Raw genomic sequence first — 56,010 nt, 5'->3', positions numbered from 1 at the left:
AGGCCAAGCTCCTCGGGGTCTGAGCCCGAGGGGACGGGGCCCGGGCGGACGGGCCCGGGCCCCGCCGATCGGCCCGTGGCGAGTCGGCCGGCCGGCGGATCGGGCAGTCGACGGATCCGGCCCGCCGGCGGATCGGGCTGTGGACGGACTCGGCCGAACAGTGGATCGGCCGGTCGACGAAGCAAGCGGTCGACGGATCCGGCCGGCCGGCGGATCCGTCGCTCAGGCGGTGCGCAGCGCCGCGAGCGCGGCCAGCGCGCGGTCCGCGTGGGCGCTCATCCGCAGCTCGCTGCGGACGACCTCCTTGACCCGCCGGTCCTGCCCGATCACGAACGTGACCCGCTTCGTGGGCGCGAGCGAGAAGCCGCGCCGCACGCCGAAGCGCTCCCGCACGCCGCCGTCGGGGTCGGAGAGCAGGGGATAGCCGAGCGAGTGCCGCTCGGTGAACTCCTTCTGCTTCGCGACCTCGTCGCCGCTCACGCCCACCGGCAGCGCGCCCGCCGCGCGGAACTCCGCGGCCAGGTCGCGGAAGTGGCAGGCCTCGGCGGTGCAGCCGGGCGTCATCGCCGCCGGGTAGAAGAAGAGGACGACCGGCCCTTCGGCGAGCAGTCCGGAGAGGGAGCGCGGGGCGCCGGTCTCATCCGGAAGGGTGAAGTCCTCGACGAGATCGCCGACGTTCATGGGGTCCGCCCCTTCGTCGGGCGCCCCGGTCTCCCGGCGTCCGCCCGGTCCGCGCCCGCCGGCCTCCCCGACGGGCTACCCGAGAGTTCTACCGCAGGGTAGGAGCCGGAGTCACCTCGCACCCGCGCCCGCCCGTGCCCGCCGCGATCCGCGCGTCGAGGACCGCGAGCACCCGTTCGCCCCAGCGGAGGTTCTCCTCCTCCAGGAGCCGGCCCCGCATCAGCGTCAGATACGGCCCGACGCGCTCCGCCTCGCGCAGGTACGTCTCCTCGTCCCGGCCGCCGAGCAGCCACTCCCGCAGCCGCTCGTACCGGGCCAGCTTGTCCCGGGAGACCTCCACGTGCCGGGCCACGAAGCCACGTACGGCCTCGGTGTCGCCGCCGTCGCACGCCTGCACCTGCACCATCAGCTCGTCGCGCACCGCCGTCGGCCGCGGTGCCACCGAGGTGAAGGCGTCGAGGTCCCGCCGGCCCTCCGGGGTGAGGCTGAACATCCGCTTGTTGGGACGCCGTTCCTGCTCGACCACCCGGGCGGCGATCAGACCGGCCTCGGAGAGCCGGTCCAGCTCGCGGTAGAGCTGCTGGGGGGTGGCGGCCCAGAAATTGGCGACGGACACGTCGAAGATCTTGGCGAGGTCGTATCCGGAGGCCTCACCCTCCAGAAGAGCTGCGAGGACGGCGTGCTTGAGCGACATCCGGACACGCTAGCAGTCCGTTGAATAGTTTCCTCCGCACCTATTCAACGGCCGGAGCATCCCTGGCCGCCCGGTCCTGCCTGGCACCCGGCCCCGCCCCTGCCTAGGCTGGATCACCACGACACCACGGGGGGAGACGACCGGGGGCCGGAGGAGCGAGCAGCGCCATGGACACCGACGCGTACGTCTACACCAGCTACATCAGGACGACCCCGGACGAGCTGTGGAAGGCGCTCACCGAGCCGGAACTGACCCGGCGCTACTGGGGCGTGGCCTTCGAATCGGAGTGGACCCCCGGCGCGCCGATGGTCTGGGACGAGGGCGACCGCCGCACCGCCGACCCCGAGCAGGTCGTCGTCGAGGCCGTGCCGGGCCGCCGGCTCGCGTACACCTGGCACACCTTCACCCCCGAATGGGCGAGGGCCGTCGGCCTGGACGACGAGGTGTACGCGCGCCTCGCCCGCGAGCGCCGCTCCACCGTCGCCTTCACCGTCGAACCCTCCGGCGACACGGTCCGGCTGACGGTCACCCACGACGGCCTGGAACCGGACGGCATCGTGCGGAGGCTCGTCGGGGAGGGCTGGCCGGCGATCGTCTCCAGTCTGAAGTCCCTCCTGGAGACCGGCGAGGAGCTTCCGGAACCGCCCCGCTGACCCATCCGAGTCGTCTCCCGGACCTCTCGCCCGCCACGCCCACAGCCTTGATCATCTTTTTCTCCTCTCGTCGGTTCTGATACTCCGGTCGGCGCCCGACCGCCGACCTTCCGACCGGTCAGCGACGAAAGGGGAGGGTGGCCGACGTGCCGTCACGCCGATACGTACAGGGGTGGGGGGCGCTCTCGCTCGCCGTCGGGACCGTCCTCGTCACGACCGCGGCCGCGCAGACTCCCGCGGCCGGCCGCCCGGCCGCGGCGACCGCCCGGCCGCCCGCCGTCCTCACGGTCGGCGTCTGCCCCGCCGCCGTCGGACCGTGCCGGCCGCACCCCACCACCGTGTCCCTCGACGCCCCCGCCGCCGTCACCCTGCCCCGCGCCGCGCCGGGCCCCGTCGACCTCGCCCTGCGCACCCCCGGCCGGCTCACCGACGTCACCGTCACCGACCGGCGCGGGCGCCGGATCGCCGGACGCGCCGGCGCCGACGGCACCCGCTGGACCAGCGAGGCCGCGCTGCCCGCCGGAGGCGCGTACACCGCCCGGCTCGTCGTCGAGGAGCCCGGCCGCGACGGCCCGCGCCGCCGGACCGTCCGGCTCGCCGTGCGCACCACGCGGGCCCCGGCGGGGGAACGGCTCACCGTGGTCTTCGGCCCCGGGGACGGCCGGCGGGCCCGTACGTACGGAGTGGGCCGGCCCGTCACCGCGGAGCTGAGCCACCCCGTCACGGCCGGCGACCCCTCCGCCCGCCGGACCGTGGAACGCGCCCTGGAGGTACGCAGCGAACCCCGGGTCGAGGGCGCCTGGCACTGGGTGGACGCCGACACCCTCCACTACCGGCCGCGCGTCTCCTGGCCGCCCCGCGCCACCGTCCGGGTCCGCTCCGGACTCGACGGCGCCCGCGTCACCGACCGGCTCCACGGCGGCCCCTCACGGCCCCTCGCCTTCACCACCGGCGACCGCGTGGAGGCCGTCACGGACGTCGCCGCCCACGAGATGCGGGTCTACCGCGACGGCCGCCTGCTCCGCGTCATCCCCGTCACCACCGGCAAGCGCGGCTTCCGCACCCGGGTCGGCACCAAGGTCGTCCTCGGGAAGGAGCCCCTGGTCAGGATGCGCGGCGACTCGATCGGCATCGCCCGCGGCAGCCGCGAGTTCTACGACCTCAAGGTGCGCTGGGCCGTCCGGGTGACCTGGAGCGGCGAGTACCTGCACGCCGCTCCCTGGTCCCTGGACGCGCAGGGCAACGCCGACGTGAGCCACGGCTGCACCGGCATGTCCCCCGAGGCCGCCCGCTGGTTCTACCGCACGGTCCGCGAGGGCGACCTCGTCCGGGTCGTCCACGGGTACGGCGCCCGGATGACGCCCTTCGACAACGGCTACGGCGACTGGAACCTCGATTGGCCCGCGTGGCTGCGCGGCAGCGCCCTCGGCGCCCGCACACCCGGCCGCGGTTCCGCCGGACCGCTGCTCCCGGCGCTGTGAGGGCGGCTCGGCCCCCGCGGCCGCCCGGCGACTTCGCCGGGCCGGCCCGGTCCTCGCCCCGGACGGGCCGCGGGGTGCTCGGCGCGGGCTCGCCGGGCACCAGCCGGGGACGGCGCTGGAGTCCGGCGCCGACGAACACCCCGAGCGCGCTCGCGGCGACCGTGATCACCGTGTCGACCGGACTGCTCGACCGCCGTCGGTGCCCTTCTCGACGATGATCTCCGAGACGCCGGTGAGACCGACCGCGCCCGGGAACAGGAGCCGAACCCGCAGAGGAGCGAGGCGAGGTCCCGGAGCCGTTGCCGGTCGGCGGCGTCGTCCTCCGGCAGGGTGACGGCGCCAGAGCGCCGGGGCCGCAGCGCCGCCGCGCGTCGCACGAGACCGCGCACATCGAATCCGGTCACATGCCGCATTCATGAACGCTGACAGGCGTGAGCGTGACGGTGGACGGGAACGACGGGGCGACAGCCTCCGTTCCCGTCCCCCTCTTTGTGGCCCGTCCGCCGTCAGTCGTTGACGGCCGTCAGGAGCACCACGCTGTCCTCCACCGCGGTCAGCCCGTGGCGCACCTTGGGGATCTCCCGCAGCTCGCCCCTGGACAGCTCGTGCGTCCGGTCCGGGCTGGTCAGCCGCACCCGGCCGGTCAGCACCTGGAGGCTGGCCGCCGGGGGAGCGTTGTGCTCGTCCAGGGCCGTGCCGGCCGTCAGCGCGATCACGGTCTGCCGCAGCACCCCGTCGTGCAGCACCAGATGGGCGCTGCGCCCGTGCGGGGCGCTGCGGGCGGCGGCCAGGTGCTCGTCGGCGAGGGCGGTGAGGTCCAGGTTCATACCCCCAGCCTCCCGGCCGCGCGCGAGGGCGCAACTCGGGGCCGGCGGGCCGTCTACTCCGCCGGCAGCAGTGTCCCCCTGAGGTGGTCGTACGCCACGTGCGCGTGGAGGCGGACGCCGGTGACGAGGGTGTCGTCGTCGGCGTAGAAGTGCGGATTGTGGTTGGTGGCGAGACCCCGCCCGCCCTCCTCCGGCACCGGCACCCCGCCCGGGCCGAGCACCGTGTCCTGGACGCCGAGGATCACGTACAGGCCGCCGAAGAGCCTGACGAACTCGGAGACGTCGTCGTACCCGAGGGTCTGCCCGGTCTCGGTGACGCGCTCCGCGCCCACCACCCGGCGGAAGGTCGGCAGCCCGGCCGCCACCCAGGGCCCGGTGTTGTGCACGGGCGGCACCGGCTGGAGGTACCGCACCTCGGCCGTCGCGCCGTACGCCGCGGCCGAGTGCTCGGCGAGCCGCCGGAGCCGCTGCCGCACGTCGTCCATGTCGGACTCCCTCGCGCAGCGGATCGTGCCCCAGAGCGTCACCGTCTGGCCGACGATGTTGAACCGGCCGACGTCCTCGACGTGCCCGATGGTGACGGTGACCGGGTCGAAGGCGGACACCTGGCGGTACAGCTGCCCGATGCCGGTGAGCACCGCCCCGGCCGCGGGCATCGGGTCGACGCCCTGCCACGGCGTGGAGCCGTGCACCTGCTCGCCGGTGATCGTGATCCGGACCAGGACGGAGGCCCCGTACTGGTTGCCCACGCGGTAGCCCACGTACCCCTTGGGGTGCGGCGTCACGTGCATCCCGAAGGCCATGGTCGGCACCGGGTCGGTGAAGGCGCCCGCGTCGACCATGGCGAGCGCCCCGCCGGTCTCGGTCACCGGCGGCCCCTCCTCGGCGGGCTGGAAGACGAACAGGACCGTGCCCGGCAGCCGGTCGCGCACCCCCGCGAGGACCGTGGCGGCGCCCATCAGCATCGCCGTGTGGCAGTCGTGGCCGCAGGCGTGCGAGACCGGGAACGGACCGCCCGGGTACTCCTCGTCGACCACCGTCGAGGCGAAGTCGACCCCGCACAGGTCCCGCACCGGCAGCGCGTCCGTGTCCGCCCGCAGGGCGACCACCCGGCCGTCGCCGCCCGCGGCCCCGCGCAGCACGCCCACCACGCCGTGCCCGGCGACGCCGGTGCGGACCTCGTCGAGGCCCAGGCTCCGGAGGTGGTCGGCGACCAGCCGGGCGGTCTCCGCCTCCCGGTTGGACAGCTCGGGGTGCCGGTGCAGGTGGCGGCGCCAGGCGATCACCCGGGCGGAGGCCTCCCCGGCCAGCCGGTCGAGCTCGCCGTGGACCGGATCGTCACTCATGGGGCGTCCTCTCGTGCGGGCGGGGGGCGGGCGGGCGTGGCGCGCGGGCCCGTGTGCGGGCGCGGGGGTCAGGCGTCCGTGAGGTCGCGGAGCGCGAAGTCGTCGGACAAGGGGGCCGACAGCCCGTTGAGGGCCGCGACCAGTTTCTTCTCCTCGTAGGTGAAGTGCGATTCGACGAGTGCGATCAGGCCGTCGAGCTCGCCGCTCAGCCTGCGTGCCGCCTCGGGGCCGAGCGGCTCGGCCGGCGCGGTCGGCAGGGTGTCGAGGAGGGTCTGGAGGCGGCCCAGGAGCTCCTCCACCTGGCGGTGGTCGTGGGCGAGCTCGTCGAGGACGGGGCGGAGCCCGGGGTGGGCCTCGGCGAGCGCGGGGAAGACGCCGCCGTCCTCCGCGGTGTGGTGGCGGGTGAGCGCGGAGCAGAAGGCGAGGCAGTGCGCCCGCAGCTCGCGGGGGCGCCCGCCCCTGCCGGAGAGGTGGTCGTCGAGGCCGGAGCGGAGCGCGGCGAGCTCCTCGCGGAGCCAGAGGTGGACGTGGACGAGCTGGTTCCCGAACGCCGCGAAGCGGTCGGCCGGCTCGGAGGTGGTGGCCATCCGTGCATGATCGCACCGGCGGTCGACGGCGGGGGCCGTTTCCTCGGCGGCGACCGCCTGGGTACGACTCCGGGGCCGTGCCCGCGCGTGTGCGGGTACGGCCCCGGGGCGGGCGGCGGGGCGCGTCAGCCGGTGAAGACCTCGACGAGGGACCAGACCGCGAGGCCCGCCATGCAGACGCCGCCGACGCGCTGGACCGTCTTGAGCGGCACCCGCTTGGCGATGAAGCGGCCGGCGACGAGGGCCAGGGCGGAGACCGAGGTCAGTGCCAGGAAGGAGCCGATCGCCGTCGACGCGGTGCCGTTGGTGGCGGCGAGGTTGGCGGTGGTGATCTGGGTCAGGTCGCCCCACTCGCTGATGAAGACGGCCATGAAGGCGGTGGAGAAGACCGGCCAGAAGCCGGTGACCGTCTTGCCGCCCGCGTCGTCCTCCTCGTCGTCGCCCCCTGCGCGCAGCAGGACGAAGGCGCCGAAGCCGAACATCAGCGCGGAGACGAGTTTGACGATCCAGCCGGGGAGCAGCCCGAGGAGGCTGCCGGCGCCGACGGCGATGGCGACGTGCACCGCGAAGGCGGCGGAGGTGCCGAACCAGACGTACAGGGGACGCATGCGCGTGCCCATGGCGAGCGACGCGAACATCGTCTTGTCGGGAAGCTCGGCGAGGAAGATGAGCCCGAAGGCGGTGACGATCGCCAAGGGGTCGAGGTGCATACCGGCGCTCTCTGCTCGGTCCGGGCCCCGTGGCTCCGCACGGCACCTCGGCGGGCGACGGGAGGACCACTCGGCCCGGCATGACGGACCACGCCCACGGAGGCGTGGACGTGGTAATGCCTGGCCGAAGGTCTCGCCCGTCCGCGTCACGCGTGGACCCGGTCACCGGGAACCCGGGGGCTCCAGTGTGTCGACGACCGGTTCGCAGGGCTACTCCCCTTCGCTGTCCACCAGTGTATCCGATGGCTCTCCGGGACTGTAGACACTGTCTACAAAAGTTGGTAGACAGTGTCCATGTCTCACCCTTCACCTCAGGATCAACCCGTCCCTCAGGGCCCGCCCGTACTTCCGGACCGTCCTGACGCTCCGGGCGACGGCGACGGCGACGCGGGCGGCCGCGGCGGGCTGCGGGAGCGGCTCGTCAGGACCGGCGTCGCCCTCGTCGACGCCGAGGGGGCCCAGGCCCTCACGCTCCGCGAGATCGCCCGCCGCGCGGGCGTCTCCCACGGCGCGCCCCGCCGCTGGTTCCCCACCCACCTCGACCTGCTCTCGGCCATCGCCCGCGAGGGCTTCGCCGAACTCGCCGCCAGGGTCGCCGAGACCGACCGGGAGGCCGACCGCACGGACGCCGGGCCCCGGGCGCGGGCCGAGCTCCTCGCCCGCTGCTACCTCGCGTACGCCGCCGAGCGCCGCGGCATGTACGAGCTGATGTTCCGCCACGACCTGCTGGAGAGCGGCCGGCTGGGGCTGCGGGAGACGAGCCTGCCCCTCTTCGCCCGGCTCACCGCCCTCGTCGCCGGACTCCGCCCCGCCGCCGTCACCGGCGTCGACCCCGTCACCGCCGCCGGCGCGCTCTGGGCGAACCTCCACGGCCTCGCCCAGCTCCGCCACTGGGGCAGCCTCGCCCTCGCCACCGGCTCCGACGACCCCGAGGCCCTCGTCCGCGCCACCCTCGACGCCCACCTCGGCCCGGCGGATCCCGCCCGGTGAGCACCACCCGGGCCGTCCCGGTCCGCACCCTCGTCTGCAGCGTCACCGGCGCCGCCGTCGTCGCCCTCGACGGCACCGTCCTGACGCTCGCCCAGCCCGCCCTCCAGCGCGACCTGCACGCCGGTGTCGCCCAGGTCCAGTGGACCAGCACCGGTTACCTCGTCGCCGTCGCGAGCCTCCTCGTCCTCGCCGGGCGGCTCGGCGACCGCCACGGCCACCACCGGGTCTTCGCCCTCGGCGCCCTCGGCTTCGCCGCCGCCTCCACCGGGATCGCGCTCGCCCCCGGCATCGGCGCCGTCGTCCTGCTCCGGGTCCTCCAGGGGATCTGCGGGGCGCTGCTCCAGCCCGCCACCCTCGGCATGCTCCGCACCGCCTGCCCGCCGGACCGGCTCACCGGACCCATCGCGCTGCGCACCGGCGCCATCGGGCTCGCCGCCGCGGCCGGCCCCCTCCTCGGCGGCGCCCTGGTCTCCGCGTACGGCTGGCGCGCGGTCTTCCTCCTCGGCGTGCCCCCGACGCTCGCCGTCGGCCTCCTCGCCCTCACCGTCCGCGAGCCCCGCCCGACGGAGCCCGCACGCGCGCGTGCCGACGGCGAGGCCCCCGCACGCGCGCGTGCCGTTGGAGATCCGCTCGGCGCCGTGCTGCTCGCCGGGTCGCTCGGACTCCTCGTGCACGGGCTCGTCACGTTCCCGCACCCCGGCGAAGGCGGCCGGGCCGCCCTCACCCTCGCCGCCGCGGCGGCCGCCGCGCTCGCCCTCGTACGCCACGCACGGCGGGCCCCGGACCCGCTGCTGCCTCCCGCGCTGCTGCGGAGCCGGCCCGTGGCCGCCGGGCTCGCCGCGCTGCTCGCCGCCTCCGCGGCGCTCTCCGGCACCCTCTTCGTGACCACGTACTTCCTCCAGGAGACGCAGCGGCTCGACCCGCTCGACGCCGGGCTGCGGTTCCTGCCGCTCGCCGTCCTGATGGTGCTCGGCGCCGCGTTCTGCCCGCCGCTCCAGCGGCGGCTCGGCCCCCGCGGCACGGCGCTCGCCGGCGGCGCCCTGCTCACCTCCGGGGTCCTGGTCCTCGCCCGCCTCGACCAAGGCGCGGGAGCCGTGGCGACCGGGACCGGCGCCGCGCTCCTCGGCGCGGGCTTCGTCACCCTGATGGTCACCGCGACCGCGGCGATCGTCCGCCACGCCCCCGAGGCGCACGCCGGGGTCGCCGGCGGACTCCAGCAGACCGCCATGAACACCGGTCCCGCCCTCGGCGTCGCCACCGCCGCCCTCCTCCTCGCCCTCGTGCCCGGCGGCGGTTTCGCCCCCGCGCACGGGGCCGCGCTGCCCGCCCTCGCGCTGCCCGCGGCCCTCACCCTCCCGGCCGCCCTCGCCCTCCCGGCGACGGGCGGCAGCCGGGACGGCGGGAGGAGGGACGGGACACGCCAGCCCGGCGCCGCACGCCGGTCGCGCCGCCCGTTCTGCGTACGATCATGAAATGCACGCAGCTGGTCCCCGGCCCCGGCCGCGGCTCGCCACGACGACGCGGACCCAGGTCACCCTCGGCCGCGCCCTGCCCGTCCTGGTCATGCTCCTGGTCGTCGTCGCGGACCTCGTCACGCCCGATTCCGAGCGCGTCGACCGGCTCCTGTTCACCGTCCCCGCGCTCGCCGCCGCCACCTGGAGCGTCTACGGCACCATCGGCATGGGGCTCCTGGCCGCGGGCCTCAGGGCCCTGCTCGTCGTGGGCCGGGGCGAGCCCGGCGCCGAGGAACTCCTCGCGAGCGAGGGCCTCATCCTCGGCATCACCGCCGCCTCCGCCTGGGTGAGCGCGGTCCGCACCCGCTACGAACAGGACCTGGCCGAGGTCACCGCCGTCGCCGACGTCGTCCAGCGGGTGGTGCTCCGTCCACCGCCGCCCCGGCTCGGCCCCGTCGAACTCCACCTGCTGTACGTGGCCGCCGCGGCCAAGGCCCGCATCGGCGGCGACTTCTACGAGGCCGTCCAGATCCCCGGCGCCGTCCGCATCATGCTCGGCGACGTCCAGGGCAAGGGCCTCGGCGCCGTCGAGACGGCCTCCGTCCTCCTCGGCGCCTTCCGCTCCACCGCCTACGACGCCCCCGACCTGCCCGCGCTCGCCGACCGGCTCGACGAGGGGCTGGCCCGCTACGCCGCCTGGGACCCCGAGTCCGACGCCGCCGAACGCTTCGCCACCGTCGTCCTGGTCGAACTCCCCGACGGCTGCGACACCGCCCGCCTCCTCAACTGCGGCCACCCCGCCCCGCTCCTCCAGCACGGCACCGAGGTCACCTTCGTGGAGGTCGCCGACCCCTCGCTGCCGCTCAACCTCGCGGGCCTCGCCGACTCCCGCCACCGGGTGGAGGAGTTCCCCTTCAGCCCGGGGGACCGGCTGCTGCTCTACACCGACGGCGTCAGCGAGACCCGCGACCGGGCCGGCGTCTTCTACCCCCTGGAGGAGCGCGCCCGCCAGTGGGCCGACGCCCCCTCCGCGCAGGTCCCCGACCTCCTCCACCAGGACCTCGCCGCCTACGGCGCCGGCGGTCTCGACGACGACGTCGCCGCGCTCCTCGTCGTCCGCGCCGGAGGGCCCGCCGCGCCGGAGACTCCCCGCTGACAGCGGTGCCGGGCAGTGCCGGACCTCCGGGCGACCGCCCCGGAACAGCTCCCTCCGACCCCGTGCGCCTCGTCCGCGGCGACCCGCGTCGTCCCCGCCCCCTCGGGTGATCCGTGCGCCCTTCGTGCGCTCTGGCCGCCCCCTTCCCGATACGTGAGGCTTGCGTGGGTCCGGGTGACGTACCGTCATGCCCCAGACGAGAGGAACGGGTGCACGTGCCCCAGCGCCAGCCCATCACCGAAGACCCGTCCGAGCGGTTCCCGGGGTTCCCCGGCGTCGGCGCGGCCCTCACCGAGGCCGACACGGACCGCCTCGCCGCCGACGGCCTGTGGGCCCCGGGCGGCACGGTCCGCCCCGAGGCCGTCCGCCTCGGCCAGACCGTCGTCACCGCCCTCCTCGCCGACGGGGCGCTCCCGGCCGGCACGCTGCCCGCCGCCCTCGCCGAACGCGTCGCCCGCGTCCGCGGCCTGGCCCTGCCCGGCTACCACCGCATCGAGACCACCGACGGCCACCGCCTCTCCGCCTTCAGCCTGCGCCGGCTCGCCCCGGGCCCGCACCCCCTCGTCGTCCTCCCCTCCGGCTGGACCCCCTTCGGCTGGGGCCTCTTCCCCGGCGCGTACCTCTCCCTCGCCCTGCGCGGCTACCACGTCCTCGCCTACACCCCGCGAGGCCTCGGCATCCCCGGCCTGCCCACCACCTCCGAGGGACACGTCGACGTCGCGGGGCCGTACGACGTCGCCGACGGCTCGACCGTCGTCGACTTCGCCGTCGAGCACTTCGCCCCCGCCGTCACCGGCTTCATGGGGGTGTCCTACGGCTCCGGCATCAGCCGGCTCGTCGCCGCCCACGACGAACGCGTCGCCGCCGTCGTCGCCCTCAGCACCTGGGGCAACCTCGCCACCAGCCTCTACGAGAACCGCACCCGCCACCTCGCCGCCGTGAAGGCGCTCATCGGCCTCACCGGCGGGCCCGTGGAGGAGAAGTTCGACGAGGAGCACCGGAGGATCCTCGACGACTTCCTGAACGACCGGAACCTCGACGCCGTCGTCCGCTGGGCCGAGCGGCGCTCCCCGGAGACGTACACCGAGCTCACCGACGACCACGGCACCCCCACCTTCTGCTCGAACACCTGGCACGAGAGCCTCTTCGCGGTGAACGAGGCCGTCGACGCCTTCGTCCGCCTCCGGGTGCCCAAGCGGCTCAACCTCTGGATCGGCGACCACGCCGCCCCCGAGGCCGCCGGCCTCCTCGGCGCCCGGCCCGGCACCCCCGACCCCGCCCTGGACGAGGCGTACGCCTGGCTCGACCACCACCTCAAGGGCGAACGCAACGGCGTGGAGGACTGGGACGAGGTCTGCTCCCAGATCATGTTCACGTACGTCACCGAGCCCGTGACCGACCCGTTCACCGGGCAGCCCGCCGGCACCCGGCGGATCGTCGAACCCGCCGTCCGCGAGTCCCGCCCCACCTGGCGGGACGTCACCGTCGGCCACGAGCTCCTGGCCCTCACCGGCGAGGGCGCGGGCGGCACGGACGGCGCGCTCGTGCCCCCGGGCGAGGACGGGGCGGGCGGGCGCGCGACCGGGTGGCGCCGCACCTTCCTCGCGGGCGTCGACACCGAGGCCACCGCGATGGGCGAACCGCTGAGGACCGGCCAGGAGGAGTGGAAGGGCGACCCGAAGACCTACGACACCCGCAAGATCGACCGGCGGCACGCCCTCGTCTGGACCACCGGACCCCTCGTGGCGGCCGACGGCGGCCCCGTCGGCCGGCGCGTCCGCGGCGTCCCGAGGCTCCGCCTCTCCGTCCGCTCCACCGCCACCACGGCCTGCCTCATCGCCCACCTCTTCGACGCCGCCGAGGACGGCACGGCCCGGATCGTCACCCACGAGCCGCTCAACGTCCACGACCTGACGCCCGACCGGGACACCACCGTCACCTGGCGCCTGCAGGCCGCCGCGTACGACATTCCGGCGGGCCACCGGCTGATGCTCGTGGTCGACAGCAAGGACCCGCTGTACGGCGACGCCACGGTCACCTGGACGCGGACCGAGATCGGCTCCCCGCCCGACGCCGCGTCCTTCCTGGAACTGCCCCTGGGCTGAGCCGCCCGCGCGGTTCGGTCAGAGGCGGTACGCCGGGATGTGGACCGCCGCCCAGTCGGCCAGCTCGCGGGAGCAGGCGGCGACCGCCTCGCGCCAGGTGCGGTCGGCACCGGCGCCGGCCTCGTCGCTGACGTGCTTCACCATCCGCAGCGGCACCCCGGCGAGCTCGGCGGCGAAGGCCAGCGCGTACCCCTCCATGTCGACCAGCGGGGCCTGCTCGGCCAGCCGGGCGCGGGAGACCTCGTCGGAGATGAACGCGTCGCCGGTGGCGAGCACCACGTCTCCGCCGTCGGGGAGGGAGATCGGCGCCCCGAACGTCTCGCCCGTCGTCAGCCGCGCGAGGGCCTCGCCGTCGAGGTCGTGCTGGACGACGGTGCCGACGACGTGGGTGCCCGTCCAGCCGGCGCGCAGCGCGCCGGCGGTGCCGAGGTTGACGACGCCCGCGGGGCGCGGGCCCCGGGCGAGGGTGGTGGCGAGGGCGGTCGCGGCGTTCACCTTGCCTATGCCGGTGAGGAGCACGGGCAGCGACGTGTCCAGGAACTGCGCCTCCTCCTTGACGGCGAGGACGAGCAGCGGGCGGTCGGGGGTGATGTCTCCCAGGAGTTCCATGGGCCCCAAACTAGAGCGCCCGCCCCGGAGCCGTACAGCCGAGGGTCAGCCGAGGGCGGTGCCGCGCTCGGCCAGGGCCTCGGCCAGCACCCGCAGGGCCTTGGGGCCCACACCGTGGAGCGCGGCGAGCTCGGCCGCCGGCACCCCGGCCAGCTGGTCGAGCCGGGTGTACCCGGCGGCGGCGAGCGCACGGGTCGCGGGCGCGCCGACACCGCGCGGGAAGTCGGTCTCGGGACGGTCGGATCCGGTCGGGGCCACGGACCGATCGTCCCACGGGCCGGCCGGGCGCCGCCCGGGCACCCGCCCTCCGGCGCGGTCCGGACGGGAGAGGCGCGGCTCAGACGGGGAGGAGGCGGGCGATGAGGTCGCCGAGCCGGCGGGCGTTGCGGCAGGGGCGCATGTCCACGAGCTCCGCGTAGAGCGGGGCCACCGAGTCGCCGGTGCCCCACAGGGCGGGCTGTTCGGGGTTGAGCCAGTGGACCCGGCGGGCCCGCTCCGCGATCAGCCGCAGCGCCTCCGGGCGGGGGTCGGTGTTGTTGGTCCGGGCGTCGCCGAGGACGAAGACGACCGTGCGGGGGCCGACGGCGTCCGCGTACCGCTCGGCGAACTCGGCGAGCGCCGTCCCGTAGTCGCTCTGCCCGTGCCGGCCGGTCAGCCGCGCCCCGGCGAGGATCCGCTCGCCGAACCCGGCGGGATCCGCCGCGCCCGGCGACAGCAGCCCGGTGACCTCGTCGCACCGGTTGACGAAGGCGAACACCCGCACCCGGCTGAACTGGTCGTGCAGGGCCTGCACGAGCACCATCGTGAACTGGGCGAAGCCGGCCACCGAACCGGACACGTCGCACAGCAGCACCAGCTCCGGCCGGCCGGGACGCCGCCGGCGCAGCACCGGCCGCACCGGTACGCCGCCCGTCGACAGCGAGCCCCGCAGGGTCCGGCGCAGATCGATCGCGCCGCGCGCGGCCCGCCGCCGCCGGGCCGCGAGCCGGGTCGCCAGCTTCCGCGCCAGCGGGCGCACCGTGCGGCGCAGCTCGTCCAGCTGCTCCCGTCCGGCGAGCAGGAAGTCCACCCGGTCCGCCGTCACGGCGACCGCCCGCCGGGCCACCTCGTCGCGGCCCCGCCGCTCGGCGACCCGCCGCCGCGCTTCGGTCCGCACCCGCTCGCGGAAGCCCTCGACGGCCCGCCGGATCTCGTCGTCGAGGAGCCGGTCGGCGAAGTCCGGCTCCTGCCCGGCCCCCGTGCGCGCGGCCCGCACCCGGGCCAGGAGGGTCTCGGGGCGCACCCGGGAGAGCGCCTGGTACGAGGACCAGCCGTCGGTCCCGGGGCCGGAGCCGTACCCGCCGAAACCGGCGACCGCCTCCGCCGCGAGCCGGTCCAGGAGCGCCGCGTCGCCGGCGGCGAGCGCCTCGGCGATCCGGGTGCGCAGCGCGGCGAGGGCGGCGGCGTCTCCGGGCCCGGCGCCGTGCCCTTCCGGAGCGGTGACGACGGCGGGGAAGTACAGGTCGAAGACCCGGTCGAAGACGGGGCGCTGCCGCTCGCCGTGCAGCAGGGTCGCGGCGAGCGCCTCCCGCATCCGCTCCCGGTCGGCGAACCCGACCGCTTCGAGCGCGAGCCCGGCGTCGACCGTCTCGCCGGTCCCGATGCCGAAACCGTGGTCGCGCAGCGCCGCCACGAGCCCGGTCAGGCGCGCGACCGGCCCCTCGGCGGCGGCCCCGGGGGTGGGCCCCCCGCCGCTCACACCGCGTCCAGGTCGAGCCGGTCCGCGGCCCGCACGATGTCGTCCTGGTGCTTGAGCAGCACGCCCAGGGTCTCCCGCACCACCCGCTCGTCCAGCCGGTCCGCGCCGAGCGCGAGCAGCGTCCGCGCCCAGTCGATCGTCTCCGACACGGACGGCACCTTGCGCAGGTCCATCGCGCGCAGCGCCCCCACGACCCGGACCACCGAGGCCGCGAGGGCCGCGTCGAGGCCGGGCACCTTGAGCGTCACGATCCGTCGCTCCAGCTCCTCCTCGGGGAAGCCGATGTGCAGGAAGAGGCAGCGCCGGCGCAGCGCCTCGGTCAGCTCGCGGCCGGCGTTGGAGGTGAGGACCGTGAAGGGGCGCCGGACGGCGGTGATCGTGCCCAGCTCGGGCACGGTGACCTGGAAGTCCCCGAGGACCTCCAGGAGCAGGCCCTCGATCTCGACGTCGGCCTTGTCGGTCTCGTCCACGAGCAGCACGGTCGGCTCCTCGGAGCGGATCGCGGTCAGCAGCGGCCGGGAAAGGAGGAACTCCTCGCTGAAGATGTCGGTGCGGGCCTCGTCCCAGGACTCGCCGCGCCCCGCCGTGATCCGCAGCAGCTGCTTGGCGTGGTTCCACTCGTACAGCGCGCGGGCCTCGTCGACGCCCTCGTAGCACTGGAGCCGGACGAGCCGGGCGCCGGCCGCCTCGGTGACGGCCTTGGCCAGCTGCGTCTTCCCGACGCCCGCGGGGCCCTCGACCAGGAGCGGCTTGCCGAGCCGGTCGGCGAGGAAGACCGTGGTGGCGATGGCGGGGGAGGCCAGGTAGCCGGTGGCCGCGAGCCGTTCCGTGACCTCGTCGACGGAGTCGAAGAACCCGTTCGTCATGGCTGTCCCCCCGGGGAGCGAAGATTCGTACTGGCCGGTAGCCTCTGGCTGTACTTGATCAGATCCCGCACCACCGCACAACCGTTCCCGCGCCGCCGCGCGCCGCGCGCGGAACGCCGCCCGCTGGTGCAATGGGAAGGGCGGCCGCCCGCCGCCCGCCCGGTGGCCGCACGGCGGTGGAGGTGTCGTGGCGGAACGAGAAGAGGGCCCCGCCCCGGCCCCTGAGGGGCCCCGGCGCCTCGTGGAGGTCCTGGAAGCCGCGATCGGCTCCATCGGGACCACGCTCGACGAGGCCGCCACCCGCCGCGAACTCACCGCCTTCCTCGCCCGCCACCCCGGCGGAACCGCCGCCGTCACCCCGGCCCCCGCCACGGACCGGCACGCCGTCCCGGACACCGCACCGCCCGCCCGGCGGGGCTCCGGCGATCGGGTCGCCGCAGGACGGGGCCATGGCGATCCGGACACCGCCGGTCCGGACTCCGGTGCCCCCGCCGCCGCCGCGGGGGGCGTCCACGCCCTCACCGCCCCGCTCGCCGTGGACCGCGAGCGGCCCCTGGGCACGGTCACCCTGACCCGCTCCGGCCCCCCGTACACCGAGGACGACCGGGTCGTCCTGGAGCAGGCGGCGCGGCTCGCCGCACGGCACATCCGGCATGCCCGGCGGCTCGCCGCCACCGAGTCCGTCGCCCTCCACCTCCAGCGGGCGCTCGTCGCCGAGCCGGGGCGACCGCACCCCAACCTGGAGATCGCCGGACGCTATCTGCCCGCCGGCCCGCGCACCCTGGTCGGCGGCGACTGGTTCGAGACCGTACGGCTCCACTTCGGCCGCAGCCTCCTCGTCGTCGGCGACGTCATGGGCCACGGCCTCGAAGCCGCCGTCGACATGAACGCCTACCGCTCCGCCCTCCGCGAGGTCGCCGCCACCGACCTCCCGCCCCACCGGGTGCTGCGCCACCTGGACGCGGTGGTCGCGGAGGACGGCGCCCGCCGTCCCGCCACCTGCCTGCTGGTCCGCGTCGACCCGGGGCGCGGCACCGCCACCTTCGCCAGCGCGGGCCACCTCCCGCCCGCGGTCTTCGGCCCGGACGGCTCCGCCGACCTCGTCGACCTCCCCGTCGGCCCGCCGCTCGGCACCGGCGTCGGCGGCTACGAGCCCGCCACCCGGCCGCTCGGCACGGGCGACACGCTGCTGCTCTTCACCGACGGCCTGGTCGAACGCCGGGACGAGGACATCGACGTCTCGCTGGCCCGGCTGGCCGGACTGCGCCTGCCACCGGACCAGGGTCCCGAAGGGGTGGTCGAGGAGGTCCTCCGTCGGCTCGACGCGCGCCACGCCGAGGACGACGTCGCCGTCCTCGCGGCCCGGGTCCGCGCCCGTCCGGCGAGCCGGACCGACGGCGGTGACGGAGCGCTCCCCGAACCCCACCCACCGTGGTGACAAACCGTCACATCGCCCTCTTCGGGCGACTGTTTCAGGCCTCGACGCGATTCTTTCGCCAGGACGCTTGTGCAGGGCCCCGGAGCCCGGCACGCTCCTCGTATGAACACGGCCAGGCATGCCAGTGAACGTCTGATGAGCTGGCCCTCGCTGACCCGTGGCCGTACGCACTGCGGTGCGGAACTCGGTCTCGGGACGGCGACGGAGGAGATCGTCCATTTCCACGGCGAGCACGAGGCCGACGTCCACCTCACCAGGGCGATGGTCGCCCGGCTGCGCCCCGCCCTCCAGAACTCGACCGCGGTACGGCTCCGGGCCGGCTCCGGCTGGGTGACGGTGCGGCTCGACGCGGGCTCCGACATCGACCTGCTGGCCACCCTGGTCAGCGCCGCCCTCCAGGCCACCGCGGCGCCCGACGCGGCCCCCGACCGCTGTACCCGCGCCCGCCCGGTCCTCGCCCAGCGCTGACCGGACGGGCACGGCCGGGCGTCAGGCGCGAGCGCCGTCGCCCGGTTCCCGGCCGGGAACCGGGAAGAGCATGCAGGTGCTGGTCGCGTGCGCGAGGAGGCGGTCCTCCTCGTCGTAGAGGCCGGCCTCCGCGAGGGCGGTCCGCCGCCCCTGCGAGAGGACCGTGCCGACCGCCCGCACCTTCCCCGTGTCCATGGTGATCGGCCGCAGGAAGCGGGTCTGCAGGTCGAGCGAGGTGTACGCGGTCCCCAGCGGCAGCGTGGTGTGCACCGCGCACCCGGCCGCCGAGTCGAGGAGCGTGGCGTAGACCCCGCCGTGCACGCTGCCGATCGGGTTGTAGTGCTCCTCGCCGGGCTCCAGGACGAAGACCGCCCGCCCGTGCTCGGCCTCCGCCAGGGTGAAGCCGAGCAGCGCCGCGATCGGCGGGCCGGGCAGCCGGCCCGCGATCATCTCGTGCAGGAAGTCGAGCCCGGCCATCGAGGCCGCCGCCCGCGCCGTGGCCCCGGCGTCCTCCCACTCGACCGTGCGTGACCGCCCCATGACCACTCCGCTCCGTCGCTCCCCGCCGTCGTCCCGGCGGCTGACTCTGTCGATCGAAGCTAGCTCTCGCCTCGGCTGACTGTCAACGACAGAGCCAGGTGGCTACAGTGGGACGATGAAGTGGCTGGAGATCGACACCGAGAACTGCTCGGTCCGCCGCACCCTGGACCTGGTGGGCGAGAAGTGGAGCCTGCTCATCCTGCGCGATGCCTTCAACGGCGTCCGCCGGTACGACGACTTCCGCCGCCACATCGGCCTCTCCGAGGCCGTCCTCGCCGACCGGCTCCGCAAGCTCGTCGCCGCCGGCGTCCTGAACAGCGTGCCCTACCGGGAACCCGGCGCCCGCACCCGCCACGAGTACCGGCTCACGCCCAAGGGCGTCGACCTCTGGCCCGTCATGCTCGCCCTCAAGCAGTGGGGCGACACCCACACGGGCGACCCCGAGGGCCCCGTCCTCGACATCCGCCACACCGCCTGCGGCTCACCGGTGCGGGTCGTCGTCCAGTGCGTCGGCGAGGACGCCGAGGTCCTCGCTGCCCGCGAAGTCACCGCCACCCCGGGCCCCGGCGCCCGCCGCCTCCCCTGACGGGACCGCCCCACCCGTTCGGCCGCATCGCTGCGGGACCCGGCCCTCCGGCGGGTACCGCACCTGACATGCCCCGCACCCCCGGTACGCCGAGCGACCCGCCGCCCGAACACGCCCCCTGGTGGCAGCGGTGCCACGTCCGGCTCGCCGAGTCGCCCGCCGGGCTGGTCTGGAACCGGGGCCGCGCGATGGAACTCATGCACCGCGCCATGGGGTTCGCCGCCCTCAGCCTCCTCACCCTCGTCCCCCTCCTCATCGTCGTCGCCGCCGCCGACCTCTCCCGCGGCCAGGGCTTCGCCCGCTGGCTCATCCAGGGCCTCGGCGTCACCGAGGTCTCCGAGGAGGAGGTCGAGCAGCTCTTCGGACAGCCCGGCCAGGCGCTCCAGCGCACCACCGCCTTCGGCCTCGCCGCCCTCGCCGCCTTCGGCGTCACCTTCGGCTCCGCCGTCCAGACCGGATACGAACGCGTCTGGGACCTCCCCACCGCCCGCTGGCACACCATGTGGCGCCACGTCGTCTGGCTCGCCGTCCTCGTCGCCGCCCTCCTCCTCTTCGTCGCCTTCCCCGCCCCCGAACGCGCCCCCGCCGGCGTCACCGTCCTCGTCGCCCTCGGCGACCTCGTCGGCACCTTCCTCTTCTTCTGGTGGTCCCAGCGCTTCCTCCTCTGCGGCCGCCTCCGCTGGCGGGCGCTGCTGCCCGGCGCCGTGCTCACCGCCCTCGGCCTCCTCGGCCTGCGGGTCTTCTCCCAGCTGGTCTTCTCCCCGCTGATCGCCTCCAACGCCGTCACCTACGGCCAGTTCGGCACCGTCCTCGTCCTCCAGTCCTGGCTCGTCGGCGTCGGCTTCGTCGTCTACGGCGGCGCCCTCGTCGGCCGCCTCGTCCACGAGACCCTCGTCCGCCGCCGCCTCGCCCGCCCCGGCAGCCGCTGACCCGGCCCCCCGCCGTCCGGCTCACTGGTCCCGCCGGCGCACCGCCACCACCGTCACCAGCACCGCCCCCACCGCCCAGGCGCCGTACACCAGCCACGCCCCGCCCGTCGTCCACGGATACGGCCCCGCCGCGCCCTCACTGGCCAGCCGGTGCCACGCACGGAACGGCGTCGTGTGCGCGGCCACCGCCGTCGCCCACCGCTCCTCGCCCAGCACCATCGGCACCACGAGCAGCACCACCACGGCACCGACCACGGCCGCCGCCCCGCGCCGCAGCAGCACCCCCAGTGCCATTCCGGCGAGGGCGCACACCGGAGCGAGCAGCGCTGACGCCACCACCAGCCGCACCGCCCCCGGTTGCCCCCACGACACCCCGGCACCACGCAGCGACAGCACCGCCTGCGAGACCCAGAACGACCCGCCCGCGACCACCGCCCCGAACCCGGCGTGCACCACGGCGAGCACCAGCGCCCGCGCCGAGACCAGCGCCCCGCGCGCCGGCACCGCCGCGAACGCCGTCCGTATCCCGCCGCTGCCGTACTCCCCGACCACCGCCACCGCGCCCATCGCCGCGCACCACAGCACCAGCACCGTCGCCGCGTTCCCCGTGAAGGCGTCCCCGAGCCCCCTCCCGTCGGCCGTGAACGCCACCCGCGCCGCCTCGTCGTACGCGTACCAGTACCGGTAGTGGTCCCACGCCGTACCCACGTTGAACGTCGCGACCGCGAGCGCGCCGAACAGCAGCGCCCAGCCCGTCGACCGCAGCGACCACAGCTTCAGCCACTCCGAGGCCACCAGATCGCGGAACCGGGCCCGCGGCTCCCGCACGGAAGCGACCGCCGCCGTCATCGCGCACCTCCCGCCGTGTAGTCGGCACTCTCCGCCGTCAGCTCCATGAACGCCTCCTCCAGCGAGGCCCGCCGGGGCGACAGCCGGTCGAGCACCACCCGGTGCTCCGCCGCCAGTTCGCCGATCCGCGCCGCGCTCAGCCCCGTCACCGTCAGCCGGCCCTCCTCCGCGACCACCTCCGCACCCGCGGCCAGCAGCAGCGGCGTCAGCACCCCGGGAGACGGCGTGCCCACCGCCACGCTCGGCCGCGCCCCGCGCGCCGCGAAAGCCGCCAGGCTCTCCTCGGCGATCAGCCGGCCCCGGCCGACCACCACCAACGCGTCGGCGGTGTGCTCCATCTCGCTCATCAGATGGCTGGAGACGAAGACCGTCCGCCCCTCCGCCGCGAGCCGCCGGAACAGCCCCCGCACCCACCGGACCCCCTCCGGGTCGAGCCCGTTCAACGGCTCGTCGAACAGCAGCACCGGCGGATCGCCCAGCAACGCGCCCGCGATGCCGAGCCGCTGCCGCATCCCCAGCGAGAAGCCGCCGATCCGCCGCCGCGCCGCGCCGGCCAGCCCGACCTCCTCCAGCACCGCGTCGACCCGCGCGAGCGGAATCCGGTTGCTCCGGGCGAGGGCCGCGAGCTGCGCCCGGGCGGTCCGCCCCCCGTGCACGTCCGAGGCGTCGAGGAGCGCGCCCACGTGCCGCAGCCCGCGGGGCCGCTCCGCGAACCGCCGGCCCCCGACCGTCACGGTGCCGGCCGTCGGCGCGTGCAGGCCGAGGACCATCCGCAGCGTGGTGCTCTTCCCCGCCCCGTTGGGCCCGAGGAAGCCGGTGACCCGGCCCGGCCGCACGGTGAACGTCAGCCCGTCGACCGCGGTGGTGGCGCCGTAGCGCTTCGTGAGTTCCCTGGCTTCGATCATGTCCACCACGGTGCCGCCGGGGCCCGCCGCGGACATCCGACCAAGACGGACAACCACGCACGCGGCAGTCATCCCCGGTCGTACGACCCGGGGTTGATGACCGGCACCGGTCACGCGACTTACGATCACCGGATGTCAGCGACCTCGCCGGCCCCGCTCCGCACGCGGGTCACGCCCGGAGGGTGGGCCGCCCTCGCCTGGCTCGCCGGGCTCCTCTTCACCGTCCTGCTGCGCCTGCGCCTGCCCGGCCAGGAGGAGGCCGACGTCCTCGCCGGCGTCCTCTTCCTCCGCTGGGACGGGCTCACCGCGCTCGGTCTCGCCACCGCCCTGGCCCTGCGCGGCAGCGCACTCCTCGACCGCCGCCCCACCGCCGCCCTCGGCCACCTCCTCGCCGCCGCGGTGCTCTGCTCGACGCCGCTGGGCGTCACCGCCATACCGCTCGCCCAGTACCTCGCCGTCGACGTCGCCCTGTACACCATCGCGGCCCGCCGGCCGACGAAGGAGGCGGAGCGCGCCGTCCTCCTCGCGGCCGGCGTCGTCCTCGGCCACCTCGCCGTCCGGTTCCTCGCCGGCTGGACCGCCGGCACCACCACGGCCCTCGCCGTGTTCTCCACCGCCGGCGCCGTCTGGCTCCTCGGCCGCGCCGCCCGCCAGAACCGCCTCCACGCCGAGGAGACCCGCACCCGCGCCGCCGAACAGGCCGTCACCGCCGAACGGCTGCGGATCGCCCGGGAGATGCACGACACCGTCGCCCACAGCATCGGCATCGTCGCCCTCCAGGCCGGAGCCGCCCGCCTCGTCATCGACAAGCGCCCCGAACTGGCCCGCGACGCCCTCGACGAGATCGAGGCCGCCAGCCGGGAGACCCTCGCCGGCCTCCGGCGCATGCTCGGCGCCCTGCGCGACGCCGAGGGCTCCGGCACGGCCGGCGGCACCGCGCCCGCCGAGCCGCCCGGGCTCGCCGCCCTCGACCGGCTGGCCGAGACCACCGGCGCCGCCGGAGTGCGCGTCACCGTCCGCCGGGTCGGCGCCCCGCGGCACCTGCCGCCCGACGTCGACCTCTCCGCCTTCCGGGTCCTCCAGGAGTCCGTCACCAACGTGGTCCGCCACTCCGGCGCCGACCGCTGCACCGTCACCGTCGACCACCGCGACCCCGGCGTGCTCGCCCTCACCGTCGAGAACCCCGGCGCCGCCCCCGGCCCCCGGCGCGCGCCGGCCGCCACCGGCTCCGGCTACGGCCTCGTCGGCATGCGCGAGCGCGTCGGACTGCTCCACGGCGCGTTCACCGCGGGGCCCCGCCCCGACGGGGGCTTCCGCGTCACCGCCCGCCTGCCCGTCCCCCCAGGAGACACCCCCGCATGAGCGACACCACCCCTGCCCCGCGCCCTGTCCGGGTCGTCCTCGCCGACGACCAGCCGCTGGTGCGCACCGCCCTGCGGATGGTCATGGCGGAGACCGCGGACCTGCTCGTCGCCGGGGAGGCGTCCGACGGCGCCGAGGCCGTCCGGCTCGTCGAGGAGACCGGCGCCGACGTCGTCGTCATGGACCTGCGCATGCCCGGCACGGACGGCGTCGAGGCGACCCGGCGGATCACCGCGGGCCGCTCCGGCGCCCGCGTCGTCGTCCTGACGACCTTCGACGAGGACGACCACGTCTACGGCGCGCTGCACGCCGGCGCGTCCGGATTCCTCGTCAAGGACATGGCGATGGACGACATCCTCGCCGCCGTCCGCGTGGTCGCCTCCGGCGACGCCCTCATCGCCCCCGCGGTCACCGGACGGCTCATCAAGGAGTTCACCCGCCGCACCCGCGACACGGGATCCGTCGCACCGGACGGACCGACCCCCGCCGCCCGCCACGTCGCCGGACGCACCACGGGACGCGAGCGGGAGGTTCTCACCCTCGTCGGCCGCGGGCTGTCCAACGCGGAGATCGCCGAGGAGCTCCACATCACCCTCGCCACCGTGAAGACCTACGTCACCCGGCTCCTCGCCAAGCTCGACGCCCGCGACCGCGTCCACCTCGTGATCCTCGCCTACGAGGCCGGTCTCGTCGCCACCGGAGCCTTCGCGTCCCCGGGGCGAGTTGACGGATGACCGGCCCGTTTCCCCCGCTCGCCGGGCGCGGACGACCCATCGACGGCCGGGCGGCCGTAACTCTTTTCCCTCCCGACAGTTGACCAGGGCATGAAGAAGCGCAGCATGCTCGCCATCGCCTCCCTCGCCGCAGGCGTCGTCACCGCCCTCGTCACCCCGCCGCCGCAGGCCAGCGCCGCGGAGAGCCCACTCGGCGGCGCCACCGGGCTCCTCCAGGAGGACGGCGCCGGGGCCGTGCTCCACGAGACCGTCACGACCGTGGAGGGCGTCGTCGCCGACGGCGCCGGGAAGGGACTCGGCTGAGCCTCGCCCACCGTCTCCGGTGCCCCGCGTCCCTGCCGGCGCGGGGCACCGGTGCGTCGTGACCCGCCGGAGGGCGGCCCGGGCGCGCGCGGCGCGCGGGTAATGACAGGATGTCCCCATGAGCAACAACGTTTTCTTCGACATCACCATCGACGACAAGCCGGCCGGCCGGATCGTCTTCAACCTGTTCGACGAGGTCGTCCCGAAGACCGCGCAGAACTTCCGCGAGCTCGCCACCGGCCAGCACGGCTTCGGCTACGAGGGCTCCGGCTTCCACCGCGTCATCCCCGCCTTCATGCTCCAGGGCGGTGACTTCACCAACCACAACGGCACCGGCGGCAAGAGCATCTACGGCGCGAAGTTCGAGGACGAGAACTTCAAGCTGAAGCACGACCGCCCGTTCCTGCTCTCGATGGCGAACGCGGGCCGCAACACCAACGGTTCGCAGTTCTTCATCACCACGATCGTCACCGACTGGCTCGACGGCAAGCACGTCGTCTTCGGCGAGGTCGTCGAGGGCCAGGACCTCGTCAAGCAGATCGAGGCCCTGGGCTCCCCCTCCGGCGCCACCAAGGCCGCCATCAAGATCGCCAAGTCCGGCGTCGTCGAGGGCTGATCCGCCCCCGCGCGGCACCTCACGGAACGGGGCGGGCAGGGCGGCGTCGCCACGACGCCACCCGCCCGCCCCGGCCTTCCCGGAGCCTCAGCCGCCCTCGCCGTACCGGCGTTCGAACTTGGCGATCCGGCCCTCCGTGTCGACCGTCCGTGCCTTCCCGGTGAAGAACGGGTGGCTCTCCGAGGAGATCTCGACGTCGATCACCGGATAGGTGTTGCCGTCGTCCCACTCGATGGTCCGCTCGCTCGTCGCCGTCGACCGGGTCAGGAACGCGTACCCCGCCGAGCGGTCGCGGAAGACCACGGGCCGGTAGTCGGGCTGCTTGTCCTGCTGCACGGGACCTCCTCGCCTCGGGCGGCCGGCGTGCGGCCACCCCCTTCTCGTCCGGCCCGGACGGCCCGGACCCTCCCCAGCCTCGCCGCACCCCTCCCCGCCGACCAGCGCCGCCGGCCCGTCCGGGTGAGCCCCCTCCGCACACGGCCTACGCGCGCCGCCGCCAGCGGGACGCCAGGAGCAGGGCGATGTCGTCGGGGCGGTCCGAGGACCGCGCCGCCTCGTGCATCAGCCGGTCCGCCGCCTCCGGCAGCGGCAGCGAGCCCGTCGACGCCAGGGTCCGGCGCAGCCGCTCCACCCCCTCGTCGATGTCCGCCCCCGGGCGCTCCACCAGGCCGTCCGTGAAGAGCGCCAGGACCGCGCCCTCCTCCAGCCGCATCCGGGTCACCGGGTAGGACGCGCGGCCGTCCACCCCCAGCACCACCCCGCCCGCGATGTCCAGCAGCTCCGCCGCGCCGTCCGGCCGCCGCAGCAGCGGCTGCGGGTGCCCCGCCCGTACCGCCTGCACGTCCCCGGTCCCGGCGTCCAGCAGGACGTAGCAGGCGCTGGCGAACTGGCCGGGGTCCAGGTCGATCAGCAGCCGGTTGGTGGCGCGCACGACCTCCTGCGGGGGCAGGCCGCTCAGCGCGAAGGCCCGCACCGCGCTCCGCAGCTGACCCATCGTCGCCGCCGCCGCGACCCCGTGCCCCTGCACGTCGCCGATGACCAGCGCCAGTTCGCCGCCGGCCGTCTCCACCACGTCGTACCAGTCCCCGCCCACGTCCATGCCCTGCGTCCCCGGCAGATAGCGGCCCACCGTCTCCAGGCCCTCCCGCACCGGCAGCCGGTGCGGCAGCAGCGCGTCCTGCAGCCCCCGCGCCACGGCCGCTTCGCTGTCGTACCGCTGCGCCCGCTCCAGCGCCTGCGCGATCAGCCCGGCCAGCGCCGTGAGCACCGCCCGCTCCTCCGGGCCGAAGTCGCGCGGCCGGTCGAAGCCGAGGATGCACGAGCCCACCGGCCGCCCCGAGGCGATCAGCGGCAGGAACGCCCGCGCGCCCGTCTCCGCGTCCAGCGGCAGCTCCGGATAGGCCCGGCGCAGCACCTGCATCGACTCGAAGAACATCGCCCGGCCGGACGTCAGCACGTCCACGCCCGGCAGGCGGGCGTCGAGCGCCACCCCGTCGAAGGGGTCGAGGAAGCCCGGCGGGAAACCCGTCTCCCACGCCAGGTACATCCGCCGCTCGCTCAGCAGGTAGATCGCCAGCTGCCGGCCGCCGAAGGCCGGCAGCAGCTCCTCCGTCACCACCGCCGACACCTGCCGCGCCGTCATCGCCTCCGTCAGCGCGATCGCCAGCGCCACCGGCCGGTAGAGCGACGCCGCCCGCGCGGCCTCCGTGCCGAGCCCGTCCCCGGCGCGCGCGGACGGGGTGGGAGGCGGCGGCGGCACGCCGGACCCGGGCGCCGGTTCGTCCTCCGGGACGAGGACCATCGTCACCCCGTCCCGGCCCGGGTGCAGCGACACCGACAGCCACCGCCCCTCCTCCGGGCGGGCCACGAACCGCACCGGCTCGGTCGACAGCAGCGCCGCCCTCAGCTGCTCCTCGTGGAACGGCAGCCCGAACCACGGCAGCGCCTCCCACAGCGGCCGCCCGGCCAGCGCCCCGCGCGGCCGGCCCAGGAGCTGTTCGGTGCGCTCGTTCACGTACGTCACGCGGCCCAGCCGGTCGATGGCCAGGATCGCCCGGGGCAGCCGGTCCGTGGCGTCCGAGCCGATCAGGCCCGTGCCCAGGTCCACGAGCGCGCCCGCCAGATGCCCGTGCCCGTCCGCCCCCACGAACCGGGAGCGCGCCGACACCTCCAGGAGGTGCAGCCCGCCGTCCGGCCCCCTCAGCCGCAGCCGGCGCACCGCGCCGCCGTCCGCCGCGCCCGTCAGGCGGGCCGCCGCCCACAGCGCGTAGCCGTCCTCCGGGTCGAGTCGCGAGGTCAGCGCCTCGATCGGCAGCGGGGAGGCTTCCCGGACGCCGAGGATCGACCGCAGACCGTCGTCCATCGTCACCGTCCCTGACGCCAGGTCCCAGTCGAAGGAACCGAACCGCACCGGTGGCACCGCGCCCGACGGCAGCTGCACGCAGACCGGGTCGCCCGGCCACCACACGCCCGTGCCGCCCGCCGAGAGTCCCGCGAGGACCTCGCCCAGCCGCAGCCCCGCCCGGGTCATCCGCGCCCGGTCCCGCGCCCCGACCGGCAGCCCCGGCGCCGGTGGCCGCAGCACCACGAGGACCCCGAACCGCTCCCGGCCGGCGACCACGGGGGCGTACAGGGACGCGAAGGGAAAGGGCAGGCTCGCCACCAGCTGCGGGAAGCGCCGCATCGACTCCTCGACGTCCGACAGCTGCACCGGCTGTCCCGAGCGGTGGACCTCCGCGACCGGGAACGGGCGGTTGGTGTGCATCCGTGACCACGGTCGGAACAGCTCGCCCGGCAGCCCCGCCAGCACCGCCAGTCGCAGCAGTCCCTCCGTGCCGGAGCGCAGGTACACCCCGCCGGCGTAACCGTCGACCGCTTCCACGGCGTCCGTCGCCGCCTCCGCCAGCGCCTGCGTCAGGGCTTGCGGCGGGGCGCCGGGGGACGGGACCGGGCCGTGCGGAGTCACACAGCCAGCATGCGCATGCCGCGAAAGCCGCCGCATCCCGGCGCGGGGCCCCGGGCGGGGGCGGGCCTCCCGGTGGGCACGCGGCACGCGCGCGTGGCGCCCGGGACACGCCCGCGCCGCTCCCGGGTCTGTTGACCCGACGCGTGTAGACCGTCACACTCGGTCGTCGTCCACCGGCGCCGACGGCGCCGGACGGACGCGACCACCACCCTCATCACCACCTCGCACGCAGGGGGCACACCATGACCGGCCGGGTACTTCCGTACGACGTCCACGGCGACGGCCCGGGGCGGGCCCTCGTCCTCCACAACTGGTTCGGGGACCGCAGCAGCTTCGACCCGCTCCGGGAGCACCTCGACGCCTCGGCCGGCAGCTACGCCTTCCTGGACTGCCGCGGCTACGGCGAGGCCAGGGACGCCGACGGCGCCTACACCATGGAGGAGGTCGCCGCCGACGCCCTGGCCGTCGCCGACGACCTCGGCTGGGACTCCTTCTCCGTCATCGGCCACTCCATGGGCGGCAAGGCCGCCCAGCTGATGCTGCTCGACGCGCCGGACCGGGTCCGGTCGATCGTCGGGATCTCGCCCGTCTCCGCCGCCGGCTTCCCGCTCGACGAGGAGAGCCGGCAGCTCTTCGCGGGCGCCGCCGACGACCCGGCGCTGCGCCGCGCGATCATCGACCACACCACCGGCGGCCGGCACGGCGCCCCGTGGCTGGACGCCCTCGTGGACCGCTCGGTCAGCCGCTCCTCGGCCGCAGCCTTCCGTTCCTACCTCGACTCCTGGTCCGGCACCGACTTCCACGAGCGGGTCCGCGACAACCCCACGCCCGTGCTGCTGGTCGTCGGCGCCCACGACCCGGCGCTCGGCGCCGAGGCGATGGAGTCCACCTGGCTGCGCTGGTACCCCAACGCCCGCCTCGAAGTCCTCGCGGACGCCGGGCACCACCCGCCCGAGGAGACCCCGAAGGACCTCGCCCGGGCGATCGAGGCCTTCCTGGCCGCCTGAGCCCGCCCGGACGGCCCCCTCGGGGCCTTCGGAGGCTCCGGTCGGGACGTCCGGCCCGCGTGGCGCCCGGTCGTGCGGGCAGCCGACGGGTGTACTCGGTCACGAGGGCATCCGCGACCGGCGGTGCACGACCGGAGGGACGGAAGAGCGATGGGGCACAGCGAGGAGCCGGCCACGGCACCGGAGACCACGACGGCCGGCGGACGGTTCGTCCTCGTCGGGACGGACGGCTCGCCGTCGGCGCTCGGGGCGGTGGAGACGGCGGCGCGGGAGGCCGGGACGCGCGGTGCGCGCCTGGTCGTCGCGCACGCCTTCCTCTGGCCGATGTTCCGGGTCGGCCTGGAGCCTTCGCTGTACGGCCCCACCGAGAGCGGGCTGCGGCGGCAGGCGGAGATCGTCCTGGACACGGCCGTGGCCCGGGCCAGGGCGGTCGCCCCGGACACCGAGGTCTCCGGCGAGCTCATCACCGGCGAACCGCTCGTCGTCCTCGCGACCCGGTCGCGGGGTGCGGAGCTGGTCGTCGTCGGCAGCCGCGGCACCGGCTCCTTCACCGGTCTCGTCGTCGGCTCGGTCGCCGTCCACCTCGCCGCCCACGCGGCCTGCCCGGTCCTCGTCGTGCGGGGCCGGGACGAGCCGGAGGGGCCGGTCCTCCTCGCCGTCGACGGCTCGCCGGACTCGGACGCGGCCGTCGACCTCGCCTTCACGGAGGCGGGGGCGCGCGGCACCGGCCTCGTCGCGGTCCACGCCTGGGCGCCGAGCTCGGGGCCCGGCGACCTGACGCCGCTCTTCGCCGGCGCGGAGGAGGTGCACGCGGAGGCCGCCCGCGTCCTGGAGGCGGCGCTGGCCCGGGTCGCGGACCGGCACCCTGGGACCGAGGCGGAGGCCCGGCTGGTACGCGGCCGGCCGCGCGAGGTCCTGCTGGAGGAGAGCGGGAACGCGCAGCTGCTCGTCATGGGGGCCCGGGGGCGCGGCGGTTTCGCCGGGCTGCTCCTCGGCTCGGTCAGCCAGGCGCTGCTGCACCACGCCGACTGCCCGGTGGTGGTCGTGCGGCACGGGGTGGGCTGAGGGCGGCGGGGGCGGCGACCACCCCGCCGGTGGGACCCTGGAGGTACGGGCCGGGGTCCGACGGTCCGCGCCCGAGGGGGTCGCCGATCGGGAAGGCGGCGTGCCATGTATTTCGCCGACCGGGCCGACGCGGGACGGCAGCTCGCCGCCCGGCTCGGCCATCTCCAGGGGGCCGACGTCGTCGTCCTCGGGCTGCCGCGCGGCGGAGTCCCGGTGGCGGCGGAGGTGGCGGAGGCGCTCGACGCGCCGCTGGACATCTGCCTCGTGCGGAAACTGGGCGTGCCGAGCAGACCGGAGCTGGCCATGGGCGCCGTCGGCGAGGGCGGCGTCCGGGTCGTGAACGAGCAGGTGGTGCGGGACGCGGGCGTGGCCCGGCGGGAGCTGGAGGCGGCCGAGGAGCGCGAGCGGCTGGTCATGGCCGAGCGGTCCCGCGCCTACCGGGGCAGCCGCCGGCCGGTGCCGCTGGAGGGGCGTACGGCGGTGGTCGTCGACGACGGACTCGCCACCGGCGCGACCGCGCTCGCCGCCTGCCGGGCGGTGCGGGCCGCCGGAGCCGCCCGGATCGTGCTGGCCGTCCCCGTGGCGCCGTACGGCTGGACGACGCGGCTCGGCGGGGAGGCCGACGAGACGGTCGCCGTGCACACCCCGGAGGGCTTCTACGCGGTCGGACAGTTCTACCGGGAGTTCGACCAGACGCCGGACGCCGAGGTGGTGGCCCGCCTCGACCGGAGCCGGGCGGCGCGCGGGCCGGCCGTCCGGCACACGGCGGTACGGGTCGCGGCCGGCGGCACCGAGCTGCCGGGCGAGCTCGCGGTGCCCGACGGGGCGGCGGGCCTGGTGCTCTTCGCCCACGGCAGCGGCAGCGGCCGGCACAGCCCGCGGAACCGCGCGGTGGCCGCCGCCCTGAACCGGGCGGGGCTCGCCACCCTCCTCTTCGACCTGCTCACGGAGACCGAGGCGGCCGACCGCGCACGGGTCTTCGACACCCCGTTGCTGGCCGGGCGGCTGGGCGGCGCCGCCGCCTGGACGGCCGGGCGCTCCGGCACCGAGGGCCTGCCGCGCGGCTACTTCGGGGCGAGCACCGGGGCCGCCGCCGCGCTGTGGGCGGCGGCGGAAGCGGGCGACGACGTGGCCGCCGTGGTGTCCCGGGGCGGCCGGCCCGACCTGGCGGGGGAGCGGCTCGCCGGGGTACGGGCCCCCACGCTGCTGATCGTCGGCGGCGCCGACGAGCTCGTCCTCGACCTGAACCGAGGGGCCGAGGCGCTGTTGCGCTGCGAGAGCAGGCTGGAGGTCGTGCCGGGCGCCGGCCACCTCTTCGAGGAGCCGGGGGCCCTGGAGGAGGTGGCGGCGCTGGCGGCGGAGTGGTTCACGGCCCACTTCGCCGCCGTGACCGGCGGGGCGGGTCAGTAGGCGCCGTGGACGTTGTCGATGGAGCCGTACCGGTCGGCCGCGTAGTTGCAGGCGGCGGTGATGTTCGCGACGGGGTCGTACGGGTCGAGCGAGGTGCCCGGCACGTGGTAGGCGGCGAAGGTCGGGTCGATGACCTGGAGCAGGCCCTTGGAGGGGGTGCCCTTCGCGGCGTTGGAGTCCCAGAGGTTGACGGCGCGGGGGTTGCCGGAGGACTCGCGCATCACGTTGCGGAGGATGCCGTCGTACGAGCCGGGGATGCCGTAGCGGGCCATGACGTCGAGCGACTCGCGGATCCAGCCGTCGAGGTTGTCGGCGTACTGGGCGGCGGCCGCGGGCGCGGCCTCCGCGGCGGCCGGTCGGGCCTGGACGGCCGGGGTCGCGGCGCGGGCGGCGGAGCGGCTCGCCCGTTCGGCGGAACCGGTGGAGGCGGACCCGGCGGGCTTCGCGGCCGGCTTGCCGGCGGCCTTCGGGACGGGCTTCGCGGCGGGCTTCGCGGAATCCCGACGAATCGTCAGTTCGAGGCCGGGGTGAATGAGTGACGGATTGTCACCCACGGCTTCCTTGTTCGCCTGGTAAAGCGACTTCCAGCCGCCCTGAATTCCCTTTCGGTGGGCGATCAGGGAAAGCGAGTCGCCCTTCACGACGGTGTACGCGCGGGTGGCGGCGGGGGCGGCGGGCGCCTTCGCGGACGCGGCGGCCGCGACGGCCTGAGCGGTGACGGCGGCGGTCGGCGCCGCCGGCTGCGCGAGGGGCTCGGCGCCGGCCGTGGCGGGCACGACCAGGGGCAGGGCGAGGGCCACGCCGCCGGTGCCGGCGAAGGCGAGGCCTCGGGGGACGGGGCGGCGTCGGGGGCGGCGGTGCTTGCCGTGAGCGGGCATGACGGTTTCCTCTCCGGCGCCTGCGAGGTGAGCTGTCGGGTTCGGACTGGAGCTGTCCGGCCGCGCGCACGCGGCTTCACCCCGAGCCGTTCCGGACGACCGGACCGGCGGTGTGGTGGGTCCCCCGCTCCTGCCGTCGGGTGAAATGGGCGGTCTTTCGGGCGGTGGCAGGATTAGGCGTCCGTCCGAATGGAGGCGACGGTAGGCGAGAAATGCGGCGCGGAACAAGACACGAATGCGGGGGAAAAGGGGAACCGAAGATCGAACGGGCGGAATTCAAGATCTATCGTTTCGGCGGCCGCTCCGGAATCCCTTGCCCCGCACGGGTGGTGACGGGCGGGGAGGCGTCTGTGGGGCGGGTGAAGTGAGTCGCGTCACGGGATGTGTAATGTCCGAATAGGGCGTATAGCTCCTTTAGGGGAATTGTGTGGCGACTTGGGGGCGGAACGTGTGTCACATAGCGCGCAAATCAGACATCTGCCGCCCATGATGAGGGAATGTCCTCCCTTGCCCTGCTGATCGATCCCGACGCCCTCGACCGCGAGGCGGCCCGCCTCTGCGAGAGCGCCGCCCCCGAGGCCTGGCGGAGCCTGCTCTCCGTCCCCGTGGACCGGCTCGTCGCCGACGCCCTGGGCGCGCTCGACGCGCTGCCCCCGGCCCCGCCCGCCGAACGCCCGCTGCCCGGCCGGATCGGTGCCTTCCTCCCGGACCGGCTGCACGCCTGGCGCAGGATCGGCCGGGCCGACGTGCGCCCCTCCGTCCACCTGGCGTACGCGCGCCGGGTGCTGACCGAATGGGGGTGGCAGAACACCCCGTACAAGCTGCGCGACGCGCGCGGCGCCCGCTGCCTCTGCGGCGCCCTGCTCGCCGCCCACCGGCTCGGCCACGGCAGCGCGGCCACCATGAACGAGGCCGGTGCCTGGATCATGACCGAGCTGCGGTCGCGGGGATGGCACGGGCTCATCGGCCCCTGGAACCGCGCCCCGGGCCGCACCGCCGAGGACGCGCTCGCCCTCCTCGACGCCACGATCCGGCGCGCGGCCCTGGCCGGACGGTGACCGCGCGGGTGGCGTGAAGTGGTCCTCGCGGGACGCGCGGGCCGCGACGGCGTACGCCCACGACCGTCCGGGCGGCGGCTGTTCGCGCGGAGGGTGAACGCGACCGGGCCGCCGGGGGTGTCGCCCGCCGCCCGGTCGCCGGAGCCGCGGAGGGCGGCGCGGCCCCGGTGACCGGCCCGGCGCCGAGTCCCGCGCCGATCCCGGCCCGCCCGTCGCGCGAAGGGCGTGCGCCCGTGTGGTGGTGAAGGGCTGTCAGACCGCCTGGACGCGGACGCCGGCCTCCGCCAGACGGTCCGCCGTCCCGGCGTCGACCGCCGTGTCGGTGACGAGCAGGTCGACCCGGTCCAGGCCGCAGATGCGGGCGAAGGCGCGCCGTCCCAGTTTCGACGCGTCGGTCACCACCACGACCCGGCTCGCGCGTTCCGCGAAGAGCCGGCTGATGCCCGCCTCCTCCTCCTGGTGCGCCATCGCCCCGAGTTCGGGGTCGATCCCGTCCACCCCGAGGACGACGGTGTCGAGGACGACCTCGTTCAGGACGCCGGCGGCGAGCGGGCCCACCAGTTCGTACGTCTGCGGGCGCGCGACCCCGCCGGTCGTCACGAGCTTGATCTGCGGGCGCACCGCCAGCTCGGCGGCGATGTTCAGCGCGTTGGTGACCACCGTCAGGGCGGGGCCGGAGGCGGCGGCCGGGGTTCCGGTCTCCGCGCGCTCGCCCGCGAAGCGCAGCGCGAGGGCCCGGGCCACCTCGGTGGTCGTCGTCCCGCCGTTCAGGCCGACGACCTCGCCGGGCGCGATCAGTTCGGCCGCCGCCGCGGCGATCCGGGCCTTCTCGGCGGCGTGCCGGCCCGACTTGTAGCGCAGCGGCAGCTCGTAGGAGACGCCGTGCGCGACGGCCCCGCCGCGCGTGCGGACGAGGAGGCGCTGCTCGGCCAGTTCGTCGAGGTCCCGGCGGATCGTGGCGGCGGAGACGTCCAGGGTGGCCGCCGCCTCCTCCACCTCCACCTTTCCGGCGGACGCCAGGAGTTCCAGGAGCGCGTTCCACCGCTCGTGCTTGGACATGCCGGACCGATCCTCCCGTGGGTACGGCCCCGATCCTACGTCGCCGGGACGGGGGAATCTGGCCGACGCTTGCGTGAATCTGCTTGAATGATGTGTGTTTCAAGCATCTTCACGCATCGACCCTGTCTTCTCCGTGCAAGGAGTGCGCATGACCCCCTCCCGGACCACCGTCGAGATCGCCACCCAGCCCGAGGCGTGGCGCGAAGCGCTCCGCACGCTGCCGCGGCACGCGGACGCCCTGCCCCGGCGCGGTGAGCGCGTGGCGGTGATCGGCTGCGGCACCTCCTGGTTCATGGCGCAGGCCTACGCCGATCTGCGCGAGGCCGGCGGCCACGGCGAGACCGACGCGTTCGCCGCCTCCCGCTTCCCCTTCGACCGCCGTTACGACCGGGTCGTCGCCCTCACCCGCTCCGGCACCACCAGCGAGGTCCTCGCCGTCCTCGCCCGGCTCTCCGGCACCGTCGCCACCGGGGCGGTCACCGCCGACCCGGCCACCCCCGTGAGGGAACTGGCCGACGCCGTCGCCGTCCTCGACTTCGCCGACGAGGAGTCGGTCGTCCAGACCCGCTTCGCCACCACCGCGCTCACCCTCCTCCGCGCCCACCTGGAGGCCGAGGGCGCCCTGCCCGAGGGCGTCGCCACGGTCGACCGGGCCGCCGAGGACGCCGAACTCGCCCTGGTCAGGCCCCTGGAGGAGGCCGTCCGCGAGGCCGAGCAGTTCACCTTCCTCGGCACCGGCTGGACCTACGGCCTCGCCCAGGAGGCCGCGCTCAAGATGCGGGAGGCGGCCGGCGCGTGGACGGAGGCGTACCCGGCGATGGAGTACCGCCACGGGCCCATCAGCATCACCGGGCCAGGGCGCGTCGCCTGGAGCTTCGGGCCGCTGCCCGGGGGCCTCGCCGAGGAGATCCGCGCGGTCGGCGGCACCCTCGTCGCCGGCGGCCTCGACCCGCTCGCCGAACTGGTCCTCGCGCAGCGCCTCGCCGTCGCGGTCGCCGAGGCCCGCGGCCTCGACCCCGACCGGCCGCGCAACCTCACCCGCTCCGTCGTCCTCGCCGACACCGGCGCCTGAACCGGCCCGCCCCGTACCCACCCCTTCGCACCCGGAGCAGGACCATGCCACTGACCCCGACCCACGAGATCGTCCGGCGGGCGCACGCCGACGGCGCCGGCGTGGGCGCCTTCAACGTCCTCCAGCTGGAGCACGCCGAGGCCATCGTCACCGGCGCCGAGCGGGCCGACCGGCCCGTCGTCCTCCAGATCAGCGAGAACACCGTCCGCTACCACGGCGGTCTCGAACCCGTCGCGCTCGCCTCGCTCGCGCTGGCCCGCGCCGCCAAGACGCCCGTCGCCGTCCACCTCGACCACGCGGAGAACCCCGACCTCGTGCGCGAGGCCGTGGAGCTCGGCCTCGGCTCCGTCATGTTCGACGCGGCGCGGCTCCCGTACGAGGAGAACGTGGCCACCACCCGGGAGGTCGTCGACCACTGCCACCGGCACGGCGTCTGGGTGGAGGGGGAGCTCGGCGAGGTCGGCGGCAAGGGCGGCGCCCACGACCCCGGGGTCCGCACCGACCCGGACGAGGCCCGCGCCTTCGTCGCCGCCACCGGCGTCGACGCGCTCGCCGTCGCCGTCGGCAGCGTCCACCAGATGGTCACCCGGGACGCCGTCCTCGACCTGGACCTGATCGCCCGGCTCCGGGCCGCCGTCGACGTCCCCCTCGTCCTGCACGGCTCGTCGGGCGTGCCCGACCCGCTGCTCGCGCGGGCCGTGACCGCCGGCATGACCAAGGTGAACGTCTCCACGCACCTCAACAAGGCGTTCACCGGCGCCGTCCGCGACCACCTCGCCGCCCACCCCGCCGACGTGGATCCGCGCCGCTACCTCACCCCCGCCCGCGTCGCCGTCGCCGAGGCGGTCACCCGCCTCCTGGGCGTGCTCGGCCCCCGCTGACCCCGGACAGGGGCGCGCCCCCGTGACCGGGGCGGGTCACGGGGGCGCGGGGGCTGCGGGGCGGCCGGCTCACGGTGGCCGCCCCGGCGGGGTGGGTCAGCGGACGTCGAAGCGGTCCAGGTCCATGACCTTGGTCCAGGCGGCGACGAAGTCCGTCACGAACTTGTCCTGGGCGTCGTCGCTCGCGTAGACCTCGGCGAGGGCGCGGAGCTCCGAGTTCGAGCCGAAGACCAGGTCGGCGCGGGTGCCGGTCCACTTGACCTCGCCGGTCGCGTCGTCGCGGCCCTCGAAGGTGTTCGCGTCGCCGGAGATCGCCGACCAGGTGGTGCCCAGGTCCAGCAGGTTGACGAAGAAGTCGTTCGTCAGCGTGCCGGGGTTGGCGGTGAGCAGACCGAGCGAGGTGCCCGGCTGGGTGATGCCCAGGGCGCGCAGGCCGCCGACGAGGACGGTGAGCTCGGGGGCGCTGACCGTGAGCAGGTTGGCGCGGTCGACCAGCAGGTACTCGGCGGGAAGGCGGACGCCCTTGCCGAGGTAGTTGCGGAAGCCGTCCGCCTGCGGCTCCAGGGCGGCGAAGGACTCGATGTCCGTCTGCTCCTGGGAGGCGTCCACACGGCCCGGGGTGAACGGCACCTCGACGGTGCGGCCCGCGGCGGCGGCGGCCTTCTCGACGGCCGCGGAGCCCGCGAGGACCACCAGGTCGGCGAGGGAGACCTGCTTGCCGTCGGTCCGGCCGGCGTTGAAGGACTCCTGGACGCCCTCCAGGACGCGGAGCACCTGGGCGAGGTCCTCCGGGTTGTTGACCTGCCAGCCGCGCTGCGGCTCCAGGCGGATGCGGCCGCCGTTGGCACCGCCGCGCTTGTCGCTGCCGCGGAAGGAGGAGGCGGCGGCCCAGGCGGCGCCGACCAGCTGGGCGACCGTCAGGTCCGAGGCGAGGATCTGCTCCTTGAGGGAGGCGATGTCCGCCGCGTCGACCAGCTCGTGGGTGCGGGCCGGCAGCGGGTCCTGCCAGGCCAGCTCCTCCGACGGGACCTCGGAGCCGAGGTAGCGGACGACCGGGCCCATGTCACGGTGGGTCAGCTTGTACCAGGCGCGGGCGAACGCGTCGGCGAACTGCTCCGGGTGCTCGTAGAAGCGGCGGGAGATCTGCTCGTAGACCGGGTCGAAGCGGAGCGACAGGTCCGTGGTGAGCATGGTCGGGAGGTGCTTCTTCTCCGGGTCGTGCGCGTCCGGGATGATCGCATTGGCGTTCTTGGCGACCCACTGGTGGGCGCCCGCGGGGCTCTTGGACAGCTCGTAGTCGTACTCGAAGAGGTGCTTGAAGAAGTCGTGGCCCCACTGCGCGGGCGTGGTGGTCCAGGTGACCTCCAGGCCGGAGGTGATGGCGTCGGCACCCTTGCCGGAGCGGTAGCTGTTCGCCCAGCCGAGGCCCTGCGCCTCGATCGGGGCCGCCTCCGGGTCCGCGCCCACGTTGTCGGCGGGGCCGGCGCCGTGCGCCTTGCCGAAGGTGTGGCCACCGGCGATGAGGGCGACGGTCTCCTCGTCGTTCATCGCCATCCGGCGGAAGGTCTCGCGGATGTCGCGGGCCGCGGCGACCGGGTCCGGGTTGCCGTTGGGGCCCTCGGGGTTGACGTAGATGAGGCCCATCTGGACCGCGCCGAGGGGCTCCTCCAGCTCGCGGTCGCCGGAGTAGCGCTCGTCGCCGAGCCAGGTGGTCTCGGGGCCCCAGTAGACGTCCTCGTCGGCCTCCCAGACGTCCTCGCGGCCGCCGGCGAAGCCGAAGGTCTCGAAGCCCATCGACTCCAGGGCGACGTTGCCGGTGAGGATCATGAGGTCGGCCCAGGAGATGGACTGGCCGTACTTCTTCTTCACGGGCCACAGGAGACGGCGGGCCTTGTCCAGGTTGCCGTTGTCCGGCCAGCTGTTGAGCGGGGCGAAGCGCTGCTGGCCGGCGCCGGCGCCGCCGCGGCCGTCGCTGATGCGGTAGGTGCCCGCGCTGTGCCAGGCCATGCGGATCATGAAGGGGCCGTAGTGGCCGAAGTCGGCCGGCCACCAGTCCTGCGAGGTGGTGAGGACCTCGGCGATGTCCCGCTTCACGGCGGCGAGGTCGAGCGCCTTGAAGGCCTCGGCGTAGTCGAAGTCCTCGCCGAGCGGGTTGCCCACGGCCGGGTTCTTGGCCAGGATCCGCAGGTTCAGCCGGTTCGGCCACCACTGGCGGTTGCCGCCGCCCTGGGTGGGGTGCGACGCGCGCTGCCCGTGGGGGACGGGGCAGCCGCCGCCCGCGGCCTTCGCGTCTCCGCCGTGTGCTTCGAGGTTCTCAGACATGAGCTCTTCCTGTCCCTTGGCCATCCAACAAAACTGATCCTACAATGGACGAAGTCCAAGTCAAGAACAACGTCAAAGTGGAGGTGCGGGCCGGGGGCGGGGCCCCCGCGCTCCTGCCTTCGCCGAACAGGAAACAGGTAGCCCCTATGAGTGACCTGCTGGAGCGGCTGCGCGCCCGAGGCTGGCGGATGACGTCGCAGCGGCGCGTCGTCGCGGAGGTCCTCGACGGCGAGCACGTGCACCTCACCGCCGACGAGGTGCACGCACGCGCCGTGGAGCGACTTCCCGAGATCGCCCGGGCGACCGTCTACAACACCCTGGGCGAACTGGTCTCCCTCGGCGAGGTGGTGGAGCTCTCCACCGACGGCCGCGCGAAACGGTACGACCCCAACGCCCGCCACGCCCACCAGCACCTGGTGTGCGTGGAGTGCGGCACCATCCGGGACGTCCACCCCGACGGCGATCCGCTCGCCGTCCTCCCCGACTCCGAGCGCTACGGCTTCACCGTCTCCAAGGTCGACGTCACCTACCGGGGTCTCTGCCCGAACTGCTCGGCCTGAGCCCGGCCCCCGGCCCCCGCGCGCGCCGGGGGCCGCCCGGAGGTGCCGGGGCGGTCGCTCGTCCTCCGTGACGCGGAAGCGCGTCCGGCTCCGCCGGCCGCCCTCGTCGTGGCGGCGCGGCGAGGCCGGCCCGGTGCGCGGCGGCGGGAGGGCGGGAGCGGCGGCCGGGCCGGGGCCGGCCCGGAACTCCGTCAGGTCGGGGCGGCCGGAGCGGCTCCGCTCCCGGGTGCGGAAGGCCGCCGTCGGCGTCTCGCCGGGTTCCCGGTCACCCTCCGCAGGCCCTTCGCCGGCACGCCCGCGTGCCGGCTGTTCGCCTCCTCCGGGCGTGCGGCGATCCCGGGCGGCGTGTGGCAGTGGCGCCGCGCTCCCGCGCCCGCGAGCGCGCGGAGGGCGACGTGGCGCTCGACGCCCGCGCCTCGGAACTCCCGGCGCCGAGCCCCGGCGCCGGCGCCGGCGTGGCCCCCTCCTCTTCCGTGTCGCCGCCCATCGCCCGCCGTCCGTCGCTCATCGCCCGCCGTCCACCGGGCCGCCGGGAACGCGGCCCCCTGGTGGGGCGTCCGGGGGCGGGGGAGGGGTGGGCTTGACGGGGGTGGGGGTGGGTTGTTGGATGACCGCAGACTGTATTGGTCTTCTGGCCAATAAATGTTCCGCCGTCCGCCCAGGAAGCCCGCCCATGTCCCTCACCGCCTTCCCCCGCCCAGGCCGCCGCCTCCACGTCGCCGTCGACGCCGCCGACCCGCGCGAGCGGGGCCGCCTGCGCGGCGCCCGGATCGCCGAGGGGCTGCGCACCGCCCTCGACGTCTACGACCGGCTCTTCGCCCTCGCGGGGATTCCCGGCCCGACCGTCCGGGACGACGCCCACCGGGCCCTGGACGCGATCGACGCCTTCCGGCCCGCCCTGCGCGAGCAGATCGAAGGGATCGCGGAGGGGGCCGGAGCCGAACCCTGGCGGGTCGCCGCGCTCAACGCCCGTACCGAGATCCTCGCCCGGAGCCGCGCCGTCCCGCCCGGCGAGTGCTCCACCGTCGTCCGCCGCGTCCCCGCCCCCGACGGCGGCACCACCCACCTCGGCGTCCAGACCTGGGACTGGCACGTCGAGCTGGGCTCCTCCTGGCACACCGTCGACTCCGCCGGCGGCGCCCACCGCCACGTCGGCCTCACCGAACACGGCATCCTCGCCAAGATCGGCGTCAACAGCGCCGGCCTCGCCCTCCACTTCAACATCCTCGGCCACCGGGACGACCGCGTCGGCGGCCTCCCCGTGCACGTGCTCGCCGCCCTCGTCCTGGAGGAGGCCGACGACGCCGCCCACGCCGTCGAGCTGATCCGCTCCGCGCCGCTCGCCTCCTCCGGCTCCTTCCTCCTCTTCGACCAGGAGCGGGCCGTCCTGCTCGACCTCAGCCCCGACGGCGTCTCCGAGGTGCCGCCCACGGCCGACGGCACCCGGCTGCGCACCAACCACTTCCTCACCCCGGGGCCCGCCCGCCGCGAGAAGACCTGGCTCTACCAGCCCGACTCCGGCGAGCGGTACGCCTTCCTCCGCGACCGCCTCGACCGCGCGCCCGCCACCACCCACGACGACCTCCTGCGCCTCCTGGTCACCGGCCCCGGCGAGCCGCCCGTCAGCTGCGTGCCCGACCCGGACGCCCCGCTCGGCCGCCGCTGGGCCAGCCTCGCGACCGTCCTCCTCGACCCGGGCGCCCGCACCGCCCGGATCCTCGACGGGACCCCGGCCGAGCACGCCGACCGCCCCTGGTACACCCTGCGCGCCTGACCCTTCGAGCCCCCACGCGCGCGTGCCCCGGGCCGACAGCCCGACCACCGCCGCCACGTAGGCTCGTGGCGTGCCACCCACCCGTCTGTACCGCGTCGCCGTCCTCGTCCTCGAAGGGGCCAAACCCCTCGACGTCGGGATCCCCGCCCAGGTGTTCACGACCCGCGCGAGCATGCCCTACGAGGTGCGCGTCTGCGGCGCGACCCCCGGCCTCGTCGCGGGCGGCGACGGACTGTCGTACAACGTCGACCACGGACTCGACGCCCTCGGCTGGGCCGACATCGTCTTCGTGCCCGGCTACCGCTTCCCCGACCGCGAGGACCCGCCGCAGGCCGTCGTCGAGGCACTGATCGCCGCCCACGCGCGCGGGGCGCGGCTCGCCGCCATCTCCACCGGCGCCTTCGCGCTCGCCGCCACCGGCCTCCTCGACGGCCGCCGCGCCACCACCCACTGGCACTACGCGCGTGCCCTCGCCGAGAAGTGGCCCCTCGTCCAGGTCGACGAGAACGTCCTCTTCGTCGACGAGGGCAGCGTCCTCACCTCGGCGGGCGCCGCGTCCGGCATCGACCTCTGCCTCCACATCCTCCGCGGCGACCTCGGCGTCGGCGCCGCCAACCACGCCGCCCGCCGCCTCGTCGCCGCCCCCTACCGCAGCGGCGGCCAGGCCCAGTACGTGCCCCGCAGCGTCCCCGAACCCCACGGCGAACGCTTCGCCGCCACCCGCGAATGGGTCCTCCACCACCTCGACGAACCCCTCACCCTCGACGTCCTCTCCCGGCACGCCGCCGTCTCGCCCCGCACCTTCTCCCGCCGCTTCGTCGAGGAGACCGGCTACACCCCCATGCAGTGGCTGCTGCGCGCCCGCGTCGACCGCGCCCGCGAACTCCTCGAACGGTCCGAACTCGGCGTCGAGCAGATCGCCGCGGAGACCGGCCTCGGCACCGGCGCCAACCTGCGGATGCACTTCCAGCGGATCCTCGGCACCACCCCGAGCGACTACCGGCGCACCTTCACCCAGGGCGACTGAGCCCCCCACCTGGCCCGATCCCCAGGATCTTGGCACGATCCTTGCGGACCATGGCGATCTCGCCCCTGCCGCGCGGCGGCCCGGCAGGCGAGGCTGGGTGGCGAAGAAACGGAAGGGACACCGCATCATGACTCGCATCGCCATCAACGGTTTCGGTCGCATCGGCCGCAACGTGCTCCGCGCCCTCCTGGAGCGCGACACCACGCTCGAGGTCGTCGCCGTCAACGACCTCACCGAGCCGAAGGCGCTCGCCCGTCTCCTCGCCTTCGACTCCACCTCCGGCCGCCTCGGCCGCCCGGTCTCCGTCGACGGCGACACCCTCGTGGTGGACGGCCACCGCATCAAGGTCCTCGCCGAGCGCGAGCCGGCCAACCTCCCCTGGGCCGAGCTGGGCGTCGACATCGTCCTGGAGGCCACCGGCCGCTTCACCAGCGCCAAGGACGCCCGCCTCCACCTCGACGCCGGTGCCAGGAAGGTCCTCGTCAGCGCCCCCTCCGACGGCGCCGACGTCACCCTCGCCTACGGCGTGAACAGCGACACGTACGACGCCGAGCTGCACACGATCGTCTCCAACGCCTCCTGCACCACCAACGCGCTCGCCCCGCTGGCCGCCGTCCTCGACGAGCTGGCCGGCATCGAGCACGGCTTCATGACGACCGTGCACGCCTACACCCAGGAGCAGAACCTCCAGGACGGCCCGCACCGCGACGCCCGCCGCGCCCGCAACGCCGCCGTCAACATCGTGCCCACCAGCACCGGTGCCGCCAAGGCCATCGGCCTGGTCCTCCCGCAGCTGGACGGCAAGCTCTCCGGCGACTCGATCCGCGTGCCCGTGCCGGTCGGCTCCATCGTCGAGCTGAACACCACCGTCGCCCGCGAGGTCACCCGCGAGGAGATCCTCGACGCCTACCGCAAGGCCGCCGAGGGCAAGCTCGCCGGCGTCCTGGAGTACTCGGAGGACGAGCTGGTCTCCTCCGACATCACCGGCAACCCGCACTCCTCCATCTTCGACGCCGCCCTCACCCGCGTCGACGGCCGCCACGTCAAGGTCGTCGCCTGGTACGACAACGAGTGGGGCTTCTCCAACCGCGTCATCGACACCCTGCAGCTGCTCGCCGGCTGACCCCGCGTCACCGCGCCGCACGACGACGTCCCCTCGGCTCCGGCCGAGGGGGCGTCGTCAGTGCCGGATGGCAGCATGTCGATCATGAGCCGAATCATTTCGTACACCACCGGCGACCGCGCCGAGGCCGTCGCCTACCTCGGAGCGGCGGAGCGCCTCACCGACGAACAGCGGCGCGTGCTCGCCCTGATGCGCGAGCGGGCCGAGGCCGGCCAGCGCGACCTGGACCGCCAGGACCTCGACTGGGGCCTGACCGTCCCCGAGGCGCTGGAGCACCTCATCGAGGGCCGCGCCGACGCGAAGGGGACGTACGCCGGCAAGGCCTACGCCCGGGCGCTCCAGCACGTCATCGACCACTGCGGCTCCGACCCCTCCGACCTCGGCGTCTACTCCAGGCCCAGCACCTTCTTCGGCCTCCTCGACGAGCAGTTGAGGCAGCACGGCGTCCCGGCCGACCTGCTGCCGCACGGCTACCTCTTCTCCGGCCCGCCGGACGAGATCCCCTTCCCCATCCCCTACGCCATCGACGGGCCGGACATCGGGATGCTGCCGCTGGAGAAGGCCAAGCCGGCCGTCGACGCGTACCGCGCGGTCCGCGACAAGATCGACCCCGACTTCGTGTACGACCTCGATCTCCTCACCGAGAAGCTGGAGTTCGAGCACGAGGAGTGGGAGTCGACCAAGGCGCGGGGCTACGACTGGTACACCCACGACACCATCTTCTTCTCCATCAACGGCTGACGGGCACCGGCCCGGGCAGGCCGAGCACGGCGGCGAGCCGGGCGCGGTGCCAGTGCGGCGGGCCGAAGAGCCGCGACGAGCCGTGCGCCCGCTTGAAGTAGCGGTGGGCGTCGTGCTCCCAGGTGATGCCGATCCCGCCGTGCAGTTGGATCATCTCGCCCGCCACCTCGGAGAAGGCCTCCGAGCAGACCGACTTGGCGGTGGCGGCGAGCCGGGTCAGCTCCGGCCCCCGTGCGCCGTCCGCCGCGGCGAAGGCGGCGCCGAGCGCGGCGGAGCGGGCCGACTCGACGCGGACGCAGGCGTCCGCGAGCCGGTGCTTCACCGCCTGGAAGGAGCCGATCGGCCGCCCGAACTGCACCCGCTCCCCGGCGTACGCCACCGTGAGCTCCAGGCACCGCGCCGCCGCGCCGACCTGCTCGGCGGCGAGCGCCGGGACGTTCAGCGAGACGGTCGCCTTGCCGGCGGCGATCCGGGGGAGCCAGGCGGCAGCCTCCTGGTTGTCACCCCCGTCACCCCCGTCGTCCCGGGCGAGCCGGCCGAGGAGGGCCGCCGCGGCGACCGTCTCGACCAGCGGGCCGGGGACGGCGTGCCGGCCCGCCTCGATGAAGGCGACGGCCAGTTCCACCGGCAACGGCCCCAGGCCCTCGTGCGCCTCCGGCACCGCGAGCGCGAACACGCCCGCCCCGGTGAGCCGGGACCAGAGCGCGAGCCCGGGGGCGTGGTCGCCGGCGGCCCAGGCGCGGGCCGCGCGGGGGTGTCGGCCGCCGTCGGCATCGTGTCGAGGGTGCGGGCGAACTCCCGCTGCTCGTCGTCGAGCAGGAACCGCATCACCGGCGTCCCTCCGGCAGGCCGAGCAGCCGCTCGGCGATGATGTCGCGCTGGATCTCGTTGGTCCCGGCGTAGATCGGCCCGGCCGGCGAGAAGATGTGGCCCTCGGCCCACCCGCCGTGCGCGGGGGCCTCCGGGGCCTCGTCGGAGAGTTCGCCGTACGGCCCGAGGAGGTCGAGGGCGGTCTCGTGGAGGGCGATGTCCAGTTCGGACCAGAAGACCTTGTTGAGGCTGGACCCGGCGCCGATCGAGCCGCCGGCGGCGAGCCGGGAGGCGTGGGCGTGGGTGAAGAGCCGGTAGGCGGAAGCGCCGATGAAGGCGTCGGCGACCCGGTCGCGGACGGCCGTGTCGGAGGGGTCGGCGGCCTCCCTCCAGAGCGCGGCGAGCCGCTGGGCGGCGGCGGTGAACCGGCCGGGGCCGCGCAGGGTGAGGCCGCGCTCGTTGCCGGCGGTGCTCATGGCGACCCGCCAGCCGTCGCCGGGGGCGCCGATCACGTCCTCGTCGGGGACGAAGACCTCGTCGAGGAAGAGCTCGGCGAAGGCCGGCTTGCCGTCGAGCCGCCCCACGGGGCGTACGGTCACGCCCTCGGCGCCGAGCGGGAACATCAGGTACGTGAGCCCCCGGTGCGGCCGGTCCGCGTCCGGGTCGCCGCGGAAGAGGCCGAAGGCGCGGTCGGCGAAGGCGGCCCTCGACGACCAGGTCTTCTGGCCGCTGATCAGCCGACCGCCGTCGGCGCGCACGGCGGTGGAGCGCAGGCTCGCCAGGTCGGAGCCGGACTCGGGCTCGGACCAGGCCTGCGCCCAGATGACCTCGCCGGACGCCATCGGGGGCAGGATCCGGGCGCGCTGCTCGTCGGTGCCGTGCTCGAAGAGGGTGGGGGCGAGGAGGTTGATACCGTTCTGGCCGACCCGGCCGGGCGCGCCGGCGGCGTAGTACTCCTCCTCGAAGACCAGCCAGCGCAGCACGGAGGAGCCCCGGCCGCCGTACTCCTCGGGCCAGGAGACCACCGACCAGCGGTCGGCGGCCAGTTCGGCCTCCCAGGCGCGGTGGGCGGCGAAGCCCTCCGCCGTCTCCAGGGAGGGCAGCGGGGTGGCGGGCACGTGGGCGGCGAGCCAGGCGCGGGCCTCGGCGCGGGAGGCCTCGTCGGCCGGTGAGAAGTCGAGGTCCATCAGGCTCCCGCCTCCCCGGGGCGGGAGGGCCGTCCCCCGGAACGTCGCAGCATCGCGTGGATGTCCACGCCGCCGAGCGCGTCGCGGGCGGTCTCGGCGTTGTGCGCGTGCGCCAGGTGGTGCAGTCCGAAGACGGCGTCCATGCCGGTGTGCAGGCCCTGGAGGTCCTCGGCCTGGTTGACGGCGCGCTTGGTGAGCGCGAGGCCCATCCGGGGCATCTCGGCGATCCGGTGCGCCACATCGAATGTGCTGTCCGTGAGTTCGGCGCGGGGGACGACGCGGTTGACCATGCCGACCTCGTAGGCGCGGCGGGCGCTCATCCGGTCGCCGGTGTAGAGGAACTCCTTGGCGATCCGGGGCGGCATCACCCAGGGGTGCGCGAAGTACTCGACGCCGGGGATGCCCATGCGGACCACCGGGTCGGCGAAGAAGGCGTCCTCGGAGGCCACGATCAGGTCGCAGATCCAGGCGAGCATCAGACCACCGGCGACGCAGGCGCCCTGCACGGACGCGACGACCGGCTTGGGCAGTTCGCGCCGGCGGCGGCACATCCCCAGGTAGACCTCGGACTCGCGGGCGAAGCGGCTCTCGGCGCCCTCCTTGTCGGAGTGGTCCCACCAGAGGCCGGCCTTCCTTTCGAACGGCAGGTGGGCGTCGCGCTCGGGGGTGCCGATGTCGTGGCCGGCGGAGAAGTGCTCGCCGGCGCCGGGCGGGGGCGGCCCGGCGCAGGAGCCGTTTCCCGCTGACCGGGAAGAGCGTTTCCGCGAGGGAAGCGCGAAGGAGGGGCGGCCTGGGGCCGCCCCTCCTCGGGTGTCGCTCGGTGTGCCGGTGACGGGGTGACTAGTCGGTGCCGGTCTCCATGGCGGCGCGGTCGAGCGCCGTCTCCTCGCTGTCGGGGGTCTCGCCGCGCGAGGCGATCGCCTCGGCGCCGCCCTCGGGCATCGAGCCGATGAGGCCCGTGGCGGCGGCCTGCGCGGCGCCGATGGCGGGGCTGCCGGTGCCGATGAGGCCGATGCCGGCGTACTGCTCCAGCTTGGCGCGGGAGTCGGCGATGTCGAGGTTCCGCATGGTCAGCTGGCCGATCCGGTCCAGCGGGCCGAAGGCGGAGTCCTCGGTGCGCTCCATGGACAGCTTGTCCGGGTGGTAGCTGAAGGCGGGGCCGGTGGTGTCGAGGATCGAGTAGTCCTCGCCGCGCCGCAGCCGCAGGGTGACCTCGCCGGTGACGGCGGCGCCGACCCAGCGCTGGAGCGACTCGCGGATCATCAGCGCCTGCGGGTCCAGCCAGCGGCCCTCGTACATGAGGCGGCCGAGCCGACGGCCCTCGTTGTGGTACTGGGCGAGGGTGTCCTCGTTGTGGATGGCGTTGACGAGGCGCTCGTAGGCGGCGTGCAGCAGCGCCATGCCGGGAGCCTCGTAGATGCCGCGGCTCTTGGCCTCGATGATGCGGTTCTCGATCTGGTCGGACATGCCCAGGCCGTGCCGACCGCCGATGGCGTTGGCCTCCATCACCAGGTCGACGGCGGAGGCGAACTCCTTGCCGTTGATCGTGACCGGGCGGCCCTGTTCGAAGCCGATGGTGACGTCCTCGGGGGCGATCTCGACCGCCGGGTCCCAGAACCGCACGCCCATGATCGGGTCGACGGTCTCGATGCCGGTGTCCAGGTGCTCCAGGGTCTTCGCCTCGTGGGTGGCGCCCCAGATGTTGGCGTCGGTGGAGTACGCCTTCTCGGTGGAGTCCCGGTAGGGGAGGTCGTGGGCGACGAGCCACTCCGACATCTCCTTGCGGCCGCCGAGCTCGGTGACGAAGTCGGCGTCCAGCCACGGCTTGTAGATCCGCAGGTGCGGGTTGGCCAGCAGGCCGTAGCGGTAGAACCGCTCGATGTCGTTGCCCTTGAAGGTCGAGCCGTCGCCCCAGATCTGGACGTCGTCCTCCAGCATCGCCCGCACCAGGAGGGTGCCGGTGACGGCACGGCCCAGCGGGGTGGTGTTGAAGTAGGCCCGGCCTCCGGAGCGGATGTGGAAGGCGCCGCAGGTGAGGGCGGCGAGCCCTTCCTCGACCAGTGCGGCGCGGCAGTCGACCAGGCGGGCCACCTCGGCGCCGTAGGTCTGGGCGCGCCCGGGCACCGAGGCGATGTCGGGCTCGTCGTACTGGCCGATGTCGGCGGTGTACGTGCAGGGGACCGCGCCCTTGTCACGCATCCACGCGACCGCGACGGAGGTGTCGAGACCACCGGAGAAGGCGATGCCGACGCGCTCGCCGACGGGAAGGGAGGTGAGAACCTTGGACATGGCAATAGTATGCATGAATGCGCATGGCTATGCAATGTGGGCTCGGGTGCGGGGCTCGGGCGGCGGCCCGGAGGGGCCCGGGGCGGGCCCGTCGGCCGGGAGGGCCGCGACGGGCCCGGCGGACCGGCCTCCCGAGAGGCGCGGATCCACCGGGCCCCGCGCTCAGCCGGCCGCGCGGTAGGCCGCGGTCAGCTTCGCCACCGCGCCCGCCGGGTCACCGGAGAGCAGCAGGTGGTCGGCCTCGGCGAAGGGCTTCGCCACCGCCGCCGTGACCCGCTGCCCGATGCGGTCCTGCACCAGCAGCCGGGCCCGGACCACCAGACGCCGCGCCTCGGGTGAATCGCCCCGGCCGGCCGCCTGGAGCACCCGGGCCGTGAGCCCGAGCGCCTTCAGCGTCGTCTCGCCGCCCCGGGGCGCCGCCGCCAGGGTGGTGAGCCCCCAGCCGTACGGGAACTGCGGGTCGTACGAGGAATCGCCGACGTTGACCGGCAGCTGCGCCTCCGACCGGGGCCACGTCACGGGCAGCTGCCCGGTGAAGGGCTTCCGGCCGAAGAGCACGTCCGCGACGCCGTCGCCCTCGGTGCCCGGCAGCCAGGAGGCCACCAGGGCGTCGATCTCCGGCAGCCGGTCGCCGATGAGCTGCGGCCGCCCGGAGACGACGAGCACCGCGCACGGCATCGCCGCGCACACCCGGTCGACCGCCGCCTTGTCGGCGGCGCTCAGTTCCAGGTCGTGGCCGTTGCCGACGTCCCCGACGCCCTCCGCGTACGGCGTCTCGCCGACCACCACGACCCCGGCGTCGTGGCCCTCCACCGGCGCGGCGGCGTCCTCGGAGTACGTGAGCCCGGGCGCGGCCTTCCGCATCCCTTCGAGGACCGTCGTGCCGGTGGTGTGCTTCCCGGAGGCGCCCTGCCAGCTGATCGTCCAGCCGCCGGTCTGGTTGCCCAGGTCGTCGGCGTTGGAACCGGCCACGTACACCTTCTGCCCCGGCTTCAGCGGCAGCACCCCGCCGTCGTTCTTCAGCAGCACCTGGGAGGCGGCCGCCGCCTCGCGGGCCACCGCCCGGTGCTCGGCCGAACCGACCGACGGGAGGTGGGTGGTGTCCGCGTACGGCTTCTCGAACAGCCCCAGCCGGAACTTCTGCTTCAGGATCCTGGCCACCGCGTCGTCGATCCGGGAGACCGGGATCCGGCCCGCCTCGACCTCGGCGACCAGGGTCCGGGTGAACTCCTGGTAGTTCGTCGGCACCATGATCATGTCCAGGCCGGCGTTGACCGAGGTCCGCACGTCGCCGGGGTAGTCGCCGGGGATCTGGTCGATGGCCTGCCAGTCGCTGATGACGAAGCCGTCGAAGCCCATCCGGTCCTTCAGCACCCCGTTGATCAGCTCGGCGTGGGCGTGCATCTTCACCGGGCCGAGGCCGTCCCCGATGACGTCGACCGAGGAGTACGAGGGCATGACCGTGCCCGCGCCCCGCTTCACGGCCTCCGCGAACGGCGCCAGGTGCACCGCCTCCAGCTCCTCGCGGGTGACCCGGGTGACGCCCTGGTCGATCGTGTACGAGCCCGTCGTCGACGACCCGAACTCCGTGCCGCCGTCGCCGACGAAGTGCTTGGCGCTGGTCAGCACCTTGTCGTTGCGGTCCAGGTCGCGGCCGTCGGCCGCGCCCTGCATCCCGTTGATCACCGTCTCCATCGCGGTCACCAGGGCCGGGTCCTCGCCGAAGGCCTCGTACGACCGCCCCCACCGCTCGTCCCGCGTCACGCACAGGCACGGCGCGAAGTCCCACGGCACGCCGGTCGCCCGCACCTCCTTCGCGGTGACCGCTCCGGTCCGCGCGGCGAGCGCGGGGTCCCGGGAGGCGCCGAGGCCGATGTTGTGCGGCATGACCGTCGCCCCGGCGACGTTGTTGTGCCCGTGGACCGCGTCCACGCCGTAGATCAGCGGGATCTGGAGCCGGGTCGCCCGGGTCCGCAGCTGGTAGCCGTCGATCATCCGCGCCCACGCCTCCGGCGTGTTCGGGGTGGGCACCGAGCCGCCGCCGGAGAGCAGCGAACCGAGCGCGTACCCGGCGATGTCGCCCGGGGCCCGCAGCGCGTTCCGCTCGGCCTGGGTCATCTGCCCGGCCTTCTCCGCGAGCGTCATCCGGGACAGCAGGTCGGCGACCCGCCGCTCCACGGGGAGCCGCCGGTCGAGGTACGGGAGGCCGTGGGCGTTCACCACGACGACCGGGTCCTCGGCGGGCGCCTTGGCGCCCTCGACCGCGAGCTTCACCGGGATCGTCTCGGCGGCCTCGCCGGTCCGGTCCCTCAGCGTCTCCACGGTGAGGGAGCGGGTGGTGCCGGACGGCGTCCCGGCCGGCAGGACGAAGCTGCCGGCCACCGGCCGGTAGTCCTTCCCCGCCGCGGCGGGCCCGGAGTCGTCCGTCGCGTAGGTGACGGTGACCGGCCGGTCGGTGGGCGCCCCGCCGGTCGTGTTCACGGTGACGTCGATCCGGGCGGCGGATCCCTCCGCCACCGGGTGCACGGCCGCGCCCGTCACCACCTGGGTGGTCAGGGCCGGGTCGGCCTTCCCGTACAGCTCCACCCCGTCGAGCGCGAAGGAGCCCGGCGCGCCCGTCGGGAGCGTCAGCGCGTACCCCCACATCCGGTCGAGGCCGAGGACCTGGTCGATGCCGCCGACCGGCTGGTGGTCGGCGCGGTAGCGGAAGTCGGAGAAGGGCAGCTCGACGAGGTGCCAGCCCTCCCAGTCGTCGGTGAAGGAGGTCGTCCACAGCTCGGACGCCTCGCCGTTCGCACCGCCGTCCTTCAGTTCGAAGTTGATCCGCTTGCCCGAACCGGGCGGAAGCGGCGCGGTGTTCTGCCCGTACCACCAGAAGCGGATGCCCCGGTGCGCGGTCCAGTCCTGGGCCGGCCGGTCGAAGGCGAAGTCATGGGTGAAGCCGCCCCAGCCGCTGATGTCGTAGCGGCCTTCGAGGACCTTGCTCCCCTCGGGGGCGTCGGCCCGCTCGGCGAGCGTGAGCGCCGGGTGGTCGTCGGCGTCGCTGCCCCAGGTGAAGATCCCCTCGGCGGGCGGGTTCGCGAAGGGGACCTCGCCCTCGAAGCGGTCGACGGCCCGGGGAGCCGGCTCGTCGGCGCCGGGCGCGGCGGCGCTGGGCACGGCCCCGACGAGACCGGCGATCAGGGCGGTGACGGCGGTGGCGGCCAGGGTGCGGTGGCGGCGCGCTCGGCGCCGGTGGTGCGGGTGCGGCATGCGTCCTCCTGAGGACGGGGGAGGGGAGGCGGTCAGGACGCCCGGTGGGTCCACTTCTGGTTGGCGGCGCCGGTGCAGGACCAGATCTGCGCCCGCGTGCCGTCGGCCGAGGTGTTGCCCGTGACGTCCAGACATTTGTCGGCGGCGGTGTTCACCACGTCGTGGGTGACGGCGTCGTAGCGCCATCGCTGGGCGCCGGTCCCGTTGCACGTGTAGAGCTGCACCTTGCTCCCGTCCGCGGTGGCGCCGCCCGTCACGTCGAGGCACTTGCCGAGCGCGCGGATCGTGCCGTCGGCGGCGAGCGTCCACCGCTGGGCGGCCGTACCGTTGCAGGTGTACAGCTGGACGGCGGTGCCGTCCGCGCTCGACGCGCCGGCCACGTCCAGACACTTGCCCGCGAGCCCCGTCAGCGCCCCGGCCGGCGCGCCGGCCCCCGGCGCCCCCGCCCAGGTGAAGGTGGCGGTGGTGCGGGCCGGCAGGGTGTACGTGAAGGACTGGCCGCCCCAGTCGACGCGGACGGACTGCGCGGAGCCGCCGCCGTTGTGCGCGATCAGCGCCTTGGAGCCGTCGGGGTTGCGCCAGGCGACGTTCTGCACGGTCGCGTTGTCGGTCGAGGCGATCCGGTGCGCCCCCGGCTTCACGAACTTGGTGAGGTGACCGGTCGTGTAGTACTCGATCGTGTAGTCGACCTGCCCGGCCCGCGCGCCGCCCTCCTGCACGGTGACCAGACCGGTGCAGGTGCCGCAGCCGCCGTTGTGCGGGCCCATGTCCTGGTTGAGCGCCAGGCTCCACTTGACCAGGCTGCTGCTCCAGTTGCGGGCGTAGGAGACGATGTCCTTCAGGTCCTCGTTGTGCTGGTTGCCGATCCAGGTGCCGCCGGAGTGCTCGGTGCTGAACTGCGGCACCGACGGGTACTGGTCGTGGACCTGGCTGCCGACGGCGGGGTCGCCGAAGTAGCCGTGCCAGGCGATGCCGCCGAAGAGCGGGTCGTTCCGGACGCCCGCGTCACCGAGGACCGCCGCGCCGAAGTTCGCGTAGTCGCCGTAGTTCCAGTCGTGGACGAGGACCTTGGTGGTGATCCCGGCGGCCCGGAAGGCCGGGTAGACGTGGTTCTTGGTGAACTCGACGAGCCCGGACGGGTTCCAGCTCATGCCGGGGTAGTTCATGGCGGTGGGGTTGCCGGCCTGGCAGCAGTTCGGCTCGTTCTGCACCGAGAGGTAGTCGACCTCGATGCCGGCCGCCCGGTAGCTCTGGACGTACTTGACCAGGTACTGGGCGTACGTGGGGTAGTGCTCCCACTTCAGCCAGCCCATCTGGTCCATCCGGCCGTTGTCCTTCATCCAGCCCGGCGCGCTCCACGGCACGCCCTTGACCCGCAGCGCCGGGTTGAGCTGCTTGGCCTGCGAGGTCAGCAGCCGCACGTTCGTGTCGTAGCCGTTGGCGCCGAAGTCGCCCAGGTCGCAGCAGGTGTCGTCCAGGGAGACGTTCCCCGGTCGGGAGAGGTCCGAGGCGCCGATGGGGTTGCGGACGAAGGAGAGCCCGATGCCGTCGGTGGGGGAGAAGAGCTTGCGCATCACCTCGTCGCGGGTGGCGGCGCTGATCGCCCCGCCGCGGAAGAGGTGGGCGGTGGTGTCGGTGATCGAGGCACCGCCGCCCTCGAACCGCTGGTAGGTGGTGGACTCGTCGACGGCGATCGTGTGGCTCGCGCCGCCGCCGGCCGGTCCGAAGGCGAGCGGGGCCTGCGGGGCGAGTCCCCGGGTGACGGTACGGCCTCCGGAGTCGGAGGTGGTGGTGAGCCAGACGTCCACCCGCTCGCCGGCGGCCTGCGCGGTGCCGGGCGCGGTGAGGACCAGGCCCGTCGCCACGAGGGCGCCGGTGAGGAGGGCGGCGAGGGACCGGGGCCGTGCGCGCCCCCGGTGCCGTGCGCCGCGTGAAAGATTGAGCTGCACCTGACAACCCTTTCGTCGAGGCGCGCCGCGCTGCCGCGCGAAACCCGGCCCGCCCGGGCCCGCCCGTGTCCCGCAAGGCGGCAAGCCTTTGATCAAGCTGTGAACTTATGGAGCCATCCCGCCCCCGTCAACCCCTCCCGCGTACAACTCCCGAAGCGGAGCGCCTGTCCTGACGGCCCGTTCGGCGGTCCGGGAGCCGGGCGTCTTCGGGAGATGACGGCGCGGCTCCCGTCGGGTCGGCGGTCGCGCCGTGCGCGGCCGCGGACCGGCTACGCGTCCGCGTCCAGCGCGACGCGCGCCAGCACCGGCAGGTGGTCGCTCCCGGTGGCCGGGAGCACGCGGATCGCGGGGACGCGCCCGCCGCGCGCGAGGACCTGGTCGATGCGGGCCACGGGGAGGGCGGCAGGGTAGCTCAGGGCCAGGCCCCGGTCGGGGGCGGCGAGACGGGAGGTCAGCGGGGCCAGTCCGCGGTCGTCGACGGTGCCGTTCAGATCGCCGGCCAGGATCACCCGGCCGGACGGTTCCTCCGCCAGGATCCGGCCGAGGAGGCGGGCGCTCTCGTCGCGCCGGGCGGAGGCCAGTCCGCCGGGCCCGAGCCGCACGGACGGCAGGTGGACGACGTACGCGGCCACCTCTCCGTGCGGTGTGCGCACCTCGGCCCGCAGTGCCCGCAGCCACGGCTCCGTGACGTCCCGGGGCCTGATGTCCAGTGCCCGGGCGGCGCCGAGCGGGTGGCGCGACCAGAGGCCGACCGTGCCCCGCACGGAGTGGTACGGGTAGCGGGGCGCGAGTTCCCGGCGGTAGACCGCCAGGGCCGGGTCGACCAGCTCCTGGAGGGCGATCAGGTCGGCGCCGGAGTCCGCGAGCGCCCGGGCCGTCCCGGCCGGATCGGCGTTGTCGTCGGCGGCGTTGTGCTGGGCGACGGTGAGCTCGCGCGGACCGGGCGCCCCCGCGGGCAGCAGCAGCGGACCGAAGGCGGCGGCCCAGACCGCGGCCGGGAGGAGCAGGAGGAGCAGCGCCGTGCGGGCCCGCCGCGCCGCCGCGCAGAGGAGGAGCACCGCGGTGAGGGGGCCGGACCAGAAGAGGAAGGTCTCCAGCAGACTGCCCAGCCGTCCCGGGGTGTTCGGCACGAACCGGTGCAGGGCGAGCAGCGCGGCGGTCGCGACGCCGAGCCCGGCGAGCAGCCGGCCGCGCCGGCGTCCGCCCTCCGGCGTCCGCCGCGGCCGTCGCGCCCCTGGTTTCCCTTCCCGCCCCGCCACGGTCGTCCGTCCTTTCCCCGGTCTTCCCCCGCCCTCCCCGATCAGGACGTTTCCGCCGGTCCCGCGGTTGCCGGCCGTTTGACCCCGACTTGGAGTGGGCATGTCAGCGCGCGGTCGTCCGTCGCCTCGGGCGCACGGCGCGACCGCCGCACCGTCACCCCCCTCGACCCCCGCAGGGAGCCGGAGTTGAAGATCTCGCGCCGCGTCACCAAGGGAGCCGCCGTCCTCGGCGGCGCCCTCACGCTCCTCCTCGCGTTCCCGGGCAGCGCGCTCGCCGCCCCGCCGCCCCCGCTGCCCGCGAACGCGTCCGTCCTGGAGCAGACCTACCAGCCCGCGTACGACTACGACACCGACGGCTGCTACCCGACGGCCGCGATCGGTCCGGACGGCACCCTCAACCCCGGCCTCGGCCCCTCCGGCACGGTCAGCAGCCAGTGCCGCGACTCCTCGGACCTCACCCGCACCAACGGCTACTCCCGCGCGCTCTGCGACAACGGCTGGTGCGCGGTCCTCTACGGCCTGTACTTCGAGAAGGACCAGGCGGTCTGGGGGAGCGGCCTCGGCGGGCACCGCCACGACTGGGAGCACGTCGTCGTCTGGATCCAGAACGGGCAGGCGCGGTACGTCTCCACCTCGAACCACGGCTCCTTCACCGTCCACGGCCGGGACGCCATCCGCTGGGACGGCACCCACCCGAAGATCGTCTACCACAAGGACGGCATCGGCACGCACTGCTTCCGCGCCGCCAACGGCAACGACGAACCGCCCGAGAACCACCAGGGCACCTGGCAGTTCCCGGCGCTCGTCGGCTGGGACGGCTACCCGGCCGGCCTCCGCGAGAAGCTCAGCCGGGCGGACTTCGGCAGCGCCCACTTCGGGCTGAAGGACGGCAGCTTCGCCGACCACCTGGCGAAGGCGAAGCCGGCCGGCATCCCCTTCGACCCCTACGCGTAGCCGTTCCGGCGGCGGCCGGACTCAGGTGGAGACCCGGTCCCGCAGCGCGGTCTGCCAGGCGGGCGCCGGGATGCTCGGCGCCCGTTCGGGCCGGCGCCCGCCCTGGGCGAAGAAGTCGACCAGCGGCAGGAGTCCGGCCCCGACCGTCACCGCCTCGGGCCCGAGCGTGCCGAGCGCGATCTCCGTCCGGCCGCCGGGGTGCCGCAGCGCGTACGCCCGGGCGTACGCCGCCACGCGCGCGAGGAACCGGCTGCCGAGCTGCAGCCCGGCCCAGCCGCCGACGAGGATCCGCTCCGGCTGGAAGAGGTTGATGAGATCGGCCAGCCCGGCGCCCAGGTACTCGGCGGTCTCGTCGAGGACGGCGAGCGCGACCGCGTCGGGGACCGGATCGGCGCCGGGGGGCGCGGCCCCGGACGGACCGGCGGCGGCCGGGTACGCCGCCGCGAGCATCGCCGTCAGCGCCGTCTCCTCGTCCGCGCCCGCCGGTGGCCGCCCGCCGGCCTCGCGCCAGCGTGCGAGGAGGGCCTCGGCGCCGGCGTACGCCTCCAGGCAGCCCTGGGCGCCGCAGCGGCAGCGCCGGCCGCGGACGCGCACCGTGAGATGGCCCCATTCCAGGGCGCGTCCGGGGCCCAGCGGGTCCATGACGACGCAGGCGCCGACGCCCGAGCCGAAGAGGACGACGACGGCGCTGCTCGCGCCGCGGCCGGCGCCGAACCACATCTCGGCCTGGCCGAGGGTCTT

51 protein-coding genes, 2 pseudogenes and 1 riboswitch (1 of these 54 only partly in view) are annotated in these 56,010 nt (G+C 75.1%); of the genes and pseudogenes, 27 read left to right on the top strand and 26 right to left on the bottom strand.

All coding sequences use genetic code 11. The features are described 5' to 3' along the window. On the top strand, window positions 1–23 hold the end of the coding sequence (locus IE245_RS24720) for an SHOCT domain-containing protein (protein WP_229851486.1). It extends 349 nt beyond the left edge of the window; the window shows 23 of its 372 coding nt (coding positions 350–372); the start codon falls outside the window, past its left edge; its stop codon occupies window positions 21–23. 199 nt (window positions 24–222) lie between these two features. On the opposite strand, the gene IE245_RS24715 is transcribed toward IE245_RS24720, so the two are convergent. Next, complete coding sequence (locus IE245_RS24715; RefSeq protein WP_189951243.1) at window positions 223–681, bottom strand: peroxiredoxin; 459 nt, start codon at window positions 679–681, stop codon at window positions 223–225. Between the two features lie 88 nt (window positions 682–769). Further along, complete coding sequence (locus IE245_RS24710; protein ID WP_189951241.1) at window positions 770–1,375, bottom strand: PadR family transcriptional regulator; 606 nt, start codon at window positions 1,373–1,375, stop codon at window positions 770–772. A 167-nt stretch (window positions 1,376–1,542) separates the two neighbouring features. Between IE245_RS24710 and IE245_RS24705 the strand changes: the two genes are divergently transcribed. After that, a complete protein-coding gene (locus tag IE245_RS24705; RefSeq protein ID WP_189951240.1) occupies window positions 1,543–2,028 on the top strand; it encodes an SRPBCC family protein in 486 nt (161 codons plus the stop codon). Between the two features lie 146 nt (window positions 2,029–2,174). Next, a complete protein-coding gene (locus tag IE245_RS24700; RefSeq protein ID WP_189951238.1) occupies window positions 2,175–3,509 on the top strand; it encodes a L,D-transpeptidase in 1,335 nt (444 codons plus the stop codon). A gap of 506 nt (window positions 3,510–4,015) precedes the next feature. Here IE245_RS24700 and IE245_RS24695 read toward each other — a convergent pair. The 4 genes from IE245_RS24695 to IE245_RS24680 all read right to left on the bottom strand — a co-directional run bounded on the left by IE245_RS24695 (window position 4,016) and on the right by IE245_RS24680 (window position 6,979). Beyond that, window positions 4,016–4,336, bottom strand: coding sequence for a cupin domain-containing protein (locus IE245_RS24695; RefSeq protein WP_189951236.1), 321 nt, complete (start codon window positions 4,334–4,336; stop codon window positions 4,016–4,018). Between the two features lie 53 nt (window positions 4,337–4,389). Then, on the bottom strand, window positions 4,390–5,682 hold the full coding sequence (locus tag IE245_RS24690; RefSeq protein ID WP_189951234.1) for a M20 metallopeptidase family protein: 1,293 nt from the start codon (window positions 5,680–5,682) through the stop codon (window positions 4,390–4,392). Window positions 5,683–5,750: 68 nt separating this feature from the next. Next, a complete protein-coding gene (locus IE245_RS24685) occupies window positions 5,751–6,269 on the bottom strand; it encodes a hemerythrin domain-containing protein (protein WP_189951232.1) in 519 nt (172 codons plus the stop codon). A 125-nt stretch (window positions 6,270–6,394) separates the two neighbouring features. Beyond that, entirely contained in the window at window positions 6,395–6,979 is a 585-nt protein-coding gene (locus tag IE245_RS24680; RefSeq protein ID WP_189951231.1) for a TMEM165/GDT1 family protein, read from the bottom strand. Between the two features lie 294 nt (window positions 6,980–7,273). On the opposite strand from IE245_RS24680, the gene IE245_RS24675 reads away from it, so the two are divergent. The 4 genes from IE245_RS24675 to IE245_RS24660 all read left to right on the top strand — a co-directional run bounded on the left by IE245_RS24675 (window position 7,274) and on the right by IE245_RS24660 (window position 12,684). Beyond that, a complete protein-coding gene (locus IE245_RS24675; RefSeq protein ID WP_189951229.1) occupies window positions 7,274–7,969 on the top strand; it encodes a TetR/AcrR family transcriptional regulator in 696 nt (231 codons plus the stop codon). Further along, window positions 7,966–9,441, top strand: a complete 1,476-nt coding sequence (locus IE245_RS24670) for an MFS transporter (protein WP_189951227.1) — start codon at window positions 7,966–7,968, stop codon at window positions 9,439–9,441. The genes IE245_RS24675 and IE245_RS24670 overlap by 4 nt, the downstream gene beginning before the upstream one ends. A gap of 1 nt (window position 9,442) precedes the next feature. Beyond that, a complete protein-coding gene (locus IE245_RS24665; RefSeq protein WP_189951225.1) occupies window positions 9,443–10,579 on the top strand; it encodes a PP2C family protein-serine/threonine phosphatase in 1,137 nt (378 codons plus the stop codon). 215 nt (window positions 10,580–10,794) lie between these two features. Then, the gene (locus IE245_RS24660; RefSeq protein WP_229851485.1) at window positions 10,795–12,684 is read left to right on the top strand and encodes a CocE/NonD family hydrolase C-terminal non-catalytic domain-containing protein; all 1,890 of its coding nucleotides are present in this window, start codon (window positions 10,795–10,797) and stop codon (window positions 12,682–12,684) included. Window positions 12,685–12,702: 18 nt separating this feature from the next. On the opposite strand, the gene IE245_RS24655 is transcribed toward IE245_RS24660, so the two are convergent. The 4 genes from IE245_RS24655 to IE245_RS24640 all read right to left on the bottom strand — a co-directional run bounded on the left by IE245_RS24655 (window position 12,703) and on the right by IE245_RS24640 (window position 15,897). After that, window positions 12,703–13,293, bottom strand: coding sequence for a nucleosidase (locus tag IE245_RS24655; protein ID WP_189951224.1), 591 nt, complete (start codon window positions 13,291–13,293; stop codon window positions 12,703–12,705). A 45-nt stretch (window positions 13,294–13,338) separates the two neighbouring features. Next, on the bottom strand, window positions 13,339–13,551 hold the full coding sequence (locus IE245_RS24650; protein WP_189951221.1) for a DNA-binding protein: 213 nt from the start codon (window positions 13,549–13,551) through the stop codon (window positions 13,339–13,341). Window positions 13,552–13,630: 79 nt separating this feature from the next. Beyond that, window positions 13,631–15,031, bottom strand: a complete 1,401-nt coding sequence (locus IE245_RS24645; RefSeq protein ID WP_189951219.1) for a VWA domain-containing protein — start codon at window positions 15,029–15,031, stop codon at window positions 13,631–13,633. Continuing rightward, window positions 15,028–15,897: an AAA family ATPase gene (locus IE245_RS24640; protein WP_189951217.1), complete on the bottom strand. Its 870-nt coding sequence runs from the start codon at window positions 15,895–15,897 to the stop codon at window positions 15,028–15,030. The genes IE245_RS24645 and IE245_RS24640 overlap by 4 nt, the downstream gene beginning before the upstream one ends. A gap of 187 nt (window positions 15,898–16,084) precedes the next feature. On the opposite strand from IE245_RS24640, the gene IE245_RS24635 reads away from it, so the two are divergent. Further along, complete coding sequence (locus tag IE245_RS24635; RefSeq protein WP_229851484.1) at window positions 16,085–17,335, top strand: PP2C family protein-serine/threonine phosphatase; 1,251 nt, start codon at window positions 16,085–16,087, stop codon at window positions 17,333–17,335. 102 nt (window positions 17,336–17,437) lie between these two features. Next, window positions 17,438–17,803 (top strand): luciferase domain-containing protein, encoded by a 366-nt coding sequence (locus IE245_RS24630; protein ID WP_229851483.1) that lies wholly within the window; start codon window positions 17,438–17,440, stop codon window positions 17,801–17,803. Window positions 17,804–17,824: 21 nt separating this feature from the next. On the opposite strand, the gene IE245_RS24625 is transcribed toward IE245_RS24630, so the two are convergent. Beyond that, window positions 17,825–18,343: a PaaI family thioesterase gene (locus tag IE245_RS24625; protein ID WP_189951215.1), complete on the bottom strand. Its 519-nt coding sequence runs from the start codon at window positions 18,341–18,343 to the stop codon at window positions 17,825–17,827. A 115-nt stretch (window positions 18,344–18,458) separates the two neighbouring features. On the opposite strand from IE245_RS24625, the gene IE245_RS24620 reads away from it, so the two are divergent. Next, window positions 18,459–18,929 carry a winged helix-turn-helix transcriptional regulator gene (locus tag IE245_RS24620; RefSeq protein ID WP_189951214.1) on the top strand — a complete coding sequence of 157 codons (471 nt, stop codon included), beginning with the start codon at window positions 18,459–18,461 and terminating at the stop codon, window positions 18,927–18,929. Between the two features lie 68 nt (window positions 18,930–18,997). After that, window positions 18,998–19,858 carry a YhjD/YihY/BrkB family envelope integrity protein gene (locus IE245_RS24615; protein WP_189951211.1) on the top strand — a complete coding sequence of 287 codons (861 nt, stop codon included), beginning with the start codon at window positions 18,998–19,000 and terminating at the stop codon, window positions 19,856–19,858. Between the two features lie 21 nt (window positions 19,859–19,879). On the opposite strand, the gene IE245_RS24610 is transcribed toward IE245_RS24615, so the two are convergent. After that, window positions 19,880–20,707 carry an ABC transporter permease gene (locus IE245_RS24610; protein WP_189951210.1) on the bottom strand — a complete coding sequence of 276 codons (828 nt, stop codon included), beginning with the start codon at window positions 20,705–20,707 and terminating at the stop codon, window positions 19,880–19,882. Next, window positions 20,704–21,612 (bottom strand): ABC transporter ATP-binding protein, encoded by a 909-nt coding sequence (locus IE245_RS24605; RefSeq protein WP_189951207.1) that lies wholly within the window; start codon window positions 21,610–21,612, stop codon window positions 20,704–20,706. The genes IE245_RS24610 and IE245_RS24605 overlap by 4 nt, the downstream gene beginning before the upstream one ends. A gap of 132 nt (window positions 21,613–21,744) precedes the next feature. Between IE245_RS24605 and IE245_RS24600 the strand changes: the two genes are divergently transcribed. The 4 genes from IE245_RS24600 to IE245_RS24585 all read left to right on the top strand — a co-directional run bounded on the left by IE245_RS24600 (window position 21,745) and on the right by IE245_RS24585 (window position 24,627). After that, window positions 21,745–22,974 carry a sensor histidine kinase gene (locus tag IE245_RS24600; RefSeq protein WP_229851482.1) on the top strand — a complete coding sequence of 410 codons (1,230 nt, stop codon included), beginning with the start codon at window positions 21,745–21,747 and terminating at the stop codon, window positions 22,972–22,974. Further along, window positions 22,971–23,708 carry a response regulator gene (locus IE245_RS24595; protein ID WP_189951204.1) on the top strand — a complete coding sequence of 246 codons (738 nt, stop codon included), beginning with the start codon at window positions 22,971–22,973 and terminating at the stop codon, window positions 23,706–23,708. The genes IE245_RS24600 and IE245_RS24595 overlap by 4 nt, the downstream gene beginning before the upstream one ends. A gap of 90 nt (window positions 23,709–23,798) precedes the next feature. After that, window positions 23,799–24,011, top strand: a complete 213-nt coding sequence (locus IE245_RS24590; RefSeq protein ID WP_229851481.1) for a hypothetical protein — start codon at window positions 23,799–23,801, stop codon at window positions 24,009–24,011. 118 nt (window positions 24,012–24,129) lie between these two features. Next, a complete protein-coding gene (locus IE245_RS24585; protein ID WP_189951202.1) occupies window positions 24,130–24,627 on the top strand; it encodes a peptidylprolyl isomerase in 498 nt (165 codons plus the stop codon). Window positions 24,628–24,714: 87 nt separating this feature from the next. Here the strand turns inward: IE245_RS24585 and IE245_RS24580 are convergent, their stop codons facing one another. Continuing rightward, entirely contained in the window at window positions 24,715–24,963 is a 249-nt protein-coding gene (locus tag IE245_RS24580; protein WP_169092250.1) for a type B 50S ribosomal protein L31, read from the bottom strand. A gap of 145 nt (window positions 24,964–25,108) precedes the next feature. Then, window positions 25,109–27,628 carry a SpoIIE family protein phosphatase gene (locus tag IE245_RS24575; RefSeq protein WP_189951200.1) on the bottom strand — a complete coding sequence of 840 codons (2,520 nt, stop codon included), beginning with the start codon at window positions 27,626–27,628 and terminating at the stop codon, window positions 25,109–25,111. A 206-nt stretch (window positions 27,629–27,834) separates the two neighbouring features. Between IE245_RS24575 and IE245_RS24570 the strand changes: the two genes are divergently transcribed. The 3 genes from IE245_RS24570 to IE245_RS24560 all read left to right on the top strand — a co-directional run bounded on the left by IE245_RS24570 (window position 27,835) and on the right by IE245_RS24560 (window position 31,074). Further along, window positions 27,835–28,599 (top strand): alpha/beta fold hydrolase, encoded by a 765-nt coding sequence (locus IE245_RS24570; protein WP_189951199.1) that lies wholly within the window; start codon window positions 27,835–27,837, stop codon window positions 28,597–28,599. A 150-nt stretch (window positions 28,600–28,749) separates the two neighbouring features. Further along, a complete protein-coding gene (locus tag IE245_RS24565; RefSeq protein WP_189951197.1) occupies window positions 28,750–29,664 on the top strand; it encodes a universal stress protein in 915 nt (304 codons plus the stop codon). Between the two features lie 105 nt (window positions 29,665–29,769). Next, on the top strand, window positions 29,770–31,074 hold the full coding sequence (locus IE245_RS24560) for a phosphoribosyltransferase family protein (RefSeq protein ID WP_189951195.1): 1,305 nt from the start codon (window positions 29,770–29,772) through the stop codon (window positions 31,072–31,074). Here IE245_RS24560 and IE245_RS24555 read toward each other — a convergent pair. After that, complete coding sequence (locus tag IE245_RS24555) at window positions 31,068–31,952, bottom strand: LysM peptidoglycan-binding domain-containing protein (protein ID WP_189951193.1); 885 nt, start codon at window positions 31,950–31,952, stop codon at window positions 31,068–31,070. The genes IE245_RS24560 and IE245_RS24555 overlap by 7 nt on opposite strands. Window positions 31,953–31,954: 2 nt before the next feature. Then, a riboswitch (cyclic di-AMP (ydaO/yuaA leader) is annotated at window positions 31,955–32,114 on the bottom strand. A gap of 335 nt (window positions 32,115–32,449) precedes the next feature. Here IE245_RS24555 and IE245_RS24550 point away from each other — a divergent pair. Next, entirely contained in the window at window positions 32,450–33,010 is a 561-nt protein-coding gene (locus IE245_RS24550; protein WP_189951191.1) for a DUF6197 family protein, read from the top strand. 252 nt (window positions 33,011–33,262) lie between these two features. Here the strand turns inward: IE245_RS24550 and IE245_RS24545 are convergent, their stop codons facing one another. After that, window positions 33,263–34,069, bottom strand: coding sequence for a DeoR/GlpR family DNA-binding transcription regulator (locus tag IE245_RS24545; protein ID WP_189951189.1), 807 nt, complete (start codon window positions 34,067–34,069; stop codon window positions 33,263–33,265). 148 nt (window positions 34,070–34,217) lie between these two features. Here IE245_RS24545 and IE245_RS24540 point away from each other — a divergent pair, with 148 nt between their 5' ends. Further along, a complete protein-coding gene (locus tag IE245_RS24540; RefSeq protein ID WP_189951187.1) occupies window positions 34,218–35,141 on the top strand; it encodes an SIS domain-containing protein in 924 nt (307 codons plus the stop codon). 44 nt (window positions 35,142–35,185) lie between these two features. After that, window positions 35,186–36,022, top strand: a complete 837-nt coding sequence (locus tag IE245_RS24535; RefSeq protein WP_189951185.1) for a class II fructose-bisphosphate aldolase — start codon at window positions 35,186–35,188, stop codon at window positions 36,020–36,022. A 96-nt stretch (window positions 36,023–36,118) separates the two neighbouring features. Here IE245_RS24535 and katG read toward each other — a convergent pair whose 3' ends face one another. Beyond that, window positions 36,119–38,344: a catalase/peroxidase HPI gene (gene katG, locus IE245_RS24530; protein ID WP_189951183.1), complete on the bottom strand. Its 2,226-nt coding sequence runs from the start codon at window positions 38,342–38,344 to the stop codon at window positions 36,119–36,121. Between the two features lie 146 nt (window positions 38,345–38,490). Between katG and IE245_RS24525 the strand changes: the two genes are divergently transcribed. From IE245_RS24525 to IE245_RS24505, 5 genes are all read left to right on the top strand, one after another. After that, window positions 38,491–38,904, top strand: coding sequence for a Fur family transcriptional regulator (locus tag IE245_RS24525; RefSeq protein WP_189951181.1), 414 nt, complete (start codon window positions 38,491–38,493; stop codon window positions 38,902–38,904). 673 nt (window positions 38,905–39,577) lie between these two features. After that, window positions 39,578–40,678, top strand: a complete 1,101-nt coding sequence (locus tag IE245_RS24520; protein WP_189951179.1) for a C45 family autoproteolytic acyltransferase/hydrolase — start codon at window positions 39,578–39,580, stop codon at window positions 40,676–40,678. Between the two features lie 70 nt (window positions 40,679–40,748). After that, the gene (locus IE245_RS24515) at window positions 40,749–41,705 is read left to right on the top strand and encodes a GlxA family transcriptional regulator (RefSeq protein ID WP_189951178.1); all 957 of its coding nucleotides are present in this window, start codon (window positions 40,749–40,751) and stop codon (window positions 41,703–41,705) included. Window positions 41,706–41,832: 127 nt separating this feature from the next. Further along, window positions 41,833–42,828 carry a type I glyceraldehyde-3-phosphate dehydrogenase gene (gap, locus tag IE245_RS24510; RefSeq protein ID WP_189951176.1) on the top strand — a complete coding sequence of 332 codons (996 nt, stop codon included), beginning with the start codon at window positions 41,833–41,835 and terminating at the stop codon, window positions 42,826–42,828. Between the two features lie 84 nt (window positions 42,829–42,912). After that, window positions 42,913–43,569, top strand: a complete 657-nt coding sequence (locus tag IE245_RS24505) for a DUF7691 family protein (protein ID WP_189951174.1) — start codon at window positions 42,913–42,915, stop codon at window positions 43,567–43,569. On the opposite strand, the pseudogene IE245_RS37955 reads toward IE245_RS24505, so the two are convergent. The 7 genes and pseudogenes from IE245_RS37955 to IE245_RS24465 form a co-directional block, all read right to left on the bottom strand. Next, window positions 43,559–44,263, bottom strand: a pseudogene (locus IE245_RS37955) (acyl-CoA dehydrogenase family protein); the annotation flags it as partial. The gene IE245_RS24505 and the pseudogene IE245_RS37955 sit on opposite strands and share 11 nt — an antisense overlap. Window positions 44,264–44,396: 133 nt before the next feature. Then, window positions 44,397–45,566: an acyl-CoA dehydrogenase family protein gene (locus IE245_RS24490; protein WP_189951172.1), complete on the bottom strand. Its 1,170-nt coding sequence runs from the start codon at window positions 45,564–45,566 to the stop codon at window positions 44,397–44,399. Next, window positions 45,566–46,273, bottom strand: a pseudogene (locus tag IE245_RS24485) (enoyl-CoA hydratase); the annotation flags it as partial. The gene IE245_RS24490 and the pseudogene IE245_RS24485, both read right to left, overlap by 1 nt. Window positions 46,274–46,406: 133 nt before the next feature. Beyond that, window positions 46,407–47,855 (bottom strand): argininosuccinate synthase, encoded by a 1,449-nt coding sequence (gene argG, locus IE245_RS24480; RefSeq protein WP_189951170.1) that lies wholly within the window; start codon window positions 47,853–47,855, stop codon window positions 46,407–46,409. 162 nt (window positions 47,856–48,017) lie between these two features. Next, window positions 48,018–51,107, bottom strand: a complete 3,090-nt coding sequence (locus IE245_RS24475; RefSeq protein WP_189951168.1) for a glycoside hydrolase family 3 protein — start codon at window positions 51,105–51,107, stop codon at window positions 48,018–48,020. A 32-nt stretch (window positions 51,108–51,139) separates the two neighbouring features. Beyond that, a complete protein-coding gene (locus tag IE245_RS24470) occupies window positions 51,140–53,056 on the bottom strand; it encodes a ricin-type beta-trefoil lectin domain protein (RefSeq protein WP_189951166.1) in 1,917 nt (638 codons plus the stop codon). Between the two features lie 269 nt (window positions 53,057–53,325). Beyond that, a complete protein-coding gene (locus tag IE245_RS24465) occupies window positions 53,326–54,315 on the bottom strand; it encodes an endonuclease/exonuclease/phosphatase family protein (protein ID WP_373305392.1) in 990 nt (329 codons plus the stop codon). A 186-nt stretch (window positions 54,316–54,501) separates the two neighbouring features. Here IE245_RS24465 and IE245_RS24460 point away from each other — a divergent pair, with 186 nt between their 5' ends. Then, a complete protein-coding gene (locus IE245_RS24460; RefSeq protein ID WP_189951162.1) occupies window positions 54,502–55,269 on the top strand; it encodes an NPP1 family protein in 768 nt (255 codons plus the stop codon). Between the two features lie 21 nt (window positions 55,270–55,290). On the opposite strand, the gene IE245_RS24455 is transcribed toward IE245_RS24460, so the two are convergent. Then, on the bottom strand, window positions 55,291–56,010 hold a 720-nt coding region (locus tag IE245_RS24455; RefSeq protein ID WP_189951159.1), incomplete at its 5' end, for an ROK family protein.

The sequence above is a fragment of the Streptomyces roseolus genome, from assembly GCF_014649855.1.
GTDB classification, from domain to species: Bacteria; Actinomycetota; Actinomycetes; order Streptomycetales; family Streptomycetaceae; genus Streptomyces; species Streptomyces roseolus.
This window is presented reverse-complemented; position numbering and strand designations above follow the sequence as displayed.

Bases quoted from the DNA above. Each gene is read 5' to 3' on its own strand.
- IE245_RS24715 (WP_189951243.1), bottom strand. From the start codon at position 681: ATGAACGTCGGCGATCTCGTCGAGGACTTCACCCTTCCGGATGAGACC.
- IE245_RS24710 (WP_189951241.1), bottom strand. From the start codon at position 1,375: ATGTCGCTCAAGCACGCCGTCCTCGCAGCTCTTCTGGAGGGTGAGGCC.
- IE245_RS24705 (WP_189951240.1), top strand. From the start codon at position 1,543: ATGGACACCGACGCGTACGTCTACACCAGCTACATCAGGACGACCCCG.
- IE245_RS24695 (WP_189951236.1), bottom strand. From the start codon at position 4,336: ATGAACCTGGACCTCACCGCCCTCGCCGACGAGCACCTGGCCGCCGCC.
- IE245_RS24690 (WP_189951234.1), bottom strand. From the start codon at position 5,682: ATGAGTGACGATCCGGTCCACGGCGAGCTCGACCGGCTGGCCGGGGAG.
- IE245_RS24685 (WP_189951232.1), bottom strand. From the start codon at position 6,269: ATGGCCACCACCTCCGAGCCGGCCGACCGCTTCGCGGCGTTCGGGAAC.
- IE245_RS24680 (WP_189951231.1), bottom strand. From the start codon at position 6,979: ATGCACCTCGACCCCTTGGCGATCGTCACCGCCTTCGGGCTCATCTTC.
- IE245_RS24675 (WP_189951229.1), top strand. From the start codon at position 7,274: ATGTCTCACCCTTCACCTCAGGATCAACCCGTCCCTCAGGGCCCGCCC.
- IE245_RS24665 (WP_189951225.1), top strand. From the start codon at position 9,443: ATGCACGCAGCTGGTCCCCGGCCCCGGCCGCGGCTCGCCACGACGACG.
- IE245_RS24655 (WP_189951224.1), bottom strand. From the start codon at position 13,293: ATGGAACTCCTGGGAGACATCACCCCCGACCGCCCGCTGCTCGTCCTC.
- IE245_RS24640 (WP_189951217.1), bottom strand. From the start codon at position 15,897: ATGACGAACGGGTTCTTCGACTCCGTCGACGAGGTCACGGAACGGCTC.
- IE245_RS24630 (WP_229851483.1), top strand. From the start codon at position 17,438: ATGAACACGGCCAGGCATGCCAGTGAACGTCTGATGAGCTGGCCCTCG.
- IE245_RS24625 (WP_189951215.1), bottom strand. From the start codon at position 18,343: ATGGGGCGGTCACGCACGGTCGAGTGGGAGGACGCCGGGGCCACGGCG.
- IE245_RS24620 (WP_189951214.1), top strand. From the start codon at position 18,459: ATGAAGTGGCTGGAGATCGACACCGAGAACTGCTCGGTCCGCCGCACC.
- IE245_RS24615 (WP_189951211.1), top strand. From the start codon at position 18,998: ATGCCCCGCACCCCCGGTACGCCGAGCGACCCGCCGCCCGAACACGCC.
- IE245_RS24610 (WP_189951210.1), bottom strand. From the start codon at position 20,707: ATGACGGCGGCGGTCGCTTCCGTGCGGGAGCCGCGGGCCCGGTTCCGC.
- IE245_RS24605 (WP_189951207.1), bottom strand. From the start codon at position 21,612: ATGATCGAAGCCAGGGAACTCACGAAGCGCTACGGCGCCACCACCGCG.
- IE245_RS24600 (WP_229851482.1), top strand. From the start codon at position 21,745: ATGTCAGCGACCTCGCCGGCCCCGCTCCGCACGCGGGTCACGCCCGGA.
- IE245_RS24595 (WP_189951204.1), top strand. From the start codon at position 22,971: ATGAGCGACACCACCCCTGCCCCGCGCCCTGTCCGGGTCGTCCTCGCC.
- IE245_RS24590 (WP_229851481.1), top strand. From the start codon at position 23,799: ATGAAGAAGCGCAGCATGCTCGCCATCGCCTCCCTCGCCGCAGGCGTC.
- IE245_RS24585 (WP_189951202.1), top strand. From the start codon at position 24,130: ATGAGCAACAACGTTTTCTTCGACATCACCATCGACGACAAGCCGGCC.
- IE245_RS24575 (WP_189951200.1), bottom strand. From the start codon at position 27,628: ATGCGGCGGCTTTCGCGGCATGCGCATGCTGGCTGTGTGACTCCGCAC.
- IE245_RS24570 (WP_189951199.1), top strand. From the start codon at position 27,835: ATGACCGGCCGGGTACTTCCGTACGACGTCCACGGCGACGGCCCGGGG.
- IE245_RS24565 (WP_189951197.1), top strand. From the start codon at position 28,750: ATGGGGCACAGCGAGGAGCCGGCCACGGCACCGGAGACCACGACGGCC.
- IE245_RS24560 (WP_189951195.1), top strand. From the start codon at position 29,770: ATGTATTTCGCCGACCGGGCCGACGCGGGACGGCAGCTCGCCGCCCGG.
- IE245_RS24555 (WP_189951193.1), bottom strand. From the start codon at position 31,952: ATGCCCGCTCACGGCAAGCACCGCCGCCCCCGACGCCGCCCCGTCCCC.
- IE245_RS24550 (WP_189951191.1), top strand. From the start codon at position 32,450: ATGTCCTCCCTTGCCCTGCTGATCGATCCCGACGCCCTCGACCGCGAG.
- IE245_RS24545 (WP_189951189.1), bottom strand. From the start codon at position 34,069: ATGTCCAAGCACGAGCGGTGGAACGCGCTCCTGGAACTCCTGGCGTCC.
- IE245_RS24540 (WP_189951187.1), top strand. From the start codon at position 34,218: ATGACCCCCTCCCGGACCACCGTCGAGATCGCCACCCAGCCCGAGGCG.
- IE245_RS24535 (WP_189951185.1), top strand. From the start codon at position 35,186: ATGCCACTGACCCCGACCCACGAGATCGTCCGGCGGGCGCACGCCGAC.
- katG (WP_189951183.1), bottom strand. From the start codon at position 38,344: ATGTCTGAGAACCTCGAAGCACACGGCGGAGACGCGAAGGCCGCGGGC.
- IE245_RS24525 (WP_189951181.1), top strand. From the start codon at position 38,491: ATGAGTGACCTGCTGGAGCGGCTGCGCGCCCGAGGCTGGCGGATGACG.
- IE245_RS24520 (WP_189951179.1), top strand. From the start codon at position 39,578: ATGTCCCTCACCGCCTTCCCCCGCCCAGGCCGCCGCCTCCACGTCGCC.
- gap (WP_189951176.1), top strand. From the start codon at position 41,833: ATGACTCGCATCGCCATCAACGGTTTCGGTCGCATCGGCCGCAACGTG.
- IE245_RS24505 (WP_189951174.1), top strand. From the start codon at position 42,913: ATGAGCCGAATCATTTCGTACACCACCGGCGACCGCGCCGAGGCCGTC.
- IE245_RS24490 (WP_189951172.1), bottom strand. From the start codon at position 45,566: ATGGACCTCGACTTCTCACCGGCCGACGAGGCCTCCCGCGCCGAGGCC.
- argG (WP_189951170.1), bottom strand. From the start codon at position 47,855: ATGTCCAAGGTTCTCACCTCCCTTCCCGTCGGCGAGCGCGTCGGCATC.
- IE245_RS24475 (WP_189951168.1), bottom strand. From the start codon at position 51,107: ATGCCGCACCCGCACCACCGGCGCCGAGCGCGCCGCCACCGCACCCTG.